Origin of the sequence: Pseudoduganella rivuli (assembly GCF_009674485.1) — a bacterium.
In the GTDB taxonomy this organism is placed as follows: Bacteria; Pseudomonadota; Gammaproteobacteria; order Burkholderiales; family Burkholderiaceae_D; genus Rugamonas; species Rugamonas rivuli_B.
Window position 1 is genome coordinate 54,834 of the sequence record NZ_WKJJ01000001.1, and the last position, 55,334, is coordinate 110,167.

Here is a 55,334-nt window from a genome sequence, read left to right on the forward strand (position 1 = left end):
TTGCGGGATTCCTGCGCTTCCAGCGCCAGGTTGCCCCGCTCCTTCATGTGGAACAATGCCGCGTGGCGCACGCCGGGGAAGGTGCACAGGGCCACGCAAACCTGGCTGGCCATCAGCGGCAATTCATCCATGCCGGTCAGTGCGCGCTGCACATTGCGCTGCACCGCCAGCAAATCGCGCAATTCCTTTTCCTTGTCCAGCAATTGTTGCTGGGCGTTGGCCGCGGCATCGAGCGGCTCCGTCAGCGCGTGGCTGACGGCTTGCTGCATTTCCGAGCTGAGGATGGGGCTGACGCGGTACGTCAGCGGGCCGGCCGTCATCAATTCCGGCAGCCACGACGTCTTGCTGTAGGGGCACAGGATCAGGACTGGGTTACCCATGCGGGTGCGCACCAGGCTGGCGGCGGCGGACAGGTCGCCATGGTCCTCGAATCCGTCCAGGTCGATGACCAGCAAGTCGACCGGCTGGCGGCCCAGGGTTGCCATGGCCGAATCGAACGATTCAGCCAGCAGCAGGCGGTTAAAAAGTTCCCCGCAAGCGCTTTGAAACTCGCCGCGGCGTTCGCTGGCGAGGTTCAGGAACAAGCCAACCCGCTGGGCCTGGCTATCGATGTCTGTCGCCATGACGTTATCCCCATACCTGTTATAAGTATCGTATTCCAGCAGTTTGCCATAAAGTTCATAAATAGCAATATTATTTGCTCCAAAAACTACAAAAAAACCCTCAGAATCCGCTGAAACCCGCATGAATGTGCGGCCCCGCACGGTCGTTGGCAAAGCGCTTCCGAATACTGTCCCTTTGACGAAACAGGGAGGACACCATGCCTAATTCGGAAAACAAGGCTACGTCTGCCGGCAGCATGCAGCGCGATATCCAGCAGCAACAGGACCGGCGGGACCAGCGCCAGGGGCAACGCGGCGAACCGAAGGATGCGGTACAGACCGGCCGCACCGACCAGCCCAGTCCGCCCCTGCCTGAACAGCACCTGGAAAAACCCGGCATCGAAGCCGAAATGGAATTGAAGCCCCGTTTCCTGGCGCCGGAATATTGCGGCAGTGGCAAGCTGGCCGGCATGGCGGCGCTGATCACCGGGGGCGATTCCGGCATCGGCCGCGCCGTGGCGGTACTGTATGCGCGCGAAGGCGCGGACGTGGCGATCATCTACCTGCCGGAAGAACAGGACGATGCACTGGAAACCCGGCGCTTCGTGGAAGCGGAAGGCCAGACCTGCCTGCTGATTCCCGGCGACGTGCGCGACCCTGCCTTTTGCAGGAACGCGGTGGAGCGCACGGTCGCCCAACTGGGCAAGCTGGACATCCTCGTCAACAACGCCGCTTTCCAGGAACACGCGGGTTCGCTGATGGATTTATCGGAAGAACGCTTCGATTTGACGATGAAAACCAATATTTATGGCTATTTCCACATGGCCAAGGCTGCGGAACCGCATTTACAGCGGGGCAGTTCCATCATCAATACGGGTTCCGTCGTGGGCCTGAAAGGGTCCGGGCATTTGCTTGATTATTCGACCACCAAGGGCGCCATCCACGCGTTCACGATGTCGCTGGCATCGAACTTGCTGGACAAAGGCATCCGCGTCAACGCCGTCGCGCCCGGCCCCGTGTGGACGCCGCTGAACCCGTCGGACCAGTCGCCGGAGAAAATCCGGGAATTCGGCGCCAGTACGGACATGAAGCGCCCGGCCCAGCCGGAAGAATTGTCGCCCGCCTACGTGTTCCTGGCGGCGCCCTGCTGTTCCAGCTATATCACCGGCATCGTGCTGCCGGTGACCGGCTCCGTCGGCGGGGTGTGACATGGCCGCCCGATCGCTGTGGAAAGGCGCCATCAGCTTCGGCCTGGTGCACATACCCGTCGACCTGCATTCGGCCGTGCAGGAGCATGACCTGGATTTGACGATGCTGGACCGGCGCGACTTTTCCCCGATCGGCTTCAAGCGCTACAACAAGAGCACGGGCAAGGAAGTGGCGTGGGATAACATCGTCAAGGGTTACGAATACCAGGAAGGCGAGTACGTGGTGCTGTCCGACGAGGATTTGAAGCAGGCCAACGTGAAAGCCACGCAATCGATCGATATCCTGGCCTTCGTGGCGGCTGAAGACATCCCGCTGACGTATTACGACACGCCGTATTACCTGACGCCGGGCCGGGGCGGCGACAAGGTCTACGCACTGCTGCGCGAAACCCTGCGCAAGGCGGACCGCGTGGCGATCGCCACCGTCGTGATCCGCGTGCGCCAGCATTTGTGCGCGCTGCTGTGCGAAGGCGACACCATTATCCTGAACACCTTGCGCTTTCCCGATGAAATCAAGGATACCGATGAATTGAAACTGCCGCCCCGGTCGCTGAAATCGACCGGGATCTCGGACAAGGAAATGCAGATGGCTAAGTCGCTGGTGGACGGCATGACGGAAGAATGGGATCCGTCGCAATACCACGACACGTACCGGGAAGACGTCAAGGAACTGGTCATGCGCAAGGTGAAGGCGAAACAGACCAAGACCATCACGGAAGCGGCGCCCGAGAAGAAACCACGTGCTGCCGCCAATGTGGTGGACTTGGTGGCGCTGTTGCAGCAAAGCCTGGGCAAAGGAAGCAAGGGAGCCAAAGGCAAGGCCGCCAATGACGAGCCGGAAGAGGACGAGGAGGAAGAGGCACCGGCGCCCAAGCGCCGGCCCGCGAAATCCGGCAGCGCCGCCACGGCAAAAAAACCGGCGGCGCGCAAAAGTACCCATGCGGCGGCAAAGAGCGCCGCCGCACCGAAAAGCCGGGCAACGGCGGCAAAAACAGCACGCAAGGCAGCTTGAATGTGGGGGTGGGAGGGGCCTGTCCCCTTTTCACGTGTGCCTCGTTCGTACTCGCGGCGCCTCGTTTTGCCTCGCCAGCCAATGCGGGAAAACGGCGCCGCCGCTCTGCGTTACCGGCGCCGCGACACCGGGGCGCGAGGCATAACGAGGCATGACGAGTACAAAGCAGGCACCCGTCGCGCGGGGATAGGCTCCATCAGCCGCTCTCGAAGCCCAGCTTTTTCATCGCCGCCGCCAGCCCGACAGCGCTGTCCGCGTAATCAGCCCACGGCGCATTGCCCACATCGAGCCGCGTGTGGGCATTGTGCACCGTCCATTGCGCGCCGCCCTTCAGCTTGTCCAGCTCGTCCCAGCCCACCGGCACGGAGATCCCCAGCCCGGGACGCGTGCGCACCGACCAGGCGCAGGCAGTGGTCGCGCCCCGCCCGTTGCGCAGGTAATCGACGAAGATCTTGCCGACGCGGTTTTTCGGCCCGCTCTTGAACGCAAAGCGGTCCGGCAATGTCTGTGCCATGCGGGCGACGATGGCTTGTGAAAACGCCTTGACCGTGTCCCAGCCATAGTGCGGCTTGACGGGCACCACCACGTGCAAGCCCTTGCCGCCGCTGGTTTTCAGGAACGCCGGCAAGCCCAGTTCGTCGAGGAAGGCATGCACCAGTTGCGCCGCTTCCTGTACTTCACCCCACGCGACGCCCTCGCCCGGGTCGAGGTCGAACACCATGCGGTTCGGCTTTTCATAATTGCGCGACGTGGCGTTTTGCGTATGGATTTCCACCACGTTCCACTGGGCCGCCCACAGCAAGCCCTGCTTGTCGGCCACCGCCAGCATGGGCGGGTGGCCGGGATCGAGTTTCTGGTTCAGCAGCGCCAAACCCGGCATTTTCTTCACATCCGCGTGCTTCTGGAAAAACAGTTCGCCGCCCACGCCCGCCGGCGCGCGCACCAGCGCCACGGGGCGGTCGCGCAAGTGCTCCATCATCAGGTCGCCCACCAGCGCGTAATAGCGCACGACGTCGATCTTGTGCGCGCCGCTGGCCTGGTCGATGACCCGGTCCGGATTGCTGATTTTTAAATCGTCCGGCAAGTTGCCATGCACGGCATCGGCCGGCTTATCGGCCGCCTTGGTGGATTGCTTTCGGGCGGACTTGCGCGCGGGCTTCGCGTCGTGCGCCAGGTCTTCCACGTGGGCTGGCTGTTCCCGCATAATGGCGCGCGGCGGCTTGTCGTTGCGTAAGCCCTGGAACACCGCGTGGCGGATCGAGCCATCGCGCGTCCATTCGCCAAAGCTGACTTCCGCCACCAGCTTCGGCTCGACCCAATGCGCCTTCTTGTCGATTTTCCGGCCCGGCGCGAACGGGCTGGCGTCGGTGGCCAGCTTGTCCAGTTGCGCTTTCAATGCCCTCAGGCTGTCCGCATTGAATCCGCTGCCGACATTGCCCGCATAATGCAGCGCACCATCCTTGCCTTGCACACCCAGCAACAGTGAACCGACGCCCTGGCGCGAGCCTTTCGGGTCCGTATACCCGCCAATCACGAATTCCTGCCGCTGTCCGCATTTCAGCTTGATCCAGTCCGGCGTGCGGCGCGCGGCATAGATGGAATCGCGCCGCTTGCCGATAATGCCTTCCAGCCCCATCTTGCAGGCCGCCGCCACCATGTCGGCGGGCGGCGCATCGAGTTCCGCGCTGTAGCGCACCTTGTCCGAGGGACGGTCTTTCAGCACCGTGTACAGCAGCTCCCTGCGCTGTGCGAGCGGCACTTCGCGCAAATCGTGGCCATCGAGGAAAGGCGCGTCGAAGATGAAATACACGACGTCGCCGTTGCGCGCGTCGTCAAACGATTGCTGCAACATGCCAAAGTCGGGCCGCCCGTTCTGGTCGTGTACGACGATTTCGCCGTCATACCAGCCGTTCGGCAATGCCATGTCCGCCAGCGCCGCGCGCAATGGTTCCAGCTTGGCGGTCCAGTCGTTGCCGTTGCGGGTGATCAGCTTGATGCCTTTGCCATCGACGCGGGCCAGGATGCGGTAGCCGTCGAACTTGATTTCGAACAGCCAGTCGTCCGGATCGGACGGCGGGCCGTCGACCAGCGTGGCCAGCGACGGCGCCAACGTGGCCGGCAGGCGCGCCTTGCGCAGGCTGGCTGCGGCGGGCGCCTCGGACGCTTCCGCCTCGCGCGCCTGGGTCTTGGACGTCGTCCGGCGCCCTTGCTTGCCTTTCTGCCCCGGCAGCCCGAGCGCCTTGACACTGTCAGGCATTTCATCGACCACGGAAAACTCGTCCGCCGGCCGCTCTTCGCCATCCTTTTCCTTGATCAACAGCCATGCCGGCTGTTTTTCACCCCGGTCTTTCATGCGCACCAGCGCCCAGCGGCCATGCATCTTATGGCCGTGCAGCGCGAATTTCAGGCTGCCGTCGCGGTAAGCCCGGCGCGGATCGCCGTCCGGCTCCCACGTGCCCCGGTCCCAGATAATGACCTTGCCCGCGCCATACTGGTGTTCGGGTATCGTGCCTTCGAATTCGTTGTAGGCGATGGGATGGTCTTCCACCTGCACGGCCATGCGCTTGTCATGCGGATCATAGCTGGGACCTTTCGGCACCGCCCAGCTTTTCATGGCGCCGTCGAGTTCCAGCCGGAAGTCATAGTGCAGCCGCGACGCCCAGTGTTTCTGGATGACGAACGCGCGCTGCTCGCCGCCGGACTTGCCGCCTTCGGCAGGTTCCGGCGTGACAGCGAAGTTCCGCTTGGCCTTGTAGGTTTTCAATGGGTCGCGCATAAGGGCGATGCTACCGCCGGCCGCGCGCCCCCACGGTTATCCAGCTAACACAGCACCCGTCATTTACCTTTATAAACACCGGCCGCGATATAGACGTCGTCGACCCGCTCGATATAGGTGCTTTTTTGTTCCAGCTGGCCCGTCTTGGCGTTGGGCCACTTGTAATCCACCCAGCCTTTGCCTTCCTTGCTGTTGGCCACTTCGCGGAATTTCTGCACGAAATTGACGCCGTCCACGTCGCGCAAATCGCCCAAGGTCTTGCCCACCATTTTCGCATTGGCGCCATGGGCGATCAGCGCGCCGCCGGCCGCCGGCGACATGAACAGGTACAAGTCCTTGTCCTGGAATTGCGGCGAACGGCTGTTGATTTCCGCCGCCAGCTTGTCCTTGCCGTTGGCTTTATAAAAAGCCGCCCCTTTTTTCACCAGCGCCACCGCTTCTTCCGCCGTACCACGCTGTTCCTGCCCCACCGCGACGGTGGATGCCGCGACACAAACCGTCATCGCCATTGCCCGCAACCATGTATTCATGGGATTGTCTCCTGGTGTATGTCGTCTCATACTATGGCGGCGGAGCAACGACCGCAAGCGGCAGCTGTACCAAACTGGCCACACGGTTGCCCGTTACCATCCCGCGCCGTATATTGTGACTACTCGTTAAGCAAACGGAGGCGCCATGGCGCTGCACCGCTGGATACGGTGGGCCGGTGCGATCCTGATCGCCAGCGCGCCCATGGCCACGCCGGCTGCGCCAGACACGCAGCCGCTGCAGTTGCGTTTCGTTGCGCAGCCGTGGCCACCCTTCATCCATGAGGAAAACGGCAAGCCGGCCGGCCCGTTCGCCGATATCGTCCAGGCGGCATGCGAAGCCATCCGCGCACAGTGCACGATCGAGATTTTCCCCTGGCGCCGCGCCTTGCAAATGACGACGGAAGGCGAAGCCGACGGGCTGTTGGCCATCCTCGATTTGCCAGAACGCAAACAACTATTCCATCTGAGCCCCCCGCTGATCCATACCGCGTATGTGCTGTATGCGCAGCAGGACAGCACGTTGCGCGATCCCACGCCCGCCATGCTGGCCGGGTACACGGTGGCCGCTTTCGGGCCATCCGGCACGTCCAGCGTGGCGGCCAAACTGGCGCGGGAGGCGCCGAATGCCCGGCTGACGGTGGAGATCGACAATGCCACCGCGCTGCGCAAGTTGCGCATGGGCCGCTATGGCAGTAAAGCCGTGGTGGTGCTCAATGCCGACCTGGGCATCTGGCTGATGCGGCAGGAAGGCGACGCGGGATTGCGGCAAGTGGGGGAAGTGCAAAAGATCACGTACCACATCGGCATGGCGCGCAAACACTTGCCGCCGGCCGTCAAAGACCGCTTCATCGCGGCGCTGGAGGAGATGGTGCGCAATGGCACGGTGCGGGACATCGCAGCGCGCTACGGCATGCGCGGCGTGCAGTGACTGCCCGAAGTTTCTGCTGTTAATCCGCCAGCGGCAACCGCACGGTAAACGTGCTGCCCTGCTCCGGCCCCGCGCTGTAGCACGCGATATCGCCGCCATGCAGCAGCACCAGGCTGCGCACCAGCGCCAGCCCGATCCCCAGCCCGCCCTGGCGCCGGTCGATGCCACGGCTGCCCTGTGAAAACAGGTCGAACACGCGGGGCATGAATTCGGCCGCGATGCCGATGCCCTGGTCGGCCACGGCGATATCGACCCAGGCTTCGCGCCGCGTCACCAGCAACGTGATGGCGCCCTCTTCGTGGCTGTATTTCAAGGCGTTGTGCAGCAGGTTGCTGACGATTTGCACCAGCCGTGCACTGTCGCCCAGCACCACCAGCTTCGCGTCCGGCACGTCGCACTGAATGGCTTGCCGCCGCGCCTCCGCCATGCTGCGCACCTGTTCCAGCGCCGCGTGGATCACGTCATGCAAATCCACCGGCTGCCGTTTCAATGCTTCGATGCCCCGCGTCACGCGCGACACATCGAGCAAATCTTCCAGCAGGCGGTTGATGTGCTGCACCTGGCGCCCGATCACGGCGCTGGCCGTGCGGACCTGTTCCGGCTTCAGGTCCGGCATGCCCAGCATGTGCGCCGCCACGCTGATCGGCGCCAGCGGATTGCGCAATTCATGGCCCAGCATGGCGAGGAATTCATCCTTGGCGCGGTTTTCCGCTTCCGCCCGTTCTTTCGCCTGCTGCGTGAATTCCAAATGCGCGCGGCGATCCGCTTCCGCCGCCGCCAGCCGCTCCGCCACGTCCGCCAGGCGCGCATGCACGTCCTGGAAGTCGGCGATTTCCAGCCGGGCCGGCGGCGGCGTCTTGCCCTCGACCAGCAGGTCGGCCGCCTGCGCAATGCGCTGCGTTCCCAGCACCAGCCGGCGGATCAGGAACAGCGCACCGCCCATGGCGCAGGCAATGGCAAACAGCAGGCCGAACGCGCTCAGGGTTTTCGCCTGCACGGCCGCCTGCTCGTAATCGCCCACCGGCACGCCGACGCTGATTGTCCAGCCGGACAATTCGGAGCGGTCATTGACGCCATACATGTCCTGGCCCGCCCGGTTGACGGCGCGGAATTCGCTTTTTTCCGGCCCCAGCAATATTTTCTTTAAGCCAGGCGCCGCTTCCGAGCCGACGAATTGTTCCGGGCGCTGGTTGCGCGCCAGCGTAACGCCATTGCGGTCCAGCACGGAAATCAGCCAGCCGTGCGGCACCCCGCCAGCCGGCAACTGGCCGGACAAATCCCGCGCAAACATCCACACGCCCAGCACATAGCGGCTGCCGCCGGCGACCGTCACGGGCATTTCCACCGATACCAGGAATTGCCCGGTGGTGGTGCCCAGAATCAGGTTGGAGACGCGGGGTTTGCCACCCGCCAGCACTTCGCGCACATCGAGCACGGTGGCCGCGGACGGGGGCGGCAGCGGCGCGCCATAGGCCTGCACGGTATTGAAAACCTGTTGCCCATGCACATCGAGCAGCGCCACGTACAGCGGCCCCTTGCCCATGGCGGCCAGCGCTTCGCGGTAAAACGTGGGGAAATCTTCCCGGGCCAGGCTGGGCGACACTGCCAGCGCCTGCGCCCCGGCCTGCGCCCGCATCATTTGCGTATCCATGGCCAGCACGGCGGCGCGCGCCAGTTCATGCATGCTGCGCATGGCGGCTTCCCGCTCGCGCGACACCAGCAGATTCATGACCAGCGCTGAAAATACGATCACCGGCGTCAGCACGACCACGACCAGCAGCACCAGGTGGGTTTTAACTTTCATGGGACGACCGCAGAACCACGGAAGCACGTACTGTAGCGCAAAAAGAAAAACGGCAGGCGGGATTCCATCCTCCCGTCTGCCGTTTTATCCGGTACCGCCGGTTTATTTTGCGCTGATGCTATCCCAGCCGCCGCCCAGCGAGCGGATCAACGCCACCGTCGTGACGGCGCGGTTGCCCCGTAGTTGCACGGCGTTGCGCTCGACTTGCGCCAGGTTCCGCTGCGCATCGAGCAAGTCCAGGTAGCTGGAACGGCCCGCCGCGTACAGCTTTTGCGCCAGGTCGGCCGAGCGGCGCGCGGACACCAGCGCGTCGTCGATTTCCTGCGTCTGGCCGGACAGGATGCGCAAGCCCGCCAGGTTGTCTTCCACCTCGGCAAAGGCGCTCAGTACGCTGCTGCGGTAGCTGGCCACGGATTCTTCCAGCGCCGCTTCGCTGCGCACCACGTTGTTGCTGTTGCGGCCGCCATCGATCAGCGGCATCGACATCAGCGCGCCCAGCACCCACGAACGGCTGCTCCACTTGAAGACATCGGCAAAGGTGCCGGCCGCACCGCCGCCATTGGCGTTCAGGGTCAGCGCCGGGAACATGGCGGAACGGGCCACGCCGATGCGGGCGTTGGCCGCTTCCATCGCGCGCTGCGCCGCCACGATGTCGGGACGGCGTTCCAGCAGCGACGACGGCAAGCCCGCCGGGATCGATGGCAGCAGCATTGAATCCTGCAGCGGCGAGACGCCCGCCGTGAAATTCGCCGCCGGCTGGCCCAGCAGCACTGCCAGCGCATGTTCGGTGGTCACGCGCTGGCGCTGCAAGCCGATGGCTTCGGCGCGCGACGTCGCCAGTTCGGTTTTTGCGCGGGACAGGTCGAATTCGCCAATGTCGCCCAGGTCGAAGCGGCGCTGGTTGACCTTGACGTTTTCTTCGCGCAGCCGCACGGTCTGTTCCAGGGTCGCCAGTTCCGCATCGGTGGCGCGCAGGCGGAAGTAGGCCTGCGCCACGTCGGCCTGCAGCGCCAGCAGCACGGAACGGTAATTGGCTTCCGTGGCTGCCGCATCGCTGCGGGACGCCGCGATATCGGACGATACGCGGCCGAACAAGTCCACTTCATAGCTGGCGGTCAGCCCCGCGCTATATGACGTTTGCGGCGCCACGGCCGTGCCGGCCGGCAGGCCCAGCGACTGGCTTGACGCGCGGGCGCGCTGCGCCCCCACGTTGACGCCCACTTGCGGCACCCGCGCCGCTTCGGAAATCCCGGCAATGGCGCGCGCCTGCTTGACGCGGGCGGCGGCCACGGCCAGGTTGGCGTTGGCCTTGGTCGCGTCCGCGATCAGGCCGTTCAGGGCCGGATCGTTGAAGGCCAGCCACCATTCGCCGCGGGCCTGCTGTTCGGCCGGTTGCGCCTGTTTCCAGCGTGTGCCGTCGGCCGCCGTCACGACGCCGCCGGTGCGGGCCGGCGCCGTTTGCGTTTCCTTGAAGCCGGCCGGCGTATCGATGGCCGGCTGCCTGAATTCAGGGGCGGCGCAGGCCGTCAGTAGCAAAGCCGCTAATAACGGAGCCACACCTTTCGCAGTCATAGTCATTATTTGGTCCCTTCCAGTTCAGCAGCCAGCTGTGGCTTGGCCGCGTGGGATTGCTTGCCCATCTTTTGCGCCAGCGTGCGCAGCAGCACGTAAAACACTGGCGTCAGGAACAGGCCGAAGAATGTCACGCCCAGCATGCCGGCAAACACGGCCACTCCCATTGCATGGCGCATTTCCGCACCGGCGCCGCTCGAGAACACCAGCGGCACCACGCCCATGATGAACGCGATCGACGTCATCAGGATCGGACGCAGACGCAGGCGGCAAGCTTCCAGCGCTGCTTGCAGCACGGTGCGGCCATGGTCTTCCAGTTCGCGGGCGAATTCCACGATCAGGATCGCATTCTTCGACGCCAGCCCCACCAGCACGAACAGGGCAATCTGCGTAAAGACGTTGTTGTCGCCACCCGTGACTTTCACGCCCACCAGTGCGCACAGGATCGACATCGGCACGATCAGGATCACGGCCAGCGGCAGGGTCCAGCTTTCATACTGGGCGGCCAGCACCAGGAACACCAGCAGCACGCACAGCGGGAACACGTAAACCATCGTGTTGCCGGACAAGATGTCCTGGTACGTCAGTTCCGTCCATTCGTAGCCGATGCCCTTCGGCAGCGTCTCCTTGGCGATCTTTTCCAGCGCGGCCTGGGCCTGGCCCGACGACACGCCTGGTGCGGCGGCGCCGTTCATCTCGGCGGCCACGTAAGCGTTGTAGCGCTGCACGCGGTCCGGGCCGTAGCTGTCCTTCACGCGCATCAGCGACGACAGCGGAATCATTTCGCCCTTGTCATTGCGCACCTTCAGCTGCGAAATATGCTCGGCCTGCGAACGGAACGGCGCGTCGGCCTGCACCCGCACCTGGTAGGTGCGGCCAAACTGGTTGAAGTCGTTCACGTACAGCGAACCCAGGTTGATTTGCAGGGTCTGGTAAATATTGGCCAGCGGCACGCCCAGCTGCTTGGCCTTGGCGCGGTCCACGTCGGCAAACAATTGCGGTACGTTGATCTGGAAGGCGGAGAACACGCCCGCCAGCTGCGGATCCTGCCATGCCTTCATCTGCACTGCCTGCACGGCTTTATACAGTTCGTCGTAACCGAGGTTGTCGCGGTCCTCGATCATCATCTTGAAGCCACCCGTCGTGCCCAGGCCATTGACCGGCGGCGGCGGGAACACCATGATGAACGCGTCCTGCACGGCGCCCATGCGCTTGTTGATTTCCGCCGCGATAGCTTCACCGGATTCCGATTTCTTGGTGCGCTCGTGGAACGGTTTCAGCGTGGTGAACACGATGCCCGCGTTCGGCGCATTGGTGAAGCCGTTGATCGACAGGCCGGGGAACGCCACCGACGATTCCACGCCGGGGATTTCCTTGGCGATGTCCGACATGCGGCGGATCACGGCGTCCGTGCGTTCCAGCGATGCGGCGTCAGGCAATTGCGCGAAGCCGATCAGGTATTGCTTGTCCTGTGCGGGAACGAAACCGGCAGGCACCAGCTTGAACACCACGCCGGCCAGCGCGGCCAGCACGACGTACACGACGATGGCGGCGCTCTTGCGGCGCAGCACGCCCTGCACGCCTGCTTCGTAGCGGGTCGATGCGCGGTTGAAGAAGCGGTTGAACCAGTTGAAGAAGCCGCCGAAGATGCGGTCCATGCCGCGGGTCAGCGCATCCTTCGGTGCATCGTGCGGTTTCAGCAACGTGGCCGACAGCGCAGGCGCCAGGGTCAGCGAGCAGAATGCCGAAATCACGGTCGAGAAGGCGATGGTCAGCGCGAACTGCTTGTAGAACTGGCCCGACAGGCCGGACACGAACGCGATCGGCACGAACACGGCGCACAGCACCAGGGCAATCGCGATGATCGGGCCCGATACTTCCTTCATGGCCTGGATCGTCGCATCGCGCGGCGACAGGCCGTTGGCGATATTGCGCTCGACGTTTTCCACCACCACGATGGCGTCGTCCACCACGATACCGATGGCCAGCACGAGGCCGAACAGCGACAGGGTGTTGATCGAGAAGCCGAAGCCCATCATGACGGCAAAGGTGCCGACAATCGAGACCGGGACGGCCAGCAGCGGAATGATCGACGCGCGCCACGTTTGCAGGAACACGATGACAACAATCACCACCAGCGCCACGGCTTCCAGCAAGGTGTGGATCACGGCCTTGATGGATTCGCGCACGAACTGCGTCGGGTCGTACACCACGTCATACGACACGCCTTGCGGGAAGTCCTTTTTCAGTTCTTCCATCTTGGCGCGCACGTCGCTTGACAGTTGCAACGCGTTCGCGTTCGGCGCTTCAAAGATGCCAATTGCCACCGCCGATTTGTTATTCAGCAGTGAGCGCAAGGCGTAACTGTTCGAGCCCAGTTCCACACGGGCCACATCCTTCAGGCGCGTCAGCGCGCCGTCGGCATTGGTCTTGACGATGATGTCGCCGAATTCCTCGACCGAATTCAAACGGCCCTGGGTATTGACGGTCAGCTGGAATTCGCTGCCCTTCGATGGCGTGGCGCCCACCACACCGGCCGCCACTTGCACGTTCTGTTCGCGGATTGCCGCCACCACGTCGCCGGCCACCATGCCGCGGGCCGCCACTTTTTGCGGGTCCAGCCACACGCGCATCGCGTAATCGCCGGAACCGAACAGGTTGACTTCCCCCATGCCCTGGATACGGGACAGGTGGTCCTTGATGTTCAGCACAGCGTAGTTGCGCAGGTACAGGTCGTCGTAGCGGCCGTCCGGCGACACCAGGTGGACCACCATGGTGAGGTTCGGGGAGCTTTTGACGGTGGTCACGCCGATCTGGCGCACCTCTTCCGGCAGGCGGGGCAAGGCGCGCTGCACGCGGTTTTGCACCTGGGTTTCCGCCTGCTCGACATTGGTGCCGATCTTGAAGGTGACGGTCAGCGCCAGCGCGCCGTCGGACGTGTTTTGCGACGACATGTACAGCATGTTTTCCACGCCGTTGATCTGCTCTTCCAGCGGCGCGGCCACGGTTTCAGCAATGACTTTCGGGTTAGCGCCCGGATACATGGCGCGCACCACCACCGATGGCGGCACCACGTCGGGGTATTCGGAAATCGGCAGCTTGATGATCGATATCAGCCCCGCCACGAACACCAGGATCGACAACACCGCCGCGAAGATCGGCTTGTCGACAAAGAAGCGTGAGAATTTCATATGCAATCCTTATTGCTTGGTCGTGCCGCCGGTTGCTTCGGCAGCCGCAACTTTTTCATCTTTTTTCGGCGAGGGCTTCGCTTGCGGCGGATTTTGCGGCGCCAGCGGGTCGTAATCCATGTTGACCATTTGCGCCGTCACCGGTGCACCGGGACGCACGCGCTGCAAGCCGTTGACGACGATCTTCTCGCCCGGTTTCAAGCCGTCGCGCACCACGCGCAAGCCATCAAAGGCCGGGCCCAGCACCACGGGACGGTACTCGGCCTTGCTGTCGGCGCCGACCACGTAGACGAACTTGCGGTTCTGGTCGGTACCGACGGCGCGCTCGTTGATCAGCACGGTCGGCTTGCCCGCACCGTTATCGGCGCCTGCCAGCTGCACGCGGGCAAACAAGCCCGGCACCAGCGCCTTGTCTTCATTGGCGAACGTGGCGCGCATGCGCACGGAACCGGTTTGCGGATCGAGGCGGTTGTCGACGAACTCCAGCTTGCCTTCGTGCGGGAAGCCGGTTTCATTGGCCAGGCCCACTTTCACGGTGACGGCATGGCCTTTTTGCGCCAGCGCGCCGACGCGCAGATACGTGTCTTCATCGCCGTCGAAGCTGGCGTAAATCTTGTCGGTGGACACCACGGAGGTCAGCACGGCGGCGCCATCGACCAGGTTGCCCAGGGTGATTTCCGCTTTCGATACGCGGCCGTTGATGGGCGACGTCACTTGCGTGTACGACAGGTTCAGCCGGGCCGCTTCCGCCTGTGCGGCGGCGGCGCGGGCATTGGCGTCCAGCTCTTTCAGGCTGGAGGCTTTTTCATCGTATTCACGCTGCGCGATGGCTTTGTCGGCCAGCAGTTTTTCCGCCCGTACCAGTTCGAGTTTCGCCAGGTCGGCCTTGGCGCGGGCCGAGTTGGCGGCCGCTTCCGCGCGCGACAATTCCGCCTGGTAAGGACGGGAATCGATCTGGAACAGCACGTCGCCTTTCCTGACTTCGCTGCCCGGCTTGAAATTCACAGCCGTGATGAAGCCGGAAACGCGGGAACGGATTTCCACGCGCTCGATGGCTTCCAGGCGGCCGGAAAATTCCTGGGTTTCCGTGACGGCTTTTTCCACCACGGTGGCGGCGGAAATCGGCGGCCCGGCGGGCGCGGCTTCCTGGGTCTTGCTGTTAGCGGTATCGCAACCAGCCAGCGTAGCGGCGGCCAGGCCGGCTACGGCCAGCGCGGCCATGACAGGCCGGATTTTACCGGCCAGGTTGATCGATTGAACTTTCGGGCTTTTCATAATTTTTCCTTTTTGTATGAAAATCTTTGGAATCAGGCGATACCGCATGAAATTGCGGGCAAAGCTTCCCCTGCCGCGCACGGGGCGCGGAAAAAATCGGTACTGCGGAATACGTCAGCGAATCAGCTACATCGCAGGGCTGACTGGAGGGACCTCCATCCCGTCCAAACTGGCGATAAAGCCGGCAATTTCTGCCAGCGCAAAGGTTTTACACGCACATTCGTTACGCGCTTCCACATCGGGCAGCGGCGTGGGCGGCAAGCGGCGCACGGTGGTCTTGATACCGCAGCCAATCAGCTTGGCGCCATATTGTTCCGCTTCATCGCGCAGCGGATCGTCCTCGGCGGACAGGATCAGCGCGGGCGGCAAATTCTTCAGCCGGCTCGATTGCAGCGGCGATGCATACGGATGGGTACGGTCTGCCGCGTTCGGCAAATAACCCCGGTAACCGGCGGCGCACACATCGGCCGCTTGCGCCTTGTAGCTGCAGGTCGGCATTTCACGCATGGACCCGCTGGTCAAGCCCGGGTCCAGCATCGGCATGATTAAAATCTGCCCGCCGAGCGCAGGACCGCCCCGGTCCCGCGCCATCAGCGTGCAAACAGCGGCCAGGTTGGCGCCCGCTTCGATGCCGGCGACCAGCATGCGTTTGCCGGTCCAGTTCAACCTGGCTTTATTCTTTTTTGCCCAGAGCAGCACGGCGTGGGCGTCTTCCACGGCGGCCGGGAACGGGCTGACCGTGGCCAGCGTGTAATTGCTGGCCAGGACCACGTGACGAGGATCGCAAGCAACCAGGCTGCGCAGGAATTCATCCGCCTCTTCCAGGTCCCCCGCCACAAAGCCGCCGCCATGGAAAAACACGATCAGCGAATCCCGTTTGACACCGGGCGCGTCCGCCGCAATGTATAAGCGGGCGCCAAGCGGACCGGCCGCACCCTGCACTTCCAGCTCCTTGGTCTTCAGCAGCACCGGAGTCGCCTGTGCCAGCGGCTGGTCGGCCATCATTGCTGCACCGCCGCAGACGCGGATGCGGACGCCGTCATCGCACCATTGAGGCTCACCGGGGTCATTTGCGCATTGCCGCCGGACATTTCGTGCGTCAGGGCCATCATGCCCTGCGCTTCCGTACGGGCGGCGGCCGCGTATTCATCCGTGACCACCATGCCGCCCAATGCCAGTGCGCTCAACGCGATCGCGGCGATTGCAACAATTCCATCCAGACGTTTCATGGCTAACTCCTCAAGTGGCACCGCAGTGATAGCAAATCTATGCTGCAGTACGTGAACTATAAACTTGAACTAGAATCTGTTAAACATGGCAATCGCGAATTGATTGTTCAGAAATCCGAACAATCAATGTGGTTGATTGCCATCGAAAAGTTAAACAATGGGTGATATTGGCGTATGAACAAATTGCAGGCCATGGAAGTCTTTGTGCAAGTGGTGGACGCGGGCGGCTTCACGCGCGCTGCGGAAAACATGCAATTGCCGAAAGCCACCGTTTCCAACCTGATCCAGTCGCTGGAAACCGCGCTGGCGGTCAAATTGCTGCATCGCACCACCCGCCAAATCAGCGTGACGGCGGACGGCGCCGCTTACTATGAACGGTGCCTGCGCATCCTTGCCGACGTGCGGGAAGCGGAAGAATCACTGTCGCGGACCAAGCTCAGTCCGTCCGGCCGCCTGCGCGTGGACGCGCCCAGCGCGCTGGCGCGCGACATGCTGATTCCCGCCCTGCCCGACTTCTTTGTGCGCTACCCGGACATTACACTGGAGCTCGGTTGTTCCGACCGCCCTGTCGACCTGATCGAAGAAGGCGTCGATTGCGCCGTGCGCGGCGGCGCGCTGGGCGACTCCACCCTGATCGCGCGCCGCATCGGCGCGCTCAATTTCACCACCTGCGCCGCGCCGTCGTACCTGGCCCGCTATGGCGTGCCGGAGCACCCGCGCGACCTGGTGCGCCACGTGTGCGTGAATTATTTTTCAGCCAAGACCGGCAAGATTTATGACTGGGACTTTACGCGCGACGGCGAACGCGTGCAGTTGCCGCTGCCCAGCCTGGTCGCGCTGAACGATTCCAATGCATACATCGCGGCGGGCCTGGCGGGGCTGGGCGTGGTGCAGATGTCGACCTTCGCGCTGGACGATTACCTGGCCGACGGCCGCATGGTGCAGATCCTGCAGGACTGGACCACGGACCCGGTCCCGATCCACGTGGTGTACCCGCAAAACCGCCACCTGTCCGCCAAGGTGCGCGTGTTCGTCGAATGGGTCGCCGACTTGTTTGCCAACCATCCGGGGATGCAGGTGGTGACGCCACCCGCCCCGGCTCTTCAAGCTGAGGCCGCCGTATGACCCACAATATTGTTTTCCTGGACCGCGACAGCGTGATTGCCAATGTGCGCCGGCCCTCCTTTGCCCACACGTGGACCGAATATGCGGCCAGCACGGCCTCCGAAGCGGTGCCGCGCCTGCACGGCGCCACCATCGCCATCACCAATAAAGTGCCGCTGCGCGCCGACGCGCTGGCGCAATTGCCGGATTTGCAGATGATCGCCGTGGCCGCCACGGGGACCGATATCCTGGACCTGGCCGCGTGCCGCGCACGGGGCCTCATCGTGTCGAACATCCGCAATTACGCGTATGCCGCCGTGCCGGAACACACGTTTGCACTGATCCTGGCCCTGCGCCGCAACCTGATTGCGTACCGGCTCGACGTGGAAGCGGGACGCTGGCAGCAATCGGAGCGGTTCTGCCTGTTCAACCACCCGATCCTGGACTTGCACGGCAGCCGCCTGGGCTTGTTCGGCTATGGCGCACTGGGCAAGGCCGTGGCCCGGATCGCGCGGGGCTTCGGCATGGAAGTCGTCGTGCATACGCGCACACCGGCGGACGATCCCGATGTGCGCAACGTGTCGTGGGATGAATTGCTGCAAACATCCGATGTCCTGAGCCTGCATGCGCCACTGAATGACCAGACCCGCCATTGCATCGGTGCGGACGAACTGGCCCGCATGAAGCGCTCCGCCCTGCTGATCAACACGGCGCGCGGCGGACTGGTCGATGAAGCGGCGCTGGCGCTGGCGTTGCAGACAGGCGTGATTGCCGGCGCGGGGTTCGACGTGCTGTCGCAGGAACCACCGCCGCCCGACAATGTGCTGTTGAACTTGCGGCGGCCGAACTTCATCCTGACGCCGCATAACGCGTGGGCCAGCACGCAAGCCATGCAAGGGTTGGCGGACCAGCTGATCGACAACATCGAAGCGTTTGCCGCCAATAAACCGGTGAATATGGTGGGATAGAAACAAAAAAGCCAGATCCGCAGATCTGGCTTTTTCATGAATTCTGGTGCGGCTGGCAGGAATCGAACCCACGACCCCTTGGTTCGTAGCCAAGTACTCTATCCAGCTGAGCTACAGCCGCAATTTTTACTGCATTGTTTGATTGGAAGTGGTGCGGCTGGCAGGAATCGAACCCACGACCCCTTGGTTCGTAGCCAAGTACTCTATCCAGCTGAGCTACAGCCGCATCTTCTCAATCTCACTACATGTCATAACTGGTGCGGCTGGCAGGAATCGAACCCACGACCCCTTGGTTCGTAGCCAAGTACTCTATCCAGCTGAGCTACAGCCGCATTGTTATCACATGTTTACTACCACTCCTGATTACGATTTCAAGAGCTTTCACTACCTTTACTACTGTATCGTAAAAACTGGTGCGGCTGGCAGGAATCGAACCCACGACCCCTTGGTTCGTAGCCAAGTACTCTATCCAGCTGAGCTACAGCCGCATTGTTTTTACTATTTTACTGCTTAGTTACTGCTAAACATCAAACGTTAAGACACGGAATCTTGCGTTTTCTGCTTTCCTTATTTGGCTGTGCCGTCGAAGGAAGCAAGATTATAGGGAAGACTTTTTGCCTTGTCCAGAGGGAAATCGTGAAATTATTCTCAAGAGTAATCAAACGGCACTATGGTCAAAAATTCCATTCAGGAAAATGATAGCGCTCATCACCAATCAAAATTGGATTCCGTGCGGAAATACAGGCATCATTCACTTGTCTCCTCTATTCTCCTCCTCGGAAATAGATTCAGCCCGCTCGATGAAGCGGGTTTTTTTTTGGCCGTTTGGTGTAGGATGTCATCAACCTTGATGTTTTTGACAATAAGCAAATGATATTGCCACAGAGCTCCGACGCCTCTCTTGCCACGGGCCCGCGCATTATGGTGGTGGAAGATAATCCGGATTCGCTGTATCTCGCGGCGGAAATCCTGCGCACGCTGGGTTATGCCGTCGATACCGCGGAAAGCGGCGAGCAGGCGTTGCACCAATTAACTGCACAGCCTTGCGACATCTTGTTTACCGATGTCAGCCTGCCTGGCATGTCCGGCATCGACCTGGCCCGCGCGGTCCACGCGCAATTTCCGTCACTTCGTATTATTTTTGCAACAGGTTATGGCGAAGCGCTGACGCGCAGCCTGGGCTTTGCCGCCACGACGATACGCAAACCTTACGATCTGGATCAATTGCTGCAAGCGCTGGCCGGCTGAAGCACCGGTGCGGGGGGCAATCGGCAGTGCAGGATACAATTTGTCGACAGGCGGCAACAACTAATATGACCCACCCTATTGATCCCGCGATGTCCGAGCGCATGGGCGCTGTACTGGAAAGCATCACTGATGGTTTCCTGGTGCTGGCGCCCGACTGGACCATTACTTATTTCAACTCGCAGGCGGCTGAATTGTTGTCGCTGGGCACAGATGCGCCCAGCATGGTCGACAGCAACCTGTGGGACGCGCTGCCGGAACTGCGCGGCACCGTGCTGGAAGCGCAATTCCGCCGCGCGCTGGAACAGCAGCAAGCGGTCAGCTTCGAACTGTATTACCTGCCCCGCAAACTGTGGCTGGACGTGCGCGCGTGGCCATCGTCGGCCGGACTGGCCGCCAGCGTGCAGAACATCAGCAAGCGCAAGACGGAAGAACGTACGCTGCGCGAAAGCGCGAACCGCCTGCAAGTGGCGCTGGCCGCCGGCAAGATGGGTGACTGGGTATGGGACGCCGGCACCAGCCAGGTCATCCTGGGACGCCGCGCGGCCGAACTGTTTGGCTTGGCGGGCGAATGCATGGTCAGCTGGGATGTGCTGGCCAGCCATTTGCTCGAAGACGACCGCGAGCAGGCCACCGCCACCTTCCTGCGCGCCTTCGCGGAACGGACGGATTTCAATATCGAATGCCGCATCGTGCGCCAGCACGGCGAACGGTGCTGGTTGTCCGTGGTGGGACATGGCAACTACGGCGACGATGGGGCGCTGCAGGGCATGACCGGCATGGTGCAGGATATTTCCGACCGCAAGAATGCAGAAAATGCCTTGCGCCAGAGCCAGGAAGAAATGCAGGCGATGGCCAATTCCATCCCGCAACTGGCATGGATTGCCGGTTTTGACGGCGCCGTCGTCTGGTACAACGAGCGCTGGTACGAATATACGGGCCTGTCGCGCGACCAGGCGCCGGCCGGCGGCTGGGATGAAGTCTACGACGAGGAGTGCCTGCCCGCGATCCGCCAGCACTGGCAGCATTCGCTGCGCACGGGTGAACCGTTTGAAATGGAATTTCCCATCCGTGGCGCGGACGGCCAGTTCCGCTGGTTCCTGTCGCGCGCCAATCCCGTGCGCGACAGCACGGGCCGTATCACGCGCTGGTTCGGCACCAGCACCGACGTCGACCAGGTCAAGCGCGTGCAGGAAGCGCTGCGCGATGAAACCAATGTGCTGGAATTGCTGAACAATACGGGCAACGCCATCACGTCGCAGCGCGATTTGCACTCGCTGTTGCAGGAAGTCACGGATGCGTGCACGCGCATCAGCGGCGCCCGCTTCGGTGCATTCTTCTATAACACCACGTCTGCCGACGGCGACAAGATGATGCTGTATACGTTGTCCGGCCTGCCCCGCGAACGTTTTGCCCATTTCCCCCACCCGCGCGCCACGGCGATTTTCGGCCCGTCGATGCGGGGCGAAGGCGTGATTCGCATCGACGACGTGCTGAACGATCCGCGCTATGGCCACAATGCCCCTTATGAAGGGGTGCCGCCCGGCCATCCCGTGGTGCGCAGCTACCTGGCGGTGCCCGTGATTTCCCGCAATGGCGACGTGATCGGCAGCCTGTTCTTCGGCCATCCGGAACCGGCCATGTTCGACGAGCGCACGGAGCGCATCATCAGTGGCATCGCCGCCCAGGCCGGCATCGCCATCGACAATGCGCGCCTGTATGAAGCGGCGCAAAAGGCGGCCGAGGAACGCAAGGTGCTGCTCGACAGCGAGCGCAGCGCACGGGCCGAAGCGGAACGCACCAGCCAGATGAAGGATGAATTCCTCGCCACGCTGTCGCATGAATTGCGCACGCCGCTGACGGCCATCCTGGGCTGGGCGCAGGTGCTGCGCCGCGGCAGCCGCGACGAGGCGGACTTGCACAAGGGCCTGCAAACCATCGAGCGCAATGCCCGCGCCCAGGCGCAATTGATCGAAGACTTGCTGGACATGAGCCGCATCACGTCCGGCAAGGTGCTGCTGGACATGCAATTACTGTCGCCGCTGACCGTGATCGACGCGGCGATCGAAACCGTGCGCCCGGCGGCCGATGCGAAATCCATCACCATCAGCCGCGACTTCAACGCCACCGGCCTGGTGGCCGCCGACCCCAGCCGCCTGCAGCAAGTGATCTGGAACCTGCTGTCGAACGCCATCAAGTTCACGCCAAAAGGCGGCACCGTCACCGTGCGGGCGCACGAGGCGGACGGCCACGTGGCCATCACCATCAGCGACACCGGCATCGGCATCCGCCCGGAATTCATCGCCCATGTCTTCGAGCGCTTCCGCCAGGCCGACTCCACCACCACGCGCCGCCACGGCGGCCTTGGGCTGGGCCTGTCGATCGTCAAGCACCTGGTGGAACAGCATGGCGGCACTGTGGCGGCCAGCAGCGCCGGCGAGAACCGGGGCGCCAGCTTCACCGTCAACCTGCCCCGCGCCAGCGGCGGCGCACCCGGCCAGCGGCAACACCGCGTGAGCGGCATGGCGCCCCTGCCGCCGGCCGCCGAACCGGAATCCGGCCTGTGCGACCTGAAAGGCATGCGGATACTGGTGGTCGATGACGAACCGGATGCGCGCGACCTGATCAAGCGCATACTTAATGATTGCAATGCGAAAGTGTCAACCGCGAACAACGCCCAGGAAGCGCTGGCGCTGGTGGAAGCCACGCATCCGCAGTTGCTGGTCAGCGACCTGGGCATGCCGGAAGTCGACGGTTTTGAATTGCTGGCCAAGGTGCGCGCGCTGGGGCCGAACCGGGGCGGCGATGTGCCGGCCATCGCGCTGACCGCGTTCGCCCGCTCGGAAGACCGCTTGAAAGCGCTGGAATCGGGCTTCCGCAATCATGTGTCCAAGCCGGTTGAGCCAACGGAATTGATAAATGCTATCGCGCTATGCTTATAAATTTGATAAATTCTTAGCGGAAACTATGATTCCCACATGGAAAATTGCTCATTCCTACCGCAAGACGGCGTGCTGTCCTACAGGAAACTAGGAAAAGCTTTGCTAGACTAGGATTAGTAGATCTGCTCGACGTTTCCTTGCAACTTGTGGTTGCGTGCGCCACGCCAATGCGTGGCAGAATACACTTTCAAAATAAGTAACTGTTTTAACGAGACTCACTATGCCCAGCCCGGACGAAATTCTGAACGCCAAGATTCTTGTGGTGGACGATTGCGCCGACAATATCGACCTCATGCTCGAAATCCTGCGCGATGCCGGCTATATGAATGTCTCGTCGACCATGTTGCCGGAACAGGTGTGCGAACTGCACCGCCTCCACTGTTATGACCTGATCTTGCTGGACCTGCAAATGCCGGAGTTGAACGGCTTCCAGGTCATGAAGGGCCTGAAGGAAATCGAGCAGGATGGCTATTTGCCCGTTCTGGCGCTGACGGCCCAGCCAAGTTTCAAGATTGCCGCGCTGGAAGCGGGCGCACGCGACTTCATCAGCAAGCCCTTCGACTTACTGGAAGTTCATAAACGCATCCACAACATGCTGGAAGTGCGCCTGCTCTACAAGGAACTGGCCCAGTACAGCAAGAAGCAGCAGGAACTGGCGCTGCACGACCCGCTGACAGGCTTGCCGAACCGGCGCCTGCTGGAAGACCGGATTGCCACCACGTTGCAGCACGCCACGCGCCATACGCGCAAAGCCGCCGTCATGTACCTGGACCTGGATGGATTCAAACCCATCAACGATACCCACGGCCACGCCACCGGCGATGAAATCCTGAAACAGGTCGCGCAGCGCCTGGTGGGTTCGTCGCGCAAGGAAGATACGGTGGCGCGCGTGGGCGGCGATGAATTCGTCATCGTGCTGGCCGAAGTGACAAACGTGGCCAGCGCGCTGGAGCCCGCGTCGAAACTCATTGAAGTGATCTCGGAACCGTACCAGGTGGGCGACCTGACGTTGAACCTGTCGACCAGTATCGGCATCGCCCTGTTCCCGGACCATGCGAACGACGTCAACCAGTTGATCCACATGGCGGACCAGGCCTTGTATGAAGCCAAGCGCAGCGGCAAGAACCGCCACTGCGTGGCCCAACTGCCGCTGGCGCCCGACGTGCTTGATGGGGCCACGCCGGCGGTTGGCGTCGGCGCGGCCCAGCAAAGCGCACAGCAAGCTACCGTATAAAGGCCGCGCAGTCCGCGCGGCCCGTTGCCCTGCAAGCGCCTGCCTTGTTAATGCGCTGCCAGCTCCTCTTCCTTATGAACGCCTTCTTCCGTCGACGCTTCCGTCCGCGCCGCATGCTGGTGGTCGGAACAGGCGTCGACTTTTTCCGGCGCCACTTCGATCCGCGTGATGCCGGCATCGACGGAAATCGGGTCGCTGGCGGGGAATGTCATTTCCACCGCCTCATCGAGCAGGGTTTCCTTGGCGATTTCCGCCGGACCCGGCTGTTCATGGTCGGCCAGCGTGGTGATGGCCTGCGCCCATTTGACGAATTCCAGCTGCGCCAGGTCGCGCACGGAAACCACGTTGAATGCCTTGGCCAGCGCCCTCGCGTCCGCCGCGCTCACACCGCGCAGCGCACTCACCGGCGCGTCGGCCAGTTCGCGGAAGCATTTGGTGGTCCAGGCTTTGTCCACGACAGTATCGATATTCATAATGCGCATCCTTTCGTTGGTTGTCATAGTCCGTTCCCACTATCGCAGGTGCGCTCCCCACTGACTGTGCGCAGGCGTACACTTAGCTGTGTTCCGTTGCGTGTCGGGGTTTTTGACATGAACTTGTCACGTTGTTATGATCAGTCAATAGTTTGTCTGGCGAAACAACGTCACCAACCACAGCTCAACCGTGCCTAAAATAGACAAACCAAAAATCCTGGTGGTCAACGACGATGCGAACAGTTTGTTCGCATTGACCAGCTTGCTGGCACAGTGGTCGGATCAGGAATCCTTCGAAGTAATCGCGGCCCGGTCCGGCGAGGAAGGTTTACGCCAGGTCTTGATGCACGATTTCGCCGTGATCCTGCTGGACGTGAACATGCCCGGCATGGATGGCTTTGAGACGGCGGAAGCGATCCACCAGCGCGCGAAATCCGCCGACATTCCCATTATCTTCATTACCGCCTTTGTCGCCGACGAGCTGGACCGGCTGAAGGCATACCAGCGCGGCGCCGTGGATTTCCTGTTCACGCCCGTCATTCCGCAAATCCTGCATGCCAAGATTTCCGTGTTCGTGGCGCTGGCCATGAAAAACGAGGAATTGAAAAAACAGGCGCGCCAGTTGAGCCAGCGCACCACGGAACTGACCGCCACCAATAAACGCTTGACGCGGGAAATCGAAGAACGGCGCGTCGTGGAACGGCAAAACCATGCGAAGGATGAATTCCTCGCCATGCTGGGCCATGAATTGCGCAATCCGCTGTCGGCCATCAGCAGCGCCGCGTCGCTGCTGGGCTTGCCCGGCGCGTCGGGCGAAAGCATGACGCGCGCCAAGCAGATCATCCAGCGCCAGAGCCGGCACCTGGGGCGCATCGTCGACGACTTGCTGGACTTGTCGCGCGCCATGTCCGGCAAGATCCTGCTGAACCTGGCGCCGCTGAACATGGCGGAGCTGGTCACGTCGTGCCTGAACACTTACCGCACCACGGGCCGCACGGGCGGCCACGCGGTCACCTTGGACGTGGAGCCGGGCTGGGTCAGCGGCGACACCACGCGGCTGGAACAAATCATCAGCAACCTGCTCGACAATGCATTGAAATACACGCCGCCCGGCGGCGCCATCCACATCAGTTGCGACTGCGACGACAAGGAAGTATCGGTGTCGGTTGAAGACAGCGGCGTCGGCATCAGCGCCGACCTGTTGCCACAGGTGTTCGACGTCTTTGTGCAAGGCGCCAGCACGCTGGACAGGGCCCAGGGCGGGCTCGGCATAGGACTGGCGCTGGTGCGCCGGCTGATTGAACTGCACGGCGGCGCCATCAGCGCATGTAGCGATGGCGCCGGCGAGGGCAGCATCTTCACATTCCGGTTGCCGCGCATCGCGGCGCCGGCAGAACAGAGGTCGACGATTATGGAACCAACAGACACCAGCAAGCCTACCGTGCTGCTGATTGAAGATAACGATGACGGCCGCGAAATGATGGCGATGATGCTGTCGTGCTACGGCTTTGAAGTGCGGCACGCGGCCGATGGCTTGCAAGGGCTGGAAGCGGCGGAGCAATTCCGGCCCGACCTGGCGCTGGTCGACATCGGCCTGCCCGGCATCGACGGCTATGAAGTGGCGCGCCGCCTGCGCTCCAATCCCGTTACGCAAGACATGAAGCTGATCGCGCTGACGGGCTATGGCCTGGCGGAAGACCAGCGCCGCGTGCTGGAGGCGGGATTCGACTTGCACCTGGTGAAACCCGTCGATATCGACAACCTGATGAAAGCCATCGGTTCGTGCGCACCGGCCACTGTCAAGACATGACATCGCTGAGCGAGTCCGTGCGACAACTTTCTCCCGGCACAGGTATGATCGCGCCATCCGCCTCCCCAAATGAGCCTGCCATGTCCGGACCCATCGCCGCCACCTCCGTTCCAGCATCGACTGACGCCCTGCGCGCTGCCGACCTGAATGAATTGCTGGGCCACAGTTTCACGTGCTGGGATAACGAACGCCGCCAACTGTCGCGCCAGTTACACGACAGTGTGGGTTCATCGCTGACGGCGCTGACCATGCACCTGGGCTTGCTGATGCAAAAAATGCCGCCGGAACCGGCGTTGCAGGAACGCGCCACGCAAATGAAAAACCTGCTGCACACGGTGATTGAAACCAACCGCAAAATGCAGCATCAGCTGTGGAACGACAAGCTGGAATTCCTCGGCGTGCGCGTGGCGCTGGGCGAACTGGTGACGCAGTTCGGCGAAGAGCACAAGATATCCGCCCGCGCCAGCCTGCCGGAAGAAGAACCGTGCTGCCCGCGCAGCCATCACGTGGTGCTGTTGCGGGTGCTGGAAGAAGGACTCAACAATATCGCCGCGCATGCGCAGGCCAGCGCGGTGGAGGTCATCGTTGACGATAACGATGACGAGATCATGCTGACCGTGAAGGATAACGGCGTCGGGCCTGGCGGGCAGGCCATCGATGGTCAAGGCAAGCATGGGTTGCGGGTGTTGCGGGAGCGGGCCGCGTATCTGGGCGGGACCGTGACGTTGGCTGCGGGTTCCGGCGGCGGGTCCGTGCTGACCGTGGTGCTGCCGAAGCCAGCGGTTTAAAAGCTCAATGCAATTTGACCAGCGGCGTGGAACGCTTGATCAGGAAGCGCGCCAGCGCCAGCACCGCCGTCCGCACTGTTCCCAGCACAGCCTGGTGATGCATCAGGTGCAAACTGGTGTACATCAGCCGCGCCACAAAACCGTCGACAAACCAGTTCAAGCCCTTCAGCGACCCCATCAGGCTGCCCACTGACGACGTCTGGCCGAACGACACCAGCGAACCATAGTCGCGGTACACGTACGGCAACGTGGATGCCGGCTTGCCGGCCGCTTCCCGTAAAAACCGCTCCGCCAGGTAATCGGCTTGCTGGTGCGCCGCCTGGGCGCGAGGCGGCACGGGTTTGCCGTCGGCCCCTTTGCAAAACGCGCAATCGCCCAGCCCATAAATGTATGGAAAACCCTGCACGGCCAGGTTGGCCGCCACGTCCAGCTGGCCGCCTTTCACGGTGGGCAAGCCCAGCGTGGCCAGCAAGTCCGGCGCCTTGATGCCGGCCGCCCATACGACGATGTCGGACGGGTAGCGCCCGCCCTCCTGCGTGGTGACGGCGTCCGGTGCAATCGCGGTGACGCGGGTATTGGTGACGACCTTGATGGCCCGCTCGCCCAGCAGGCGCAGCGCGGCGGCGGAGACCCGTTCCGGCAGCGGCGCCAGGATGCGGGGCGCCCCTTCCAGCAACGTGATGCGCACATCGCGCATGGCTTCCAGGTGGCCGAAACCGTATGATGCATAGACGCCGGTCGCTTCGCGCAATTCCGCCGCCAGCTCGACGCCCGTGGCGCCGCCGCCAATGATGACGATATCGACACCGGCTGAGCCGGGGCCGGTGCTGCCGGGCGCGGGACTGGCCGGGGTGGCGCCGCGGTCGGGCGCGGCACCCTGCCCCTTGCGCAGCGCGGCCTTGGTCAACAGTTTGAGCAACGTGAGGCGGAAGCGCTCCGCATCTTCCGTCGCATTAAGGGAAATCGTGTGTTCCTTGGCGCCGGGAACGCCAAAGTAATTTGACGTGCTGCCGACCGCCAGCACCAGCGATTCAAATGAAATCACCCGTTGCGGCAACACTTCTTCGTGCTCCGCCGTGGTGATGGCCGCCACCGTCAGGGTCCTGGCGTGGGGATCGAGCGCCGTCATCGGCCCGTAGGCAAACGTGAAGCCGTTGTCGTGCGCCAGCATCTGGTACGACAAGCCTTCCTGGTGGATATCCAGCGTACCCGCCGCCACCTCGTGCAGCGACGGTTTCCAGATGTGGTACAGGCGGCTGTCGACCAGCATCACCTGTTCGGGACCAAGCCGGCGGCCCAGCTTGCAGGCCAGCTCCAATCCGCCGGCCCCGCCTCCTACGATGACGATTTTGCTGTGCAATGGCGCTCCCTCATGGGTTGGTTCAGTCGTCCTTGTGATGGCCTTTGCCGTGGTGCTTGCCTTCGTGCTTGCCCTCGTGCTTGTCGTGATGCTTGTCGTGGCCATGACCATGATCGCCGCGGTCGCCGCGGTCGCCATAGTCGCCGTGGTGGCTTTCACGGTAGCGCGGCGCATAGTCATTGACGTACCAGTCGTCGCGCACGAAGTACACTTTGCGGCCGCAAGCGTTGTACTTGCCGCAGTGCTTCGACCATTTCTTTTCATGGCCCGGCGGCACGCGCAGGTACAGCGGCGCCTCGATCACGCGCACCGGGCGCTGGATGATGACAGGTTCCGCGTAAATCACGGGCGGCGGCGCCATGTTGCCGATATCGATACGGCCATAGAAGCCGGGCTGGCCGACGCTGATGGATACATTCTGTGCGCTGGCGGCTGCGGACACTGCCAGCAGGCTGGCTGCGATCAGGATCTTGTTCATGTTGATTTTATGGTCAGGTTATTCGAATTACTCAGGACTACGGCGTCATTGTAATATTTCCTGCTATCAACGTCTGTACGCTACCGTACATAAGGCAACTAAAAGTTAGCGATTGGCAACACCAAGCCGGTAAACCACGCCCATTGCGGCGTCGCGCGGTTCAATCCGCGCGCCACGCCTACGTCCACGGTCAGGCGCGGATGGGGGCTGTAGGCTGCCGCCGCCAGCAGTTGCGCGGTGGATGGCGTGCCGCTGCGGCGTGCGCCGGACCATTCCACCGTCGCACCCCATTGCGCGTTGACCGGCGTGGAAAACGATGCCGACATGCCGGTTTGTATCCGCCCTTCCCCGGGCGCACGGGCGCCGATGCGGGTGGCGTTCAGGTTGGCATCCATGTGGATCGCCCCGAAGTCGCGGCTGCAAATGCCGTTCACGGCATAATCGGCCTTGCCGCTGCCGATGCCGGTTTTCGCGGTTGGCGCCCGCGCAGTCCATTCCAGCCCGTATGCCTCGCCTTCGCCCGCCAGCCACGCGCGCTTCAGCGTGAATGCCGTATCGCCGGCGCCCCGTTCGCGCGCCATGCCGGGTTCGCGCTGCGATACCCACGCTTCGCCCCCCACCACCACGCCCCATTCCGGATTGAAGCCCAGCTTCAGGGCGTACGGCAGGCTGCTGCGGCGGGCGCCATGGTCACGCTGGCCCAGGCCGCCCAGTTCCAGTTCGAGCTGGCCGGGCGCCGGCAATTGCGCGGGACTGGAGACCGACGGGCGGTATGGCGTGACCGGGGGAGCATCGTCCGCATGGCTCGCCAGCGGCATCGTCAATAACAGGAAGATCGCGGCACTGCGCTGGCGCATCTGAACCTCCATATTGTCGTCAATTGTTGTGGGTCATGACAGCCTAGCATGCCCGGGAAAGCCATGCTAAACTAATAGTTAGATATCTAATGATTAGTCAGATAATATGTCACAGTCTAACGATGAACGCTTTGCCATAGCATTGCATACCACGGCGCGCCTGTGGCGCGTGGCGCTGGACCGCCGCCTGAAAGACCTGGGCATGGGCCAGGCCAGCTGGATGACGATAGCCACCGTGGCCAAGGGCGAACCGTTGTCGCAGACGGAACTGGCCAGCCGCATCGGCGTGGAAGACCCGACCATGGTGGCCATGATCGACCGCCTGGTGAAAGCAGGCCACCTGGTGCGCACGCCGTCCGAGACCGACCGCCGCGTGAAACTGGTGTCGCTGACCGATGGCGGCCGCGAGATTTATGCGCGCGTGAAAAAAGAAGCGGAAGCGTTCCGGCACGACATCCTGGGCGATGCCGACGCGGCGAAGCTGGCGGAGGTCGCGGACTTCCTGGAGGCCGTGCAGCGCAGGATCGAAGCGCAGCCATGACAGCCACGCCGGCGCAGCCGCAGCAAGCTCCAATCAACCGGCGCATGATCACCTTGTCGATCATGCTGGCCACCGTGATCCAGGCGCTGGACGGCACCATTGCCAACGTGGCGCTGCCGCACATGCAGGGCAGCCTGTCGGCGTCGCAGGACCAGATCACGTGGGTGCTGACGTCGTTCATCGTGGCGGCCGCGATCGCCACGCCGCTGACGGGCTGGCTGTGCGACCGTTTCGGCCTGAAAAACGTGTTCCTGATGTCGGTGGCCGGCTTTACGCTGGCGTCCGTGCTGTGTGGCCTGTCGATGAGCCTGGGCCAGATCGTCGGCGCGCGCCTGTTGCAGGGCGTGTTCGGCGCGGCGCTGGTGCCGCTGTCGCAATCCGTGCTGCTCGATATCAATCCCCGTGAAAAACACGGTTCCGCCATGGCGGTCTGGGGCATGGGCGTCATGATCGGCCCCATCCTCGGCCCCACCCTGGGCGGCTGGCTGACGGACAGCTATGACTGGCGCTGGGTGTTTTTCATCAACGTGCCGGTCGGCGCGCTGGCGTTTTACGGCATCTGGAAATACATCCGCCCCACCGCCGCGACGCGCCGCATGCGTTTCGACGTGTTCGGCTTCGCCACGCTCAGCCTGGCCATCGGCGCACTGCAAATGCTGCTGGACCGGGGCGAACAGAATGACTGGTTCGCGTCAACGGAAACGTGGGTGGAAGCCGTGGTGCTGGCGCTGTCGTTTGCGTGGTTTGCCGCGCACACCGCGTTTTCGCCGGCCGGCAGCACGTTCTTCAATTACCGCCTGCTGAAAAATGCGAATTACGTCAGCGGCCTGCTGTTCATTTTCATTGTCGGCATGGTGCTGTTCGCCACGCGCGCATTGACGCCGACCCTGCTGCAAGGCTTGATGGGTTACCCCGCCACGGTGGCGGGTCTCGTGACGGCGCCAAGCGGGCTGGGCACCATGGTCGCCATGCTGATCGTGGGCCGCCTGGTCGGCAAATTCGACGTGCGCCTGCTGCTGGCCACCGGTTTTGCCATCACGGCCTTTTCGCTGTGGCAAATGAGCGACTACACGCTGGTGCTGTCGACGCACGACATCATCTGGCCGGGCGTGATCCAGGGGCTGGGACTGGGCCTCGTGTTCGTGCCGCTGTCGACCGCCACCTTCGCCACCCTGCCGGCCGAATTGCGCGCCGACGGTACCGCCATTTACAGCCTGGTGCGCAATATCGGCAGCAGTGTCGGCATCGCGCTGGTGCAAACGCTGTTGGTGCGCAATACGCAGACCGTGCACGCGGCGCTGGTGGCACGGGCCGTGGTGACGGACACCACGCCGGACGCGCTGAACTTGCTGAACCTGGAAGTGACCCGGCAGGCGTCGATGATCGCCTATGTCGACGATTTCTGGCTGATGACGATATTGACCCTGGCCGCGATTCCGCTGCTGGTGCTGGTGCGCCAGCCGGCCAAAAGCGCCGCCGCCAAACCCGACCCCGCCGCCAGCCACGCGGCCATGGAGTAACGAACATGCCATTGCATACGCTCCGGCGACCTGTTGCCTTAGCCTGCCTCGGCGCTCTGACGGCGCTGGGCCTGGCCGGCTGTGTTTCCATCCCGGCCGACCACACGCCGCCGGGCAAGACCGCCCCGCACGCAATACCCGCGTCGCTGGCCGCCATCGGCGCCGCCGACATCCGGCTGGCCCGCGACGGCTGGCCCGACGCGAACTGGTGGCAAGCTTATGGCGATCCGCAACTCGATGCGCTCATCGCGGCCGCGCTGGCGTCCAGTCCATCGCTGGATGCCGCCGCCGCGCGCATCGCGCAGGCGCAGTCGGTGCAAGCCCATGCCGCCGCGGAAGGCGGTCTGGCGGCCGGCGTCACCGGCAACGCCAACCGCCAGCGCTATTCCGCCACCGGCCTGCTGCCCGCGCCGATCGGCGGCAGCTGGTTCACCGAGGCATCGGTACGCATCGAAACCCGCTATGACTTCGACTGGTGGGGCAAGCACAAGGCGCAAGTGGCCGCGGCCGCGGGCGACGTGCAGGCGCGCCGCGCGGAGCTGGCGCAAGCGGAACGGGCGCTGGCCGCCGCCCTCGCGCAAAGCTATTTCCGCCTGCAAGGCGGTTGGGCGCACCGCGCCAACCTGGCGCTGCGCATGGCGGCGCAACGGGACGTCATTGCCGACACCGAAAAACGCGTGGCGCACGGCCTGGCCGTGGCCGATGAAGCGCGCCGCGCGCAGGCGGACCTGGCGCTGCTGGCCCGCGATGCGGCGGCCATCGATGGCGCCAACCTGCATGAGCGCGAAGCATTGCGCGCGCTGGCCGGCGGCGCCGGTGCGGCCGGCCTGATCGCTTCGCTGGCGCCGCGCGCATTGCCCGCTGCCGCCCCCGCGCTGCCGTCGCAACTGGGCATGGAACTGCTGGCGCGCCGCCCGGATTTGCAGGCAGCCCGCTGGCGCGTGGAAGCATCGCTGAACCGCATCGATGCCGCCAGGGCCGCGTTTTACCCGGATATCGACATGGCGGCCGGCATCGGCCTGAATACGATTTCACTGGAACGCCTGCTGACGCTCCCCAGCCGCACCTTCATGGCGGGACCGTCGATCGCCCTGCCCCTGTTCGACAGCAAGCTGCTGGCGGCACAGCTCGACAGCGCGCGCCAGCAGCGCAACGCCCTGGTGGCCGACTACAACCAGGCCGTGCTCGATGCCGTGCGCATGGTGGCACAGGATGCCGCCACCGTGCAGGCGTTCGATGGGCAATTGTCCGAACAGCAGGCCGCGATTGCCGTTTTGTCCACGCAGCTAGCCACAGTACAGCGCCGCGTGGACGCCGGGCTGTCCGGCCGCCGCGCCGCGCTCGATGCACAACTGACGCTGCTGGGCTTGCAGGACCAGCAGCTGCAACTGCGGCAGGCCCAGGCGCTGGCGCATGTCGCCTTGATCCATACACTGGGCGGCGGCTACCAGGCCGCGCCCTTATCAGTACCCGCACTGTCCCAACACCCATGAGCACCGCCATGACCACCGAGACCCCGAATCCGCAGCGCCGCAAGCGCGCCCTGGCCGCCATCACCATTGCCTTTATCCTTGCCGGCGCGGCCTACGGCGTGTATTACAAGACCACGCTGTCGCACTACCAGGAAACCGATAACGCCTACGTGGGCGGCAACCTGGTGACCCTGTCGTCGCAAGTGGCGGGCAACGTGGTGGAAATCGGCGCCGATGAAACGCAGCTGGTCCAGGCGGGCGCACCGGTCGTGAAGCTGGACCCGGCCGATGCCGACGTGGCGCTGCAGCAGGCGCAAGCCAGGCTGGGCGCCACCGTGCGCCAGCAGCGCCAGCGCTATGCGGACGTGGCGCAATTCGACGCCGCCATTGCGCAGCGCAAGCTGGCGCTGGCCAACGCGCAGGAAGACCTGGCGCGCCGCGTGCCGCTGGCGGCCGACCATACGGTGTCGGGCGAAGACGTTGCCCATGCGCGGCAAGCCGTGGCCAATGCCAAAGCCGCCGTGTCCGTGGCTGAAAAACAGGCGCTGGCGGCGCAAGCGGGCGTGGCTGGCGTGGCGCTGGCCGACCATCCGGCCGTACAGGCCGCGCGGGCCGAATACATTGCCGCGTGGCTGGCCGTGCGGCGCAATGCGGTGGCGGCCCCCGTCTCCGGTTACGTGGCGCGCCGCAACGTGCAAGTGGGCGCCCGCGTGACGCCGGGCCAGCCGCTGCTGGCCATCGTGCCACTGGACCAGTTGTGGGTGGATGCGAACTTCAAGGAATCCGAACTGCGCGACATCCGCATTGGGCAACCCGCCACCATCGAGGCGGATTTATACGGCAGCAAAGTGGTCTACCACGGCAAGGTGCTGGGCCTGTCGGCCGGCACCGGCAGCGCGTTTTCCGTGCTGCCGGCGCAAAACGCCAGCGGCAACTGGATCAAGGTGGTGCAGCGCGTGCCGGTCCGCATCGCGCTCGACCCGCGCGAACTGGCCGCGCATCCGCTGCGCATCGGGCTGTCGACCACGGTGACGGTCGATATCCACCATACCGACGGGCCCATGCTGGGCAGCGCGATGCCGCCGGCGCCCGTGTATCAGACCAGGGTGCTGGAGCAGCCATTGCAGCAGGCGGGGGTGGCGGCGGATGGGGTGATTGCGCGGAATATGTGAGTTCGTTTACGGGCGGGACGCGTCTTGAAGACACGCTAATACCTTGCGTCCCGGATAATCATTTCTGTTCGGGTAAGCCAGGCGATGGTAGCAGGTCCAATAACTCGTTATGCGCCGATCAAGCGTCGCCAGATAGCCGGGATTTTCTTCAGCGAACGCCGCAAGCAACGAAGTGTCGCGCGACATGATGCCATGAGCGACGTCATCAGCAATTTCGACAACATATTCCCCCGCTAGCTGGACGATATAGGGCGTCAGCCAATAGGCCTCGCTGCCTAACAGATAGCTAAGGCATTCCTGACGCAAGTAGCCGTCATAGTGCCGCGTCCCCAGACATGCGAATACGAGTTGATCGATGCCTTGCGCATCGATCAGCTTTCGGCGCAACAATTCAGGACTGTAATAGAGCCGATAAGGAATCTGCAGGGTCTCGTGATCGACGCTGACCTTGAACGCGTGGCGCGGCGGGTGCATTTCACCTTTTCGTACCAAGGAAAGAACATCGCGCGCAACGGGCCGCAATCGGGCCGGAATTCCCATCGTCTCGTCGCATCTCGGTTCGCAAGTGAAAGTAAACACGATAACCCTATATTAAAAAATTTGCCTTGAATCGGACGTGCGCCGGGCAGTTACTAACCCAGGACTCCAACGGCGTGGCCGCGCCGCACTGGGAACTTGGCTGTGCAGCCCCCCCTCCCGAGGCCCGTATTTGCAAACATGCTCAAATCGAGTGCTCAAACGTGCTCAAATTTCCTTAATCCTGCTCTTTTTTGGAAACTTGCAGGGAACTCTTTTCGCTACCTGCTGTCTAAATGATTACGTGCCAGGATTTGAGCACGTTCGAGCATAAAAGAAGCAAGTTTAAGGAAGGAGAAGAGCATGTTAGCCACTACGAGCCTGCAGATACCTGCCCCGATGCTGCTCCAATTTTTATCCTATGTGGAATTGCACTGTCACGGCATGGAGCCGGCCTTTGCCGCCAGCGAAGCGCTTAAACAATGGATGGAGCGCCGCAAACGCGGCGAGACCGGAGAGACGGAACCTGCGCCTGGCGGCTTTCGCTGGAAAACATTGTACCTGCCCGAAGGCACCCGGCTGCAGGTGGAAGGCCGCAGCGACGCCGGTTTCGCCTATGTGGCCGGCGACCAGTTGGTCTGGCGGGGCGAGCGCACCACACCGAACCAGTTTGCCCGCATGGCGCTGGGTTACCCATGCAATGCCTGGCGCCACATACTGATTACCATGCCGTGGGATACGCGCCCGGTTCCCGCGTCGCTCATCCGGCGGGATCCCCATTCGCCGGCGTTCGTCCCCACGCCGCAGCAAGTGCCCGGCGTGGTTGGCCGCAGCGCCAGCGGCAGTTTCCTGCCACGCCGAAGGCTCACGCTGCTCACTTATCCCAAGCTGTGGCCTGACTTTGAGCGCAGAGAAGCCCGCCACGAACGCCGCATCGGCGCGGAACGGCGGGTGGTCGACGCACTATGGGAAGATTAGCAGGCCGCTTCAATGCGGCGCTCCCACCTGCCCCACCTCCTGCTCCAGCACCCTCACCGCCGCCTGCGACTGCGCAATCACCTTCCCCGCAATCCTTGCCCGCATCTGCTGCACGCGCCCCGCCGCCTCGGCTTCCAGCACGATCGGCGTCAGCACCTGCCGCGCCGATTCGTGGAATGCCACGGCCACCTGTTCCAGCTGCGCGATGTACGAGTTCTCCGCTTCCTTCAGCCGCTTGCGCAACTCATCCTCGAATGCGCGGCGCTTGTCGCGGATTTCCGAGCGCTTGCGCTTGCCCGCGTCGGCGAACCATTTGAAGGCGCCGGCCAGCAGCACCGCGCCGCCGACGAACGGCGCCACCGGCACCACCACTGGCATGATAACGGCCACGCCGAACACGTAGGCCGCCGTGCCGGTGCCGGCGGCGGCCATGGCGCCGCCCATCAACGTGATGTTGGCGGCGGTTTCCGCCTTGTTGGCCAGCCGCGTGCCGATGCGCAGGCGCGGCATCAGCTTGGCCAGCGCGGCGTGGTGTTCGCGGTGGAATACCGTGTTTTGCTGCAGCCGCATGTCCGACTGGAACAACCGCAAATCGTGGTTCAGCAAATTCAACGCCTCTTCCTTGCGCCGCACCACGCGGTCCAGGCGGCGCTCCATCTCCTGGCCGAACTGGTTGCGGCCGATGCTGTCCCACACGTCGCCTTCTTTCCATTGGTCCGTATTCAGGCGGTCGGTAATGGCCAGTTCGATCGCATTGCCCGCGTCATGCACGGCGTCGTCGATGTCTTGCCACAGCGTGCTGCGCTCATGCGCGATGCGGGCATCGACCAGCGCCAGGCGCTGCTGCACTTGGCGTTTCAGATCCATGGCGGCCGCCACCAGCGATTCCGCCTGCGCCGCCAGTGCAACCTGCACTTCCGCATGCTCCTGGTACGCCAGCACGCCGGCCTGGATGGTGTCGGCGGCCCGCTGCGCCTGTGCGCGCAATTGTTCGATATCGAGTTTGCCCGACTGGTAGCGGCGCGCGCTGTCGATCAGTTCGACGTTGCCGGTCTGGCGCCCGAATTCCACGACGGTATCCGTCAGCGACCGGCCCCGCACCAGCTTGCGCGCCTGGTCGCCGATATTGGCCAGCAGGTTGCGCTCATCTTCCAGCGGCATATCCGCCAGCTCATCGACACGCAACCGGATGCCCAGCGCTTTCGCAACTTTGCCGGCCAGTGCCCGCGCCTTCCCGTTTTGCAGCGCAATCAATGGGCGCAACAAGGCGAACGCGCCTTCGCGCGCCTGGTGGTCGACGCCGACCGCGCTGCGCGCCAGCGCCTGCAACGCCCAGTCCACGCTGACGCCCGATTCGATGGCATTCAAGACCAGCGCATTGAACACGGCCGAAGCCTTGCCTTCGCCCGCCAGTTCCGTCACGGCGGCAAATTGCGCGAGGTTGGGCGCGCCGTCGGCCGCGGCGATCGCGCCTACCGTGCGCGCCAGCGCCGAACCGAAACTGTGGTCGGCGGATAAGTGTTCGTCCAGCGTACGGACGTCGATCAAATGTTCAGGCTCCATGCTGAAACATTATAGTTCCCATGATTTTCCCGGCAAGCACGCTACGATTTGCCGTCCGCCATATCAGCTATAGCGGCGCATCCGTCGACAGGAACAAGGTTTCCTTGATCTCTTCCATCACCACGTAACTCTTGGACTGCGCGGCGCCCGGCAATTGCAGCAGCATGTCGCCCAGCAGCTTGCGGTATTCCGCCATTTCGTGGATGCGGGCCTTGATCAGGTAATCGAAGTCGCCCGATACCAGGTGGCATTCCTGCACTTCCGGGATGCGCAGCACTTCGCGCCGGAATTGCTCGAACATCGACGCGGATTTCGTGTTCAGCGTGATTTCCACGAACACCAGCAATTTCGCCCCCAGTGCCGGCGCACTGATGCGCGCATGGTAGCCCGTAATGACGCCATCCCGCTCCATGCGCTTGACCCGCTCGATGACGGGCGTGATCGACAAGCCCACCTGTTCGCTGAGCTCTTTCATGGAGACGCGCGCGTCTTCCTGCAGGATGCGCAGGATCTTGCGGTCCAGCTTGTCCAGCGCACGGACGGATTCCTTTTGAGTTCGCATGAATTCTTCCTGTTTTACAAGAAATATACAGTAACAAATACTAGTAAAACATAAATACCATAGCGGTATCAACTAATCCAACATCTATATCCAGAGGAAGCATATGCGTATCGTTATTCTCGGCAGCGGCGTGATCGGTGTAACCAGCGCGTATTACCTGGCCCAGGCTGGCCACGACGTGACGGTATTGGACCGCCAGCCGGCCTCCGCCCAGGAAACCAGCTTCGCCAATGCCGGCCAGATTTCCCCCGGCTATGCTTCCCCGTGGGCCGCGCCCGGCATTCCGCTGAAAGCCATGAAGTGGATGGTGCAGCGCCACGCGCCGTTGGCGATCCGTCCGGACGGCACGCTGTTCCAGTTGCAATGGATGTGGCAAATGCTGCAGAACTGCAATGCCGAACGCTATGCGGTGAACAAGGAGCGCATGGTGCGCCTGGCTGAATACAGCCGCGATTGCTTCAAGGCGCTGCGCGCCGCCACCGGCATCGAATATGAAGGCCGCCAGCAAGGCACCACGCAGCTGTTCCGCACCCAGCAGCAACTGGACGGCGCCGCCAAGGATATCGATGTATTGAAAGAAACCGGCGTGCCGTTTGAATTGCTGACGCGCGACCAGCTGGTCAACGCCGAGCCGGGCCTGGCCCGTTCCAAGGACCGCCTGGTGGGCGGCCTGCGCCTGCCGAACGATGAAACCGGCGATTGCCAGCTGTTCACGTCGCGCCTGACCACGATGGCCGAGCAACTGGGTGTCAAGTTCCGCTACAACGTCAACATTTCCGGCCTGGCCATGGCTGGCGACGAAGTCAAGGGCGTCATGACGGAATCGGGCCTGGTGGAAGCGGACAGCTTTGTCGTCGCGCTGGGCGCCTATTCCACGCAATTGCTGGCCGACATCGTCAAGATCCCCGTGTACCCGCTGAAGGGCTATTCGATCACCGTGCCGATCGTCAATGCCGACGCGGCGCCGACGTCGACCATCCTGGACGAAACGTACAAGATCGCCGTGACCCGCTTCGACGACCGCATCCGCGTGGGCGGCATGGCGGAAATCGCCGGTTTCGACAAGCGCCTGAACCCGCGCCGCCGCGAAACCCTGGAAATGGTGGTCAACGACTTGTTCCCCGGCGCCGGCGATACGGCCAAGGCGTCGTTCTGGACCGGCCTGCGCCCGATGACCCCGGACGGCACGCCCGTTGTCGGCCGCACCGGCGTGCGCAACCTGTTCGTCAACACGGGCCACGGCACCCTGGGCTGGACCATGTCGTGCGGTTCCGCGCAATTGCTGGCCGATATCATGTCGGCCAAGCGTCCCGCCATCAAGGCAGACGACCTGTCGGTCAGCCGCTACAGCCGCGAGCGCATCACGGGCCGTCCGGAACTGGTGAACGCGTAAAAAGCGGCGGCCGATGTGCCGCCGCCACGCGCGCCCCTGTTCCACCATCCTTCCATTGTGGGAGCCGTGGGGCGTGCGTATAATTTTTTACATGAACAAACTCGAAGCCTACGGCCATATCGCGGCCCTTGCGATACGCGGCGACCTCGTCTTCCCTACCAGTGTCAATGCGGCGTTGCGCGTGCAACTCGCGCTGGACGACCCCGACTGCCCCATCGAAGAAGCCATCCGCCTGGTGCTGCAAGAGCCCCAACTGGCGGCGCGCACGGTGGCGCTGTCGAATTCCGCCATGTTCAACCGCACCAGCGGCCCGGAAGTGGTCAACGTGCGCTCGGCCATCATGCGCATCGGCTACCACAACCTGTTCGCGCTGGCGGCGGCCATGGTGGTGCGCTCGTTCGGCGCCAAGATCGCCAACCCCGACGTGCGCGCCAAGGCCGAGCAGCTGTGGCAGCACACGGTGCACGTGGCGTGCCTGGCGCGCGTCCTGTCGCGCGAAGTGACGGGCGCCAACCCCGATACGGCGCTGTTCGCGTCCATCGTGCATGAAGTGGGCAATTTCTATCTGCTGTCGCGCGCCGACGAGTTCCCCGGCCTGCTCGACGACGATCCCGACAACTGGCAACCCGCCAGCGAAGAAATCATCACGCGCGAAGTGCTGGCCAAGCTGAATGTGCCGGAAACCGTCAGTACCGCGATCCAGAGCCTGCGCGACGGCTTCCTGCAAATTCCACCGGAAACCTTGCTCGATACGCTGATCCTGGCCAATCAACTGGCCCCCGTGGCGTCGCCGATGGCGCCGCCGCCGCGCGAATTGCCGCCGCAGGGCGACTCCGTGATCGACCTGTTCATCGACGATGAACTGATGGAACGCATCATGTCCGAAGCGGAACGCGATGCGGCCGCGATGAACGCGGCGCTGCTGGTATAAGCAACCTCAGGTTATACCGGCAAGCGCGGCAAGAACTGCACCGGCTGCACGTCAGCCCCCTGCCCCTCTCGCTGGCGAGGCAACAGCTTCGCCAGCGTCAACCCATCGAGCACCTGCAAATACGCCTCAGTCGCTTCCTTCAGCTTGACCTTCAGATAACAATTCCCGTCCAGCACGCACGAATTATTCTCGGTGTCGAAACACTCGGCCATGAAGAAGTCGGACTCGCTCTGGCGCACCACGGCGCCGATATTGATCTCTTCCGGTTCCTTGCCCAGCCGCAGGCCGCCGTTGCGGCCACGGACGGTTTCCACCAAGCCGGTCACGCCCAGTTGGTGGATCACCTTGGTCAAATGATTTTTTGAAATGTCGTGCAAGTCCGCGATATCCTGGATCGTGACCAGGCGGTCGCGGTGCATCCCCAGGTAAATCAGCGATCGCAGCGTGTAATCGGTAAACGAAGTCAGTCTCATTGCAATGTGGGCCGTTCAGCGTCGTGCAAGCGGGTTCGGCGTCGGCTCCCCTACCTTGTGCAGCAAGTTGCGGTCGATGTGATGGAACGGCTCGTTTTCCTTGCCGCGAATCAGCATCACAGTATCTTCTTCATAGCCCCACGTGCCATCGTCATTGATGGTGACCTTGATCCGGTACTCGACGGTCTTGAAACCATATTCGAGGAACGGGTTGGAACGGATGCCATAGGTTTCCGAAGCGCGCTCGGCCACCAGTTCAAACGTGGTCGCATCCGGCGCCGCCGTGCCCGAAGCCATCGCGATCTGGCCGCGGGGAATCGCCAGCGTCTGGATCACGGTGTTGGTGGCCGGTTCCCACAGCCAGTAGCCGACCTGTTCATGATAAGTCTTGACCTGGTCCGGCTTGGTAATGAAGATCGTATAGCGCAGCCCGTAAAACAGTTGCGGGCCATTGGTCACCGGGTCGATCGGCTGCAATTCGATGCGCTCGACATACGCCTGTTTGCGCGGACCATCCTTTTTCGGCTTGATGTCGAGGCCGCGCTCACCTTCCCAGATCCCGGCCATGGCCGTCAGCGGGCCCAGGTTGGCCAGCGTGTTCACGTCCACATCGGACGGTTCGGTATAGATATCGTCAGAAAATTCACTCATGGCGCAGGATAGCAGGTCGCTGAAAGTTGCAGTGCGTCCATTCTAATGCAACTACGCTTATACGACACTCCACTCCGGCTGCGCCGCGTCGGCTTGCCCTTCCAGCATGCCCTGAATCAGTTCCGGCGCCACCGGGCGGCTGAACAGGTAGCCCTGCATGTCGTGGCAGCCACTCTCGTGCAGGAAACTGCGCTGTTCCGTGGTTTCCACGCCTTCGGCGATCACGCGCAGCTGCAGCTGGTGCGACAGCGAAATAATCGCGCGGGCGATGGCCTGATCGTCGCTGTTGGTGTCGAGGTCGCGCACGAACGATTTATCGATTTTCAGGCTGCTGATCGGGAACGATTTCAACGCGGCCAGGCTCGAGTAACCGGTGCCGAAATCGTCGATCGACAGCGAAATACCCATGGCTTTCAATTCCCGCATCTTCGCCACGGATTGCTGCAAGTCGCGCATGATCAGGCTTTCCGTGACTTCCAGCTCCAGCCAGCGGGGATCGAGGCCGGAAATTTCCAGCGCGCGGCGCACCCGCGCCACCAGGCGCGCATCGTCGAACTGGCGCGGCGACACGTTGACGGAAATCGTAATTGCCGGCAATCCCATGTCTTGCCATGCGCGGCCCTGGCGGCACGCCGTCAGCAACACCCATTCGCCAATGGCGACAATGGCGCCGCTTTCCTCTGCCAGCGGGATGAACTGGTCGGGCGGCATCATGCCCCGTTCCGGGTGGCGCCAGCGCAGCAGCGCTTCGACGCCGAACACCTGCCCCGTTTCCAGCCGCACTTTCGGCTGGTATTGCACGATGAATTGTTCGCCGTGCAACGCCGTGCGCAAGCCTTCCATCAGCGCCAGTTTTTCTTCCAGGCTGGCGTTCATTTCCTGCGTATAGAACTGCACGTTGTTCTTGCCCGTATCCTTGGCGCGGTACATGGCCGAATCGGCGTTCATCAGCAAGGTGTCCGGATCGCTGCCGTCGCGCGGATACATGGCCACGCCGATGCTGCACGACACCTGCACCGGCTGTCCGTCCAGCACCACGGGGCGCACCACGGCTTCCCGTATCTTGTCCAGCAACAGCATCAGCGCGCCTTCGCTGTCATGCTGTTCCGGCAACACCAGCACGAATTCGTCGCCGCCGAAGCGCCCCACCGTATCGTGGCGGCGCACGCAGCCCACCATGCGCGAGGCGACTTCCTTCAGCAATTCATCGCCGGCCGTGTGGCCCAGTCCGTCGTTGACCAGTTTAAAACTGTCGAGGTCAATGAAGGCCACCGCCACTTCGCGGTCGTTGCGCTCGCCATGCAGGATGGCCTGGCGCAGGCGGTCGTCGATCAGGCTTCGGTTCGGCAAGCCCGTCAGCGTGTCATGGTGCGCCATGTGCACGATGCGCTCTTCGGCCAGCTTGCGCTCGCTGATGTCGCGCACGATGGCCACCACGCCATCGGCCACCGCCACCACTTGCCAGTGCAGCCAGCGGGCATGCAGTTGCGGCATGGTGTTGTGCAATTCCTCTTCATAAATGCCGCCCTTGGACATGATGCGTTCCAGCTCGGCGAAGATGCCGTTGTGGCGCGCCTGCGGCAGCCATTCGCTGACTGTCATGCTTTGCAATTGTTCGCGCGACAGGCCGGTCAGCTTTTCCGCCCGGCGGTTGGTCGTCACGATGCGGAAATCCGTCACGGCGCCCTTGCGGTCGCGCTCGCCCTGCAACACGAAGAATGCATCCATGTTGGCTTCCGACGCGGCGGCATACGTTTCGTTGGCGCGGCGGATGCGGCGGCGCGCCCGCGCGCCCTGCCATGCCCAGTACCACGCCATCGACGCCAGCACCACCAGCACGGCGCTGGCGATGCCCGCTTCCATCAGGCTGTTGCGGCGGCGCTGTTCGAATTCCGCCATTTGCTCGCGCTCGGACAGCCCGGCCAACGCCAGCAGCGGGAAACCCTGCAGTTGCCGCGCCGTCGCATAGCGCCGCACGCCATCCCATGAATGGGTGGCCGGCGCGCCGACTTCCGCGCGCAAGTCGATCTGGTCGCCCCACGAAACCTTGTCGCCCGTACGCAGCGCGCGCACCACGCCGTCATTGCCGACCAGGGCCATGACGCCCTGCTCGCCCTGGCGGCGGCGCTCGTAACCGGCCGTGAAATAGCCGGGATCGACTTCGATCACGACCACGCCGCCAAACTGGCCATCCGGCTCATTGATGCGGCGCGTGAAATGCAGGCGCGGGTCGCCCGTCGCGTCATCGAGCTGGGTTTCGCCGACGCGCACGTCCTGCCCCGCCGTATCGCGATGGAAGCGGAAATACGGTTGCGTGCCGACCGACAGCGCGCGGGAAGCGGGATTGCGCGCCACGATGCGGCCCTGCGCATCCGCGATGCTGACCGTGAACACCAGGCCGGATGGCAGCAAGCCATGCAAGTTCAGTTCGGACAATGCGCCGGCCGCACCCTTGCGTTCCACCGCATAGCCGACCACGCGCAGCGTCTGTTCGATGCCGCCCAGGTTGCGCGCCACTTGCGCTTCATAGGTGTCGGCCAGTTCCTGCACGGATTCCGCGGCGCCCGCGCGGGCGGCCTGCCGCTCGATGTTAATGAAATGAAAAGTGAACGCCCAGATCGCCCCCACCAGCAGCGCCGTCGTCAGCGGCAGCGTCACATAGGTTTCCAGCGCGAGGCGCATCCATTTACTGCGCGCGGTCAGGCCGCGCGTACCCTGCCCAGGCGCCATTAATTCACCACCAGTACTGCGCGCACTGAGCGGTCCAGCGCGGAGCGGTCGATATAGCCGATCAGGGCGGGGTTTTGCGCCACCTGGCGGCGCACACTGGCATTGCCGGCCACTTCACGGGGTGGCTGGCCGCGGCCCGTGAAAATGTTGCGGCTCCAGTGTTCTTTTAATTGTTCCGGGCTCAGTTCGGCCACCTGGCTGTAAAACAGGTCGCGCTGTTTCGAACCGATGCGCTGGTCCAACGCGATGGCGGCGCCGCCGTGGGGGAAACGGGCGCCGGGTGCGAGGAAAATGCCGGCGACCTGGTCGCGGCGCAATTCAGTGACGGGACTCTTGGCCGAGACAATGACCACCAGGTCGCTGGACGGTACGGCGTGTGCGGAAGGCGCAGCGGCAGCAATGCAGGAAAGCATGGCGGCGGCAAAGCGTCGGACGTGACGTGCTTTTGGCATGGGAAATCTTTTCCAAATAGGGCGCGCACGTGCACCTTACTGCGGGAACCGGGCGCAAACCCAGCACTCTAATGCAATTGCTAGTAACTGTCGATTAATTTCTAAATTTCACTACCCATTTCCATTATGGAAACATTAATGTGGCCGGAAAAATAAAAAAAGCAAGGCCGAAGCCTTGCTTTTTTGCTTACTGGGCTTTACCGCCCAGGGTGATTACGACTTCGACGCCAGGATGCCGCCCTGGCCCGCGCCGCTCGACAGAGCCTTCAGTCGCAGGTCGCTGTCGGTGGCCGCCAGGTCCGCCGCGCCATTCAGCTTGGTCGCGTCGAATTGGCTGATGGCGCTCGCCAAGGTTGCCACAGCGTTGTTGACGCTGCCGCCCGCATCCAGGGTCAGCGATGCGGCCGTTGCCGGCGCCGCGCTGCCGAAGGCTGCGATGGACTGCACCAGGCCGCCGACATTGCCACGCAGGTCGGAAACATCCGCCGCCACGTTGCTGCCGGAGAACCAGACGTCGGCTGCCGCATGCGATTGGCCGTCGGCGGTTTCATACGTCGACGTCATGCCGATGATGTTGCCGTTATTCAGCGACACATCGTTCTTCGCATCCAGGCTCAGGCTGGTGATGCTCAGGTCAGCCAGCGATTTCAGTTCGCTTGCATCGCTGACGCCATCGGCATTGCCATCCACCCACACTTTCAGGCTGCCGAAGGCGGCATCGGCGCTGGTCAGCTTGCCGTCGCCATTGCTGTCGAGTTCAGCCATGGCCTGGTAGCCGTTGGCGGCTTTCTCGCCGTTGGCCAGCGTCGTGCCGGAACCGAACAGTTCGGTGCCATCGTCGATGGAACCATTGCCGTTGCGGTCCAGTGCCAGCAAGCCGTCGCCGCCGCCCACCCAGCCGGTGCCAACCTTGTCGCCGGAACCCAGCATGTCGAACTGCACACCGGCGCTGAATGCCAGCGTTTCGATGCCGTTGCCGTTCAGGTCCAGCACGATCGGCGTGTACAGCGCGGTCGACAGTGCATCGATCTGGTCGGTGTTCAGGCCGGCGGTCTGCATCGTCGTCAGCGACGTCACCTGCAACGTCGTCAGGTTCGAGATCTGCAGCGTGGTCAGGCCGGCAAACTGCGCCGAATCCAGGCCGCGGATCGCCGACGTCTTCAGCGCGCGCACATCGGTGGTTTCCAGTGCCGCCAGTTGCAGCGTGGTGAGGCCGGTCATTTGCTTGCTGCTCAGCGAAGCAAACTGCACGGTCGTCATCGCGATCAACTGGTCGGTGTTCAGGCCGGCGATCTGCGTGGTCGACAGCGAAGCGATCACGTTCGACTTGATGGCCGCCACATCGTCTTCTTCCATCGCGCCGATCTGCGACGACGACAAGCCCGCGGCTTGCGTGGTGGACAGCGCCGCCACCTGCGTGGTGGACAGGCCAACCATCTGGTCCGTCGTCAGCGCGGTAATCTGCGTCGACTTCAGGCCGCCCAGCGCATTGGTCTTGATGGCCGCCACGTCTTCGGTACCCAGTGCCGCCACCGAATCGGTTGCCAGCGCACCCAGTTGCAGCGACGTCAGCGCCGCCACTTGCGTGTCGGTCAGCGAAGCGGCTTGCGTGGTGCTCAGGTTGCCGATCACCGCCGTGCTCAGCGCGGTGATTTGCTGCGTCGTCAGTTCCGTCAGCTGGCCGGTGGAAATCGCCGACAGTTGCGTCGATTTCAGCGCGGCAATCACGTTGGTCTTCAGCGTATCGATATCGTCGGACGACAGCGCGCCGATGGTATCGGTGGTCAGCGAAGCCAGCTGCGCGCTGGTCAGGCCGGCCAGTTGCGTGCTGTTCAACGCAGCCAGTTGCGACGAGCTGATGCCAGTCGACATCTGCTTGGTGGTCAGTGCGCCGATCTGGTTGCTGGTCAGCGCATCGATCTTGTCGGTCGTCAGGCCGGCCAGTTGCGTGGTCGACAGCGACGCCAGCACGTTGGTCTTGATCGCGGCCAGATCGGTTTCTTCCATCGCACCGATCTGCGCCGAGGTCAGGCCCGACGCTTGCAGCGTGGTCAGTGCCGCCACTTGCGTGGTGGAGAGGCCTTCCACCTGGTCGGTGGTCAGCGCGCCGATGTGCGTGGACTTCAGGCCGCCCAGCGCATTGGTCTTGATCGCCGCCACGTCTTCCGTGCCGAACGCGGCCAGCGCGTCGGTAGCCAGTGCCGCCAGTTGTGCCGAACCCAGCGCCGCCACTTGCGTGTCTTCCAGCGACGCGGCCTGCATGGTGCTCAGGTTGCCGATCACGGACGTGCTCAGCGCCGCCACTTGCTGCGTGGTCAGTTCAGTCAGCTGGCCGGTCGTGATGGCCGACAGCTGGCTGGACTTCAGGGCAGCGATGACGTTGGTTTTCAGCGTATCGATATCGTCGGACGACAGCGCGCCAATGGTATCGGTGGTCAGCGAAGCCAGTTGTGCGCTGGTCAGGCCGGCCAGTTGCACGCTGTCCAGGGCCGCCAGTTGCGACGAGCTGATGCCCGACGAAATCTGCTTGGTGGTCAGCGCGCCCACTTGCACGCTGGTCAGCGCCGACACCTGGTCGGTGCCGATGCCGGCCAGTTGCGTGGTCGACAGCGACGCGATCACGTTCGACTTGATGGCGGCCAGGTCGGCGTCTTCCATCGCACCGATCTGCGCCGACGTCAGGCCGGCGGCCTGCAAGGTCGTCAGTGCGGCAACCTGGTTGGTGCCCAGGCCCACCACCTGGTCGGTGGTCAGCGCGCCCACTTGCGAGGACTTCAGGCCGCCCAGCGCATTGGTCTTGATGGCGGCCACGTCTTCGGTGCCCAGCGCAGCCAGGGTATCGGTACCCAGCGCTGCCAGTTGTGCCGACGTCATGGCGCCAACTTGCGTGTCGCTCAGCGCGGCGGCCTGGTTGGTGTTCAGGCTGCCGATGACAGCCGTCGTCAGCGCCGCCACTTGCAGCGACGTCAGTTCACCCAGTTGCACCGTGGTCAGCGCGGACACCTGGCTCGATTTCAGCGACGAGATCACCGAGGTTTTCAGCGAGCCGATCGCATCGGTGGAAATCGCGCCGATGGTGTCGGTGGTCAGCGCGGCGAATTGCGCGCTGGTCAGGCCGGACAGTTGCAGGCTGTTCAGGACGGAAATTTGCAGCGACGTGAAGCCGGTCGCCACTTGTTTCGTCGTCAGCGCGCCGATCTGGTTGCTGGTCAGCGCATCGATCTGGTCGGTGGAAATACCGGCCAGTTGCGTGGTCGACAGCGATGCCAGCACGTTGGTCTTGATCGCGGCCAGGTCGGTTTCTTCCATCGCGCCGATCTGCGCCGACGTCAGGCCCGACGCTTGCAGCGTGGTCAGCGCCGCCACTTGCGTGGTGGAGAGGCCTTCCACCTGGTCGGTGGTCAGCGCGCCGATGTGCGTGGACTTCAGGCCGCCCAGCGCATTGGTCTTGATGGCCGCCACGTCTTCCGTGCCGAACGCGGCCAGCGCATCGGTGGCCAGCGCCGCCAGTTGTGCCGAACCCAGGGCCGCCACTTGCGTGTCGCTCAGGGAAGCGGCCTGCATGGTGCTCAGGTTCGCGATCACGGACGAGCTCAGCGCAGCGATTTGCTGCGTGGTCAGTTCAGTCAGCTGGCCGGTCGAGATGGCCGACAGTTGCGACGATTTCAGCGCGCCGATGACATTGGTTTTCAGCGTATCGATATCGTCGGACGACAGCGCGCCGATGGTATCGGTGGTCAGCGAAGCCAGCTGTGCGCTGGTCAGGCCGGCCAGTTGCACGCTGTTCAGGGCCGCCAGTTGCGACGAGCTGATGCCCGACGAAATCTGCTTGGTGGTCAGTGCGCCCACTTGCACGCTGGTCAGCGCCGACACCTGGTCGGTGCCGATACCGGCCAGTTGCGTGGTCGACAGCGACGCGATCACGTTCGACTTGATGGCGGCCAGGTCGGCGTCTTCCATCGCACCGATCTGCGCCGACGTCAGGCCGGCGGCCTGCAAGGTCGTCAGTGCGGCAACCTGGTTGGTGCCCAGGCCCACCACCTGGTCGGTGGTCAGCGCGCCAACCTGCGCGGACTTCAGGCCGCCCAGCGCATTGGTCTTGATGGCGGCCACGTCTTCGGTACCCAGCGCAGCCAGGGTATCGGTACCCAGCGCGGCCAGTTGTGCCGACGTCATGGCGCCAACTTGCGTGTCGCTCAGGGCGGCGGCCTGGTTGGTGTTCAGGCTGCCGATGACAGCCGTCGTCAGCGCCGCCACTTGCAGCGACGTCAGTTCACCCAGTTGCACCGTGGTCAGCGCGGATACCTGGCTCGATTTCAGCGACGAGATCACCGAGGTTTTCAGCGAGCCGATCGCATCGGTGGAAATCGCGCCGATGGTGTCGGTGGTCAGCGCGGCGAATTGCGCGCTGGTCAGGCCGGACAGTTGCAGGCTGTTCAGGACGGAAATTTGCAGCGACGTGAAGCCGGTCGCCACTTGTTTCGTCGTCAGCGCGCCGATCTGGTTGCTGGTCAGCGCATCGATCTGGTCGGTGGAAATACCGGCCAGTTGCGTGGTCGACAGCGACGCCAGCACGTTGGTCTTGATCGCGGCCAGGTCGGTTTCTTCCATTGCACCGATCTGCGCCGAGGTCAGGCCCGACGCTTGCAGCGTGGTCAGCGCCGCCACTTGCGTGGTGGAGAGGCCTTCCACCTGGTCGGTGGTCAGCGCGCCGATGTGCGTGGACTTCAGGCCGCCCAGCGCATTGGTCTTGATCGCTGCCACGTCTTCCGTGCCGAACGCGGCCAGCGCATCGGTGGCCAGCGCCGCCAGCTGTGCCGAACCCAGCGCCGCCACTTGCGTGTCGCTCAGGGAAGCGGCCTGCATGGTGCTCAGGTTCGCGATCACGGACGAGCTCAGCGCAGCGATTTGCTGCGTGGTCAGTTCAGTCAGCTGGCCGGTCGAGATGGCCGACAGTTGCGACGATTTCAGCGCGCCGATGACATTGGTTTTCAGCGTATCGATATCGTCGGACGACAGCGCGCCGATGGTATCGGTGGTCAGCGAAGCCAGCTGTGCGCTGGTCAGGCCGGCCAGCTGCACGCTGTCCAGCGCCGCCAGTTGCGACGAGCTGATACCCGACGAAATCTGCTTGGTGGTCAGTGCACCCACTTGCACGCTGGTCAGCGCCGACACCTGGTCGGTACCGATGCCGGCCAGTTGCGTGGTCGACAGCGACGCGATCACGTTCGACTTGATGGCGGCCAGGTCGGCGTCTTCCATCGCGCCGATTTGCGCCGACGTCAGGCCGGCGGCCTGCAAGGTCGTCAATGCGGCAACCTGGTTGGTGCCGAGGCCCACCACCTGGTCGGTGGTCAGCGCGCCCACTTGCGAGGACTTCAGGCCGCCCAGCGCATTGGTCTTGATGGCGGCCACGTCTTCGGTGCCCAGCGCAGCCAGGGTATCGGTACCCAGCGCTGCCAGTTGTGCCGACGTCATGGCGCCAACCTGCGTGTCGCTCAGCGCGGCGGCCTGGTTGGTGTTCAGGCTGCCGATCACCGCGGTGGACAGGACCGCCACTTGCTGCGACGTCAGTTCACCCAGTTGTACCGTGGTCAGCGCGGACACCTGGCTCGATTTCAGCGACGAAATCACCGAGGTTTTCAGCGAACCGATGGCGTCGGTCGACAGCGCGCCGATGGTGTCGGTGGTCAGCGCGGCGAATTGCGCGCTGCTCAGGCCGGACAATTGCTGGCTGTTCATCGCCGCCAGTTGCGACGACGACAGGCCGGTCGCCACTTGCTTGGTCGACAGCGCGCCGATTTGCACGCTGGTCAGCGCGCCAACCTGGTCGGTCGTGATGCCGGCCAGTTGCGTGGTCGACAGCGACGCGATCACATTCGACTTGATGGCGGCCAGGTCGGCATCTTCCATCGCGCCGATTTGCGCCGACGTCAGGCCGGCGGCCTGCAAGGTGGTCAGTGCGGCTACTTGCGTGGTGGAAAGGCCCACCACCTGGTCGGTGGTCAGCGCGCCCACTTGCGTGGACTTCAGGCCGCCCAGCGCATTGGTCTTGATCGCCGCCACGTCTTCCGTGCCGAACGCGGCCAGCGCGTCGGTAGCCAGTGCCGCCAGCTGTGCCGAACCCAGCGCCGCCACTTGCGTGTCGCTCAGGGAAGCGGCCTGCATGGTGCTCAGGTTCGCAATCACGGACGAGCTCAGCGCAGCCACTTGCTGCGACGTCAGTTCACTCAACTGTCCGGTGGAAATCGCCGACAGTTGCGACGATTTCAGCGCCGCGATCACATTGGTTTTCAGCGTATCGATATCGTCGGACGACAGTGCGCCGATGGTATCGGTGGTCAGCGACGCGAATTGCGCAGTGGTCAGGCCGGCCAGCTGGACGCTGTCCAGCGCCGCCAGTTGCGACGAGCTGATGCCAGAGGAAATCTGCTTGGTGGTCAGCGCGGACACTTGCAGGCTGGTCAGCGCCGACACCTGGTCGGTGCCGATGCCGGCCAGTTGCGTGGTCGACAGCGACGCGATCACGTTCGACTTGATGGCGGCCAGGTCGGCGTCTTCCATCGCGCCGATTTGCGCCGACGTCAGGCCGGCGGCCTGCAAGGTCGTCAGTGCGGCTACCTGGTTGGTGCCCAGGCCCACCACCTGGTCGGTGGTCAGCGCGCCCACTTGCGCGGACTTCAAGCCGCCCAGCGCACTGGTCTTGATGGCGGCCACGTCTTCGGTGCCGAAGGCGGCCAGCGCATCGGTGGCCAGCGCGGCCAGTTGTGCGGAGCCCAGCGCGGCCACTTGCGTGTCGCTCAGCGATGCCGCCTGCATGGTGCTCAGGTTGGCGATCACGGCGGTGCTGACGGCGCCCACTTGCTGCGTGGTCAATTCGCCCAGCTGGCCGGTCGTGATGGCGGAAATTTGCGACGATTTCAGCGAAGCAATGATGTTCGTCTTCAGCGTATCGATATCGTCGGACGACAGCGCGCCGATGGTGTCGGTGGTCAGCGAAGCGAATTGCGCGGTGGTCAGGCCGGCCAACTGCACGCTGGTCAGCGCAGCCAGTTGCAGCGTGCTCAGGCCGCTGGAAACTTGTTTCGTGGTCAGTGCGGAAATTTGCAGCGACGTCAGCGCATCGATCTGGTCGGTGGAAATGCCGGCCATTTGCGTGGTCGACAGCGACGCGATCACATTCGATTTGATGGCGGCCAGGTCGGCATCTTCCATCGCACCGATTTGCGTCGACGTCAGGCCGGCAGCCTGCAAGGTCGACAGGCTGGCGACTTGGGCCGTGCTCAAGCCATCCACCTGTTCCGTGCTCAGCGCGGCCAGTTGCGACGATTTCAGGCCGCCGAACACCGTGGTGGTCAGCGCGCCAATACCATCGGTGCCCAGGGCCACGATGGAATCCGTATTCAGTGCGGCAATCTGTGAAGATTTCAGCGCCGCGACTTGCGCGGTATCCAGCGCGGCAATGTCACTGGTGCTGAAGGAGGCCGACAGTTGCGCCGTAGTCAGCGCGCCCATCTGTGCCGTGGTCAATTCGGAGACCTGGGACGACGTCAGTGCATCGACCTGGTTCGTGGTCATGGCCGCCAGCGCGGAAGTCTTCAAGCCGGGCAAGGCGCCGGTATCGAGGGCGATGATGCTGTCACTGGTCAGTGCGCGCGCCTGCAGCGTATTGATACCGCCGATTTGCGTGGAATCCAGCGCCGCGACCTGCGACGTTGTCAAGCCGGCCGCGACTTGCGCGGTGCTCAGGTACCCCATCTGCGACGACGTCAGCGCGGACACCTGGTCGGTCGACAAAGCCGCGAGCTTCTCGGTACCCAGTGCAGCGATGTCCTCGGAAGTCAGCTTGGTAATTGTGAGCGTACTCAGACCAGCAATCTGACTGGAACTCAGGTTTGAAATAATGCTAGCCACTTCCATTCTCCTTGTGAAGGACACCGTCCCCGACGGTGCCGCGTGTGCCGGTCAATTGCCACGAACACGAATTGATGCTTGGAACAAAAAAAACTTGGAACAAAACTTGGACAGTCAGTCAGCGCAACGGCAAGGCATCACCCTTGCCGTTGCGTAAGACTTGCCTTATTTGGCAGCCAGAATACCGCCCTGCCCTGCACCGCTGGACAGTGCCTTCAGACGCAGGTCGCTGTCGGTGGCCGCCAGGTCTGCCGCGCCATTCAGCTTGGCCGCATCGAACTGGCCAATCGCTGCCGCCAGGGTCGCCACGCTGTTGTTGGCGCTGTTATTACCGGCCTCCAGCGTCAGCGAACCGCTCGCCACCGGCGCGGCGCTGTCGAAGGACGACATCGACTGCACCAGGCCGCTGACGTTGCCGCGCAGGTCGGCAGCACCTGGCGTCACGTTGCTGCCGGCGAACCAGACGTCGGCTGCCGCGTGGGTCTGGCCATCGGCGGTTTCGTAGGTGGACGTCATCCCCACGATATTGCCGTTGTTCAGCGACACATCGGACTTGCCGTTCAGGTTCAGCTTGCTGATGTTCAGGTCTGCCAGCGATTTCAGTTCGCTTGCATCGCTGACGCCATCGGCGTTGCCATCCACCCACACTTTGAGGTTGCCGAAGGCGGCATCCGCGCTGGTGATGGCGCCGTCGCCGTTGCTGTCCAGTTCAGCCAGGGCTTCGTAACCGTTGCCGGCTTTCTGGCCGTTCGCCAGGGTGGTGCCGGAGCCGAACAGTTCGGTGCCATTGTCGATGGAACCATTGCCGTTGCGGTCCAGGGCCAGCAAGCCGTCGCCCCCGCCCACCCAGCCGGTGCCGACTTTGTTGCCGGTGCCCAGCATGTCGAACTGTACTGCCGCGCTGTACGACAGCGTGTCGATGCCGTTGTTGTTCAAATCCAGCACCAGCGGCGTGTACAGCACGGACTGGAAGGCGCCCAGTTGCGCGCTGCTCAGGCCGGCAACCTGCGCCGACGTGATGGCGCACACTTGCGTGCTGTTCAACGTGGCAATCTGCGCCGTGCTCAAGCCGCCGATCTGCGACGACGACAGGCTGCGGATCGCGTTGGTCTTCAGCGCAGCGATGTCATTGGTTTCAATCGACGACAGTTGCAAGGTCGACAGGCCGGCCAGCGAGCTCAGCGCGCTGAACTGCGAGGTGGTCATCGCCACCAGCTGGTCGGTCGTCAAGCCCACCACTTGCGTGGAAGACAGGCCGGTGACCACGCCGGTCGACAGGGCCGCCACATCGGCCGCCTGCATGGCAGCGATGGTCGCGGTCGACACGCCGGCAAATTGCGCGCTGGTCAGCGATGCGAATTGCGTGGTCGACAGCGCCACCATCTGGTCGGTCGTCAGGCCCGCCACCTGGCTGGACTTCAGGCCGGCAATGGTGCTGGTCTTCAGGCCGGACAGTTCGGCGGTCGCGATGGCGGCCAGCGCATTGGTCGACATCGAAGCGATTTGCGCGGAGCTGATGGCCGCCAGCTGGTCGTCGTCGAGGCCCGCCACTTGCACACTGTTCAGTGCGGCGATGGACGCCGTGCTCAGCGCGCTCACTTGCGACGTGCTGAACTGGCCGATCTGGTCGGACGTCAGCGCCGCCACATGCGAAGTCTTCAGCGAAGAAATCACCGCGGATTTCAGGCCGCCGATATCGGCGGTTTCAATCGCCGCAACCGTCGTCGATGCCAGCGCAGCGAACTGCGAGCTGGACAGCGCGCCAATCTGCACCGAATCAAAGGCCACGATCTGCGCCGACGTCAGGCCGGAACCCACTTGCAGTGTGGTCAGCGCACCGATCTGCACGGTGGTCAGCGCATCGACCTGTGCCGTCGTGATGGCGGCAATCTGCGTCGTGGTCAGCGCGCTGATCACGTTCGACTTGATCGCGCCCAGGTCGGCGTCCTGCATGTTGGCGATCTGGTTGGTCGTCAAACCAGCCGCTTGCGCCGAGGTCAGGGTCGACACTTGCGTGGTCGACAGCGCCACCACCTGGTCGGACGTCAGGCCGGCCACTTGCGACGATTTCAGGCCTGCCAGTGCGGCAGTCTTGATCGCGCCGATGTCGTCGGTCGAGAACGTTGCCAGTACATTGGTGGCCAGCGCCGCCACTTGCGTGGAGTTCAGCGCACCCACCTGGGTGTCGCTCAGCGCGGCGCCTTGCGACGTGGACAGGTTCGACAGGATCGTGGTCGGCAGCGCGGCGATCTGCGTGGTCGACAACTGGCCGATCTGGTCCGTCGTCAGGCCCGCCACTTGCGACGATTTCAGCGAGGAAATCACCGAAGTTTTCAGCGTGTCGATGTCAGCCGTGGCAATCGCGGCGATCGCATTGGTGCTCAGCACGCCGAACTGCGCGGTGGTCAACGCGCCCAACTGGAGGCTGTTCAACGTCGCGATCTGGGCCGAATTCAGGCCGGAACCCACTTGCAGCGTAGTCAGCGCGCCGATCTGCACGGTGGTCAGTGCGTCAACTTGGTCAGTCGTGATGGCATTGATCTGCGTCGTCGACAGGCCGGAAATCACGTTCGATTTCAGCGCGGCCAGGTCGGCGTCCTGCATGTTCGCCACCTGGTTGGTGGTGAGGCCGACAGCCTGTGCCGAGGTCAGCGTCGACACTTGCGTGGTCGACAGCGCCACCACCTGGTCGGACGTCAGGCCGGCAACTTGCGACGATTTCAGGCCGGCCAGTGCGGCCGTCTTGATCGCGGCGATGTCATCGGTCGAGAACACGGCCAGCACGTTGGTCGGCAAGGCCGCCAGTTGGGCCGAGTTCAAAGCGGCCACTTGCGTGTCGCTCAGCGCGGCGCCCTGCGTGGTGCCCAGCGTCGACAGGATGCCGGTCGACAGTGCGGCCACTTGCGTGGTCGACAGGTGCGCCACCTGGTCGGTGGTCAGGCCTGCCGCTTGCGTGGATTTCAGGGCCGCGATCACGGTGGTGGTCAGCGTATCGACGTCGGCCGTGGCAATCGCGGCAATCACGTCGGTGGCCAGCACGCCGAACTGGGTGCTGGTCAGCGCCGCCAGCTGGACGCTGG

General features: G+C 63.3%; 39 protein-coding genes and 4 tRNA genes (1 of these 43 only partly in view). 17 read left to right on the forward strand and 26 right to left on the reverse strand.

Annotation, left to right across the window (positions count from 1 at the left end; translation table 11 throughout):
- Nucleotides 1–623, reverse strand: the 5' end (the start) of a protein-coding gene (locus GJ700_RS00295) for a GGDEF domain-containing protein (protein ID WP_229506704.1). The gene continues 862 nt to the left of window position 1, outside the view; the window shows 623 of its 1,485 coding nt (coding positions 1–623); the start codon lies at nucleotides 621–623; the stop codon falls past the left edge of the window.
- A gap of 197 nt (nucleotides 624–820) precedes the next feature.
- Here GJ700_RS00295 and GJ700_RS00300 point away from each other — a divergent pair, with 197 nt between their 5' ends.
- Both GJ700_RS00300 and ku read left to right on the forward strand, forming a co-directional pair.
- Nucleotides 821–1,810 carry an SDR family oxidoreductase gene (locus GJ700_RS00300; protein WP_154370668.1) on the forward strand — a complete coding sequence of 330 codons (990 nt, stop codon included), beginning with the start codon at nucleotides 821–823 and terminating at the stop codon, nucleotides 1,808–1,810.
- A 1-nt stretch (nucleotide 1,811) separates the two neighbouring features.
- Nucleotides 1,812–2,822 carry a non-homologous end joining protein Ku gene (gene ku / locus GJ700_RS00305; RefSeq protein ID WP_154370669.1) on the forward strand — a complete coding sequence of 337 codons (1,011 nt, stop codon included), beginning with the start codon at nucleotides 1,812–1,814 and terminating at the stop codon, nucleotides 2,820–2,822.
- Between the two features lie 196 nt (nucleotides 2,823–3,018).
- Here the strand turns inward: ku and ligD are convergent, their stop codons facing one another.
- Nucleotides 3,019–5,598: a DNA ligase D gene (gene ligD / locus GJ700_RS00310; protein WP_154370670.1), complete on the reverse strand. Its 2,580-nt coding sequence runs from the start codon at nucleotides 5,596–5,598 to the stop codon at nucleotides 3,019–3,021.
- Between the two features lie 59 nt (nucleotides 5,599–5,657).
- The gene (locus GJ700_RS00315) at nucleotides 5,658–6,128 is read right to left on the reverse strand and encodes a cache domain-containing protein (protein ID WP_229506705.1); all 471 of its coding nucleotides are present in this window, start codon (nucleotides 6,126–6,128) and stop codon (nucleotides 5,658–5,660) included.
- Nucleotides 6,129–6,273: 145 nt separating this feature from the next.
- Here GJ700_RS00315 and GJ700_RS00320 point away from each other — a divergent pair, with 145 nt between their 5' ends.
- Nucleotides 6,274–7,056: a substrate-binding periplasmic protein gene (locus GJ700_RS00320; protein ID WP_154370671.1), complete on the forward strand. Its 783-nt coding sequence runs from the start codon at nucleotides 6,274–6,276 to the stop codon at nucleotides 7,054–7,056.
- 19 nt (nucleotides 7,057–7,075) lie between these two features.
- Here the strand turns inward: GJ700_RS00320 and GJ700_RS00325 are convergent, their stop codons facing one another.
- From GJ700_RS00325 to GJ700_RS00350, 6 genes are all read right to left on the reverse strand, one after another.
- The gene (locus tag GJ700_RS00325; protein ID WP_154370672.1) at nucleotides 7,076–8,860 is read right to left on the reverse strand and encodes a sensor histidine kinase; all 1,785 of its coding nucleotides are present in this window, start codon (nucleotides 8,858–8,860) and stop codon (nucleotides 7,076–7,078) included.
- A 102-nt stretch (nucleotides 8,861–8,962) separates the two neighbouring features.
- A complete protein-coding gene (locus GJ700_RS00330; protein WP_154370673.1) occupies nucleotides 8,963–10,438 on the reverse strand; it encodes an efflux transporter outer membrane subunit in 1,476 nt (491 codons plus the stop codon).
- Nucleotides 10,438–13,623 (reverse strand): efflux RND transporter permease subunit, encoded by a 3,186-nt coding sequence (locus tag GJ700_RS00335; RefSeq protein WP_154370674.1) that lies wholly within the window; start codon nucleotides 13,621–13,623, stop codon nucleotides 10,438–10,440. Before GJ700_RS00335 ends, GJ700_RS00330 begins: the two co-directional genes overlap by 1 nt.
- A gap of 9 nt (nucleotides 13,624–13,632) precedes the next feature.
- Nucleotides 13,633–14,898: an efflux RND transporter periplasmic adaptor subunit gene (locus tag GJ700_RS00340; protein ID WP_154370675.1), complete on the reverse strand. Its 1,266-nt coding sequence runs from the start codon at nucleotides 14,896–14,898 to the stop codon at nucleotides 13,633–13,635.
- Between the two features lie 126 nt (nucleotides 14,899–15,024).
- Nucleotides 15,025–15,903: an alpha/beta hydrolase gene (locus tag GJ700_RS00345; protein WP_154370676.1), complete on the reverse strand. Its 879-nt coding sequence runs from the start codon at nucleotides 15,901–15,903 to the stop codon at nucleotides 15,025–15,027.
- Nucleotides 15,900–16,127 (reverse strand): hypothetical protein, encoded by a 228-nt coding sequence (locus GJ700_RS00350; RefSeq protein ID WP_154370677.1) that lies wholly within the window; start codon nucleotides 16,125–16,127, stop codon nucleotides 15,900–15,902. Before GJ700_RS00350 ends, GJ700_RS00345 begins: the two co-directional genes overlap by 4 nt.
- Before the next feature lie 174 nt (nucleotides 16,128–16,301).
- Here GJ700_RS00350 and GJ700_RS00355 point away from each other — a divergent pair, with 174 nt between their 5' ends.
- Nucleotides 16,302–17,252 carry a LysR family transcriptional regulator gene (locus tag GJ700_RS00355; protein WP_154370678.1) on the forward strand — a complete coding sequence of 317 codons (951 nt, stop codon included), beginning with the start codon at nucleotides 16,302–16,304 and terminating at the stop codon, nucleotides 17,250–17,252.
- Complete coding sequence (locus GJ700_RS00360; RefSeq protein ID WP_154370679.1) at nucleotides 17,249–18,199, forward strand: D-2-hydroxyacid dehydrogenase; 951 nt, start codon at nucleotides 17,249–17,251, stop codon at nucleotides 18,197–18,199. The genes GJ700_RS00355 and GJ700_RS00360 overlap by 4 nt, the downstream gene beginning before the upstream one ends.
- A gap of 44 nt (nucleotides 18,200–18,243) precedes the next feature.
- Here GJ700_RS00360 and GJ700_RS00365 read toward each other — a convergent pair.
- From GJ700_RS00365 to GJ700_RS00380, 4 genes are all read right to left on the reverse strand, one after another.
- A tRNA-Arg gene (locus GJ700_RS00365) sits at nucleotides 18,244–18,320 on the reverse strand.
- A 28-nt stretch (nucleotides 18,321–18,348) separates the two neighbouring features.
- Nucleotides 18,349–18,425 (reverse strand) — tRNA-Arg (locus GJ700_RS00370).
- 29 nt (nucleotides 18,426–18,454) lie between these two features.
- Nucleotides 18,455–18,531: transfer RNA gene (locus GJ700_RS00375), tRNA-Arg, on the reverse strand.
- 79 nt (nucleotides 18,532–18,610) lie between these two features.
- Nucleotides 18,611–18,687: transfer RNA gene (locus GJ700_RS00380), tRNA-Arg, on the reverse strand.
- A gap of 388 nt (nucleotides 18,688–19,075) precedes the next feature.
- Here GJ700_RS00380 and GJ700_RS00385 point away from each other — a divergent pair.
- The 3 genes from GJ700_RS00385 (at nucleotide 19,076) to GJ700_RS00395 (ending at nucleotide 23,620) form a co-directional block, all read left to right on the forward strand.
- Nucleotides 19,076–19,447 (forward strand): response regulator, encoded by a 372-nt coding sequence (locus tag GJ700_RS00385; protein ID WP_195763726.1) that lies wholly within the window; start codon nucleotides 19,076–19,078, stop codon nucleotides 19,445–19,447.
- 65 nt (nucleotides 19,448–19,512) lie between these two features.
- Nucleotides 19,513–22,386, forward strand: a complete 2,874-nt coding sequence (locus tag GJ700_RS00390; protein WP_154370681.1) for a PAS domain-containing hybrid sensor histidine kinase/response regulator — start codon at nucleotides 19,513–19,515, stop codon at nucleotides 22,384–22,386.
- Between the two features lie 220 nt (nucleotides 22,387–22,606).
- Nucleotides 22,607–23,620, forward strand: a complete 1,014-nt coding sequence (locus tag GJ700_RS00395; protein WP_154370682.1) for a diguanylate cyclase domain-containing protein — start codon at nucleotides 22,607–22,609, stop codon at nucleotides 23,618–23,620.
- A 47-nt stretch (nucleotides 23,621–23,667) separates the two neighbouring features.
- On the opposite strand, the gene GJ700_RS00400 is transcribed toward GJ700_RS00395, so the two are convergent.
- Entirely contained in the window at nucleotides 23,668–24,093 is a 426-nt protein-coding gene (locus GJ700_RS00400; protein ID WP_154370683.1) for a hypothetical protein, read from the reverse strand.
- 190 nt (nucleotides 24,094–24,283) lie between these two features.
- On the opposite strand from GJ700_RS00400, the gene GJ700_RS00405 reads away from it, so the two are divergent.
- Together GJ700_RS00405 and GJ700_RS00410 are read left to right on the forward strand one after the other, a co-directional pair.
- Entirely contained in the window at nucleotides 24,284–25,903 is a 1,620-nt protein-coding gene (locus GJ700_RS00405; protein WP_371867765.1) for a response regulator, read from the forward strand.
- An 80-nt stretch (nucleotides 25,904–25,983) separates the two neighbouring features.
- The gene (locus GJ700_RS00410; RefSeq protein WP_229506706.1) at nucleotides 25,984–26,691 is read left to right on the forward strand and encodes a sensor histidine kinase; all 708 of its coding nucleotides are present in this window, start codon (nucleotides 25,984–25,986) and stop codon (nucleotides 26,689–26,691) included.
- Between the two features lie 4 nt (nucleotides 26,692–26,695).
- Here the strand turns inward: GJ700_RS00410 and GJ700_RS00415 are convergent, their stop codons facing one another.
- From GJ700_RS00415 to GJ700_RS00425, 3 genes are all read right to left on the reverse strand, one after another.
- A complete protein-coding gene (locus tag GJ700_RS00415; RefSeq protein ID WP_229506707.1) occupies nucleotides 26,696–28,051 on the reverse strand; it encodes an NAD(P)/FAD-dependent oxidoreductase in 1,356 nt (451 codons plus the stop codon).
- Between the two features lie 22 nt (nucleotides 28,052–28,073).
- Nucleotides 28,074–28,529 (reverse strand): hypothetical protein, encoded by a 456-nt coding sequence (locus GJ700_RS00420; protein WP_154370686.1) that lies wholly within the window; start codon nucleotides 28,527–28,529, stop codon nucleotides 28,074–28,076.
- Nucleotides 28,530–28,627: 98 nt separating this feature from the next.
- Nucleotides 28,628–29,386, reverse strand: a complete 759-nt coding sequence (locus GJ700_RS00425; RefSeq protein ID WP_229506708.1) for a transporter — start codon at nucleotides 29,384–29,386, stop codon at nucleotides 28,628–28,630.
- 106 nt (nucleotides 29,387–29,492) lie between these two features.
- On the opposite strand from GJ700_RS00425, the gene GJ700_RS00430 reads away from it, so the two are divergent.
- The 4 genes from GJ700_RS00430 to GJ700_RS00445 are packed head-to-tail and all read left to right on the forward strand — an operon-like array spanning nucleotide 29,493 to nucleotide 34,091.
- Entirely contained in the window at nucleotides 29,493–29,927 is a 435-nt protein-coding gene (locus tag GJ700_RS00430; RefSeq protein ID WP_154370687.1) for a MarR family winged helix-turn-helix transcriptional regulator, read from the forward strand.
- Complete coding sequence (locus GJ700_RS00435; RefSeq protein WP_154370688.1) at nucleotides 29,924–31,447, forward strand: MDR family MFS transporter; 1,524 nt, start codon at nucleotides 29,924–29,926, stop codon at nucleotides 31,445–31,447. The genes GJ700_RS00430 and GJ700_RS00435 overlap by 4 nt, the downstream gene beginning before the upstream one ends.
- A 5-nt stretch (nucleotides 31,448–31,452) precedes the next feature.
- The gene (locus GJ700_RS00440; protein ID WP_154370689.1) at nucleotides 31,453–32,940 is read left to right on the forward strand and encodes an efflux transporter outer membrane subunit; all 1,488 of its coding nucleotides are present in this window, start codon (nucleotides 31,453–31,455) and stop codon (nucleotides 32,938–32,940) included.
- An 8-nt stretch (nucleotides 32,941–32,948) separates the two neighbouring features.
- The gene (locus GJ700_RS00445) at nucleotides 32,949–34,091 is read left to right on the forward strand and encodes an HlyD family secretion protein (RefSeq protein WP_229506709.1); all 1,143 of its coding nucleotides are present in this window, start codon (nucleotides 32,949–32,951) and stop codon (nucleotides 34,089–34,091) included.
- Between the two features lie 6 nt (nucleotides 34,092–34,097).
- Here the strand turns inward: GJ700_RS00445 and GJ700_RS00450 are convergent, their stop codons facing one another.
- Nucleotides 34,098–34,631 (reverse strand): hypothetical protein, encoded by a 534-nt coding sequence (locus GJ700_RS00450; protein WP_154370691.1) that lies wholly within the window; start codon nucleotides 34,629–34,631, stop codon nucleotides 34,098–34,100.
- 339 nt (nucleotides 34,632–34,970) lie between these two features.
- Here GJ700_RS00450 and GJ700_RS00455 point away from each other — a divergent pair, with 339 nt between their 5' ends.
- Nucleotides 34,971–35,585, forward strand: coding sequence for a hypothetical protein (locus GJ700_RS00455; RefSeq protein ID WP_154370692.1), 615 nt, complete (start codon nucleotides 34,971–34,973; stop codon nucleotides 35,583–35,585).
- Between the two features lie 9 nt (nucleotides 35,586–35,594).
- On the opposite strand, the gene GJ700_RS00460 is transcribed toward GJ700_RS00455, so the two are convergent.
- Both GJ700_RS00460 and GJ700_RS00465 read right to left on the reverse strand, forming a co-directional pair.
- Entirely contained in the window at nucleotides 35,595–37,133 is a 1,539-nt protein-coding gene (locus GJ700_RS00460) for a hypothetical protein (RefSeq protein ID WP_229506710.1), read from the reverse strand.
- 82 nt (nucleotides 37,134–37,215) lie between these two features.
- On the reverse strand, nucleotides 37,216–37,710 hold the full coding sequence (locus GJ700_RS00465; protein ID WP_154370694.1) for an Lrp/AsnC ligand binding domain-containing protein: 495 nt from the start codon (nucleotides 37,708–37,710) through the stop codon (nucleotides 37,216–37,218).
- A gap of 103 nt (nucleotides 37,711–37,813) precedes the next feature.
- On the opposite strand from GJ700_RS00465, the gene GJ700_RS00470 reads away from it, so the two are divergent.
- Both GJ700_RS00470 and GJ700_RS00475 read left to right on the forward strand, forming a co-directional pair.
- Entirely contained in the window at nucleotides 37,814–39,103 is a 1,290-nt protein-coding gene (locus tag GJ700_RS00470; protein WP_154370695.1) for a D-amino acid dehydrogenase, read from the forward strand.
- 91 nt (nucleotides 39,104–39,194) lie between these two features.
- Nucleotides 39,195–40,034, forward strand: coding sequence for an HDOD domain-containing protein (locus GJ700_RS00475; protein WP_154370696.1), 840 nt, complete (start codon nucleotides 39,195–39,197; stop codon nucleotides 40,032–40,034).
- Nucleotides 40,035–40,045: 11 nt separating this feature from the next.
- On the opposite strand, the gene GJ700_RS00480 is transcribed toward GJ700_RS00475, so the two are convergent.
- The 6 genes from GJ700_RS00480 to GJ700_RS00505 all read right to left on the reverse strand — a co-directional run.
- Nucleotides 40,046–40,507, reverse strand: a complete 462-nt coding sequence (locus GJ700_RS00480; protein WP_154370697.1) for an RrF2 family transcriptional regulator — start codon at nucleotides 40,505–40,507, stop codon at nucleotides 40,046–40,048.
- Between the two features lie 15 nt (nucleotides 40,508–40,522).
- On the reverse strand, nucleotides 40,523–41,158 hold the full coding sequence (locus tag GJ700_RS00485; protein ID WP_154370698.1) for an FABP family protein: 636 nt from the start codon (nucleotides 41,156–41,158) through the stop codon (nucleotides 40,523–40,525).
- 57 nt (nucleotides 41,159–41,215) lie between these two features.
- Complete coding sequence (locus GJ700_RS00490; protein WP_154370699.1) at nucleotides 41,216–43,888, reverse strand: bifunctional diguanylate cyclase/phosphodiesterase; 2,673 nt, start codon at nucleotides 43,886–43,888, stop codon at nucleotides 41,216–41,218.
- Complete coding sequence (locus GJ700_RS00495) at nucleotides 43,888–44,340, reverse strand: phosphate ABC transporter substrate-binding protein (RefSeq protein WP_229506711.1); 453 nt, start codon at nucleotides 44,338–44,340, stop codon at nucleotides 43,888–43,890. The genes GJ700_RS00490 and GJ700_RS00495 overlap by 1 nt, the downstream gene beginning before the upstream one ends.
- Before the next feature lie 213 nt (nucleotides 44,341–44,553).
- Entirely contained in the window at nucleotides 44,554–52,254 is a 7,701-nt protein-coding gene (locus GJ700_RS00500) for an SPM autocatalytic domain-containing protein (protein WP_154370700.1), read from the reverse strand.
- A gap of 165 nt (nucleotides 52,255–52,419) precedes the next feature.
- A partial coding sequence (locus tag GJ700_RS00505; protein WP_195763727.1) for a beta strand repeat-containing protein occupies nucleotides 52,420–55,334 on the reverse strand: 2,915 nt, incomplete at its 5' end.

Coding starts and splice junctions, on each gene's coding strand:
- GJ700_RS00300 (WP_154370668.1), top strand. CDS start 821: ATGCCTAATTCGGAAAACAAGGCTACGTCTGCCGGCAGCATGCAGCGC.
- ku (WP_154370669.1), top strand. CDS start 1,812: ATGGCCGCCCGATCGCTGTGGAAAGGCGCCATCAGCTTCGGCCTGGTG.
- ligD (WP_154370670.1), bottom strand. CDS start 5,598: ATGCGCGACCCATTGAAAACCTACAAGGCCAAGCGGAACTTCGCTGTC.
- GJ700_RS00315 (WP_229506705.1), bottom strand. CDS start 6,128: ATGAATACATGGTTGCGGGCAATGGCGATGACGGTTTGTGTCGCGGCA.
- GJ700_RS00320 (WP_154370671.1), top strand. CDS start 6,274: ATGGCGCTGCACCGCTGGATACGGTGGGCCGGTGCGATCCTGATCGCC.
- GJ700_RS00325 (WP_154370672.1), bottom strand. CDS start 8,860: ATGAAAGTTAAAACCCACCTGGTGCTGCTGGTCGTGGTCGTGCTGACG.
- GJ700_RS00330 (WP_154370673.1), bottom strand. CDS start 10,438: ATGACTATGACTGCGAAAGGTGTGGCTCCGTTATTAGCGGCTTTGCTA.
- GJ700_RS00335 (WP_154370674.1), bottom strand. CDS start 13,623: ATGAAATTCTCACGCTTCTTTGTCGACAAGCCGATCTTCGCGGCGGTG.
- GJ700_RS00340 (WP_154370675.1), bottom strand. CDS start 14,898: ATGAAAAGCCCGAAAGTTCAATCGATCAACCTGGCCGGTAAAATCCGG.
- GJ700_RS00345 (WP_154370676.1), bottom strand. CDS start 15,903: ATGATGGCCGACCAGCCGCTGGCACAGGCGACTCCGGTGCTGCTGAAG.
- GJ700_RS00350 (WP_154370677.1), bottom strand. CDS start 16,127: ATGAAACGTCTGGATGGAATTGTTGCAATCGCCGCGATCGCGTTGAGC.
- GJ700_RS00355 (WP_154370678.1), top strand. CDS start 16,302: ATGAACAAATTGCAGGCCATGGAAGTCTTTGTGCAAGTGGTGGACGCG.
- GJ700_RS00360 (WP_154370679.1), top strand. CDS start 17,249: ATGACCCACAATATTGTTTTCCTGGACCGCGACAGCGTGATTGCCAAT.
- GJ700_RS00390 (WP_154370681.1), top strand. CDS start 19,513: ATGACCCACCCTATTGATCCCGCGATGTCCGAGCGCATGGGCGCTGTA.
- GJ700_RS00395 (WP_154370682.1), top strand. CDS start 22,607: ATGCCCAGCCCGGACGAAATTCTGAACGCCAAGATTCTTGTGGTGGAC.
- GJ700_RS00400 (WP_154370683.1), bottom strand. CDS start 24,093: ATGAATATCGATACTGTCGTGGACAAAGCCTGGACCACCAAATGCTTC.
- GJ700_RS00410 (WP_229506706.1), top strand. CDS start 25,984: ATGTCCGGACCCATCGCCGCCACCTCCGTTCCAGCATCGACTGACGCC.
- GJ700_RS00420 (WP_154370686.1), bottom strand. CDS start 28,529: ATGAACAAGATCCTGATCGCAGCCAGCCTGCTGGCAGTGTCCGCAGCC.
- GJ700_RS00425 (WP_229506708.1), bottom strand. CDS start 29,386: ATGCGCCAGCGCAGTGCCGCGATCTTCCTGTTATTGACGATGCCGCTG.
- GJ700_RS00430 (WP_154370687.1), top strand. CDS start 29,493: ATGTCACAGTCTAACGATGAACGCTTTGCCATAGCATTGCATACCACG.
- GJ700_RS00435 (WP_154370688.1), top strand. CDS start 29,924: ATGACAGCCACGCCGGCGCAGCCGCAGCAAGCTCCAATCAACCGGCGC.
- GJ700_RS00440 (WP_154370689.1), top strand. CDS start 31,453: ATGCCATTGCATACGCTCCGGCGACCTGTTGCCTTAGCCTGCCTCGGC.
- GJ700_RS00445 (WP_229506709.1), top strand. CDS start 32,949: ATGACCACCGAGACCCCGAATCCGCAGCGCCGCAAGCGCGCCCTGGCC.
- GJ700_RS00450 (WP_154370691.1), bottom strand. CDS start 34,631: ATGGGAATTCCGGCCCGATTGCGGCCCGTTGCGCGCGATGTTCTTTCC.
- GJ700_RS00455 (WP_154370692.1), top strand. CDS start 34,971: ATGTTAGCCACTACGAGCCTGCAGATACCTGCCCCGATGCTGCTCCAA.
- GJ700_RS00465 (WP_154370694.1), bottom strand. CDS start 37,710: ATGCGAACTCAAAAGGAATCCGTCCGTGCGCTGGACAAGCTGGACCGC.
- GJ700_RS00470 (WP_154370695.1), top strand. CDS start 37,814: ATGCGTATCGTTATTCTCGGCAGCGGCGTGATCGGTGTAACCAGCGCG.
- GJ700_RS00475 (WP_154370696.1), top strand. CDS start 39,195: ATGAACAAACTCGAAGCCTACGGCCATATCGCGGCCCTTGCGATACGC.
- GJ700_RS00480 (WP_154370697.1), bottom strand. CDS start 40,507: ATGAGACTGACTTCGTTTACCGATTACACGCTGCGATCGCTGATTTAC.
- GJ700_RS00485 (WP_154370698.1), bottom strand. CDS start 41,158: ATGAGTGAATTTTCTGACGATATCTATACCGAACCGTCCGATGTGGAC.
- GJ700_RS00490 (WP_154370699.1), bottom strand. CDS start 43,888: ATGGCGCCTGGGCAGGGTACGCGCGGCCTGACCGCGCGCAGTAAATGG.
- GJ700_RS00495 (WP_229506711.1), bottom strand. CDS start 44,340: ATGCCAAAAGCACGTCACGTCCGACGCTTTGCCGCCGCCATGCTTTCC.